Source organism: Jatrophihabitans sp. (assembly GCF_036388195.1).
In the GTDB taxonomy this organism is placed as follows: Bacteria; Actinomycetota; Actinomycetes; order Mycobacteriales; family Jatrophihabitantaceae; genus Jatrophihabitans_A.
In genome coordinates, this window is sequence record NZ_DASVSG010000033.1 from 1 (window position 1) to 44634 (window position 44634).

The following is a 44634-nucleotide window of genomic DNA, read 5'->3' on the forward strand; positions in this document are numbered from 1 at the left end:
GAGATTGCTGTTCGCCGGAACTCCCGCGGTGGCCGTGCCGTCGCTGCGCGCGCTGCTGGATCACCCCGCGCATGAGGTGGTGGCGGTGCTGACCCGCCCGCAGGCCCCGGCCGGCCGCGGTCGCCGGCTGGCCCCGTCCCCGGTGGCCGAGCTCGCCCAGCAGGCCGGGATCGAGGTGCTCAGCCCGCCCCGGCCCACCGACGACGACTTCGTGCGGCGGCTGGCCGAGCTGGACGTCGACTGCGCGCCGGTGGTGGCCTACGGCGCGCTGCTGCGCGAGCCGGTGCTGAGCATGCCCAAGCGCGGCTGGGTCAACCTGCACTTCTCGCTGCTGCCGGCCTGGCGGGGCGCGGCGCCGGTGCAGCACGCCGTCCTGCACGGGGACGACACCACCGGCGCCTCGACGTTCCTGATCGGGCCCGGCCTGGACGACGGCCCGGTGTTCGGGGTGCTGACCGAACGGGTCCGCCCCGGCGACACCAGCGGCTCGCTGCTGGCACGGCTGGCCGAGGCCGGCGCCCCGCTGCTGGTGGCGACCCTGGACGGCATCGCCGACGGCTCGCTCCGGCCGCAGCCGCAACCGTCCGACGGGGTCTCCTACGCGCCGAAGCTCACCGTCGCCGACGCCCGGATCGACTTCGACCAGCCCGCCCTGGCGGTGGAGCGCCGGATCCGCGCCTGCACGCCGGACCCCGGCGCCTGGACCTCGTTCCGGGACGGCCGGCTGAAGCTGGGGCCGGCGGCGCTGGCCCAGCCGGAGCAGCCGCTCGCCCCCGGGGAGCTGCTGATCGGCAAGAGCACGGTGCTGGCCGGCACCGCCACCACCGCGCTGCGGCTGGGCACGGTGCAACCTGCCGGCAAGAACCCGATGCCGGCCGCCGACTGGGCCCGCGGCCTGCGACTGGGCTCCGGTGAGCGCCTTGGCTGAGTTCGGAGAGGACCGGCGGCAGGGCAGCCGATCCCAGCCCGGCCGTGCGCAGCCCGAGCGGCGGCAGGGCAGCCGATCCCAGCCCGGCCGCCGCGGGCCGGTCCGGCAGCCACCGGAACAGGCTGATGGCGCCGGCGCGCCTGGCCCCGTCGATGCCCCCCGGGCCGCTGCCTACGCGGTGCTGCAGGCGGTCAGCGAGCAGGACGCCTACGCCAACCTGGTGCTGCCCCGGCAGCTGAGCGAGGCGGGCCTGACCGGCCGGGACGCCGCGCTGGCCACCGAGCTGGGCTACGGCACGCTGCGGGCCTCCGGCACCCTGGACGAGGTGCTGCGCCGGTGCGCCAGCCGGGATCTCGCCGACATCCAGACGCCGGTGCTGAACCTGCTGCGGCTGGGCGCGTACCAGTTGCTGCGCACCCGGATCCCCACCCACGCCGCGGTAGCCACCACCGTGGACCTGGCCCGGGCCACCGGCAACTCCCGGGCGGCGGGGTTCGTCAACGCGGTGCTGCGCAAGGTCAGCGCCCGGGATTTCGACGGCTGGTGCGACGAGATCGCCAGGGACGCCTCCCCGCTGGGCAGGCTGGCGATCCGCTACAGCCATCCGGGCTGGATCGTGGCGGCCTTCGCCGAGGCCCTGGACGCGGAGCGTTCGGGACCTGCCGGGCTTCCTGAGCCTGCTGAGCTTTCTGGACCAGGTGACCTTCCTGAGCCTGTTGAGTCGGAGCTGGCGGCCGCGCTGGCCGCCGACGACCGGCGTCCGGAGACCCACCTGATCGGCTGGCCCGGCCGGATCACCCAGGCCGAGCTGGCTGCCGAATCCGGTGGCGAGCCGGGGCCGTACTCGCCGTACGCGGTGCGGCTCAGCTCCGGCGGCGAGCCCGGCGCGCTGGCCGCCGTCCAGCAGCACCGGGCCGGCGTGCAGGACGAGGGCAGCCAGCTGTGCGCGCTCGCGCTGGCCGGCCTGCCGTTGACCGGGCCGGACGAGCGGTGGCTGGACCTGTGCGCCGGGCCCGGCGGCAAGGCCGCGCTGCTGGCCGCGCTGGCTGCCGGCCGCGGCGCCCGGCTCACCGCCTCCGAGCTGCACCCGCACCGCGCGGAGCTGATCGCCCGGGCGACCGAGGGCTGGGACGTCGAGATCGTGGTGGGCGACTCCCGGACCCGGCAGCCCGACGAGCGCGGCTATGACCGGGTGTTGCTGGACGCCCCGTGCACCGGGCTCGGCGCGCTCCGCAGGCGGCCCGAGGCGCGCTGGCGGCGAAGCCCGGCGGACCTGCCGGAGCTGATCACGCTGCAGGCGGAGCTCTTGGCGGCGGCGCTGCGGCTGGTCCGGCCGGGCGGGCTGGTCGGTTACGCCACCTGCTCGCCGCACCTGCAGGAGACCCGGCAGCAGATCGAGCGGCTGCTGGCCGGCTCCGGCGTCGAGCTGGTCGACGCCCGGCCGGCGTTCGCGCAGGTGCCGGGCGTCGATGCCTCGCCCATGGTGCAGCTGTGGCCGCACCGGCATGGCACCGACGCCATGTTCTTCGCCGCGCTGCGCCGCACCGTCTGACGCGGCGCTGCCTGATATCGCACGCCTAACGCAACCCGCCTGACGGCTCAACCCGGCTGATCCGGCCTGCATCCCGCGTCTGAGCCTCGCCGCTAGACGCCGCGGGCGACGTCCCGGTAGCGGGCCTCGATCAGCGAGTACAGCGCGAAGACCAGCAACCCGAGCGCGATGAGGCACAGCACCGCCACTCCCCAGGGATGGCCGGCCAGCAACAGCAGCACGCCGTCGAGCCCGCGGGCCCGCCGGGAGTCGTAGCTGACCCCGGCCACGATCAGGAAGATGCCCAGCGGCACGAACACCACGGCCCGGGCGGCGATGCCGACGCTGCCGGACAGCCGCGCCAACCGGGCCAGCGGCGCGGGCGCGTCCTCCACCAGGCCTTCGGTGAAGTCCTGCCGCGCGACGCCGCGCAGCTGCCAGCCGCAGACCGCGAGCACCAGCACACCGGCCGCGATGACGAGCACGGTGCCACCGGGAATGTCGAGCAGCTGCGCGGTGGTGGCGTGCTGCTGGGACTCCGACCCGGCCCGGCGGTTGCCCAGCAGGTAGCTGATCGGGAGCAGCCCGACGGCGACGTAGCTGAGTCCCTGGCCGGCGACGGAGAGTCGCCGGACCGCACCCGGCCGCCGGTCCCGCCAGGCCGCGAAGAGCCGGACGGCGGCCAGCAGCAGGAACCCGGCGGCGGCGCAGGCGATCAGCAGCTCACCGACCAGGCTCTGGGAGATCAGCGACAGCGCGCCCTCGGCGTTGGCCTGCCGGCCGCCCGAGACAGCCCGGCTGCCCGTGCCGTCCAGCGCGGACTGGCGGGCCTGGTCGGCGGCCACGCCACGCAGCATCGCGATCCGCGCCACCAGGGAGGCCAGCAGCGCGTAGAACAGGCCGCGAGCAAGGTAACCGATCCGAGCGGCGCGGTGCAGCGCCCGTGCCCCACCGGTGACCCGGAGGTCGGCCCCGTCCGGAACCAGACCGGTGGCTCCGCCGGCGACCTGGTCCGGCGTCGCGCCGGGAACGCCGGCGCGGATGGTCATGGACCCAGCGTACGTACCGCCAGCGCCTTCGACTAACTTGTGCAACAGCGTCTTGCTGCCGCAGCGAACACCCGGTGCACGGCCGCGTGGCAAGGGACAGGGCATGGTGTGTCGAGTCGGTTCCACGGGCGGCACCTAGACTTTGCACGTGCCTGCTTCAGCTCCGGAACCGATGATCGCGCCCAGCATCCTGTCCGCCGACTTCGCCAACCTGGGAGCGGCGGCCGAGGCAGTGGCCCAGGCGGACTGGCTGCACGTCGACGTCATGGACAACCACTTCGTCCCCAACCTGACGCTCGGCCTGCCGGTGGTCAGGAGCCTGCTCCGGGCGACCGACCTGCCGCTGGACTGCCACCTGATGATCGAGGATCCAGACCGGTGGGCGCCCGGGTACGCCGAGGCGGGCTCGGCGAACGTGACCTTCCACGCCGAGGCCGCTCACGACGTGGTGGGCACCGCCCGGGCGATCCGGTCGGCCGGCGCGCTGGCCGGGCTGTCGGTCAAGCCGGGCACGCCGATCGAGCCCTACCTGGACGTGCTGAAGGAGTTCGACACCCTGCTGATCATGTCGGTCGAGCCCGGCTTCGGCGGCCAGAAGTTTCTGCCCGATGTGCTGAGCAAGGTCCGCACCGCTCGCGAGCACGTCAATTCGGGGCATCTGCGGCTGTTCATCGAGATCGACGGCGGCATCGGCGCCGACACCATCGAGCAGGCGGCCGAAGCCGGCGTGGACGTCTTCGTCGCGGGCTCAGCGGTCTACGGGGCTGACGACCCGGCCCGCGCGGTGCAGCTGCTGCGCGAGCAGGCCCGGGCTGGCATGGCCCGCTGCGCCTCCGCGGCCGGCCGGTTATGAGCCAGCCGAGCGACGCCGAGGTCGCCGCGATCCGGCTGGCGGCAGAGCTCGCCGCCCGGGTGGCCGGCCGGACGAGCCCGAACCCGGCGGTCGGCGCGGTGGTGCTCGACCCGGCCGGGCGGATCGCCGGCGAGGGCGCCACCCAACCGGCCGGCAAGGAGCATGCCGAGGTGATGGCGCTGCAGGCGGCCGGTTCGCGGGCCACCGGCGGCACCCTGGTCGTCACGCTGGAGCCCTGCAACCACCTCGGCCGCACCGGGCCCTGCACCGAGGCGGTGATCGAGGCCGGCATCGCCCGGGTCGTCTATGCCGTGGGCGATCCCAACCCGGTGGCTGCCGGCGGCGCCCAGCGGTTGCGCGAGGCCGGGCTGCAGGTGCTGGCCGGCATCGAGGAGGCCGCGGTGCTGCGCGGCGTGCTCGGGCCCTGGCGGCACGCGGTCACCCAGGCCCGGCCGTACGTGACCTGGAAGTTCGCCGGCACCCTGGACGGTCGCGGCGCGGCCGCGGACGGCACGTCCCGGTGGGTCAGCAATCCGGTGTCGCGGGCCGACGTGCACGCCCTGCGGGACGTGGTCGACGCGATCGTGGTGGGCAGCGGCACGGTTCTGATGGACGATCCGCAGCTGACCGTCCGCGGGGTGCGGGGCGCGGACGAGGACGAGCTGGCCGACCGGCAGCCGTTGCGCGCGGTGATGGACCGCCGGCACCGGGTGCCGCCGGACGCCCGGATATTCGACGGCGCCGCCGAGACGGTGGTGCTCGACACGGCGGTGCCCCGGTTCGCGTTGAAGGCGCTGTACGACCGAGGGGTCCGCCACGTCCTGCTGGAGGGCGGCCCGACGCTGGCCGGCGCCTTCCTGGAGGCCCGGCTGATCGATCAGGTGGTGGCGTATATCGCCCCGAAACTTCTGGGCGCTGGGCCTGCCGTGCTGGAAGATGCAGGAATAAGGACCATGTCCCAAGCCGTCTCACTCGAGGTACAGGACGTCCAGCGGCTGGCCGGTGATCTCAAGATCACCGGGCGTCCGGTCTGGTCGAATGCGGTCGAAACCGTGCCGCGAAAGGAATAGCGATGTTCACCGGCATCATCGAAGAGGTCGGCGAGGTCATCCAGCTCAGGTCAGCGAGCAGTTCCGCCGTGCTGCGCGTCCGCGCCGCCACCGTGGGCAGCGACGTCTCGCACGGCGCTTCGATCGCCGTCAACGGGGTGTGCCTGACCGTGGTCGGGCAGCAGCCGGCCGAAGGCGCCCTCGAGCTGGAATTCGACGTGATGGCCGAGACCCTGCAGCGCAGCGTGATCGGCGGCCTGACCGCCGGCAGCAGGGTGAACCTCGAACGCGCGGCCCGGGTGGACAGCCGGCTGGACGGCCACATCGTGCAGGGCCACGTCGACGGCACCGGGACGGTGCTGGCCCGCACCCCCGGCGAGGCCTGGGAGACCTTCCGCTTCTCGGTCCCGGCGGGGCTGGCCCGCTACATCGCCGAGAAGGGCTCGATCGCGGTGGACGGGGTGTCGCTGACCGTGGCAGCGGTGGGCGCCGGGCCGGACGGGACCGACTGGTTCGAGGTGGGGCTGATTCCGGAGACTCTGCGCGCAACCGCCCTTCCCGACCGCCGGATCGGGGATGATGTCAACCTTGAAGTAGACGTACTGGCCAAATACACCGAACGCTTGCTCACCTACGGGAGACCCACGACTACGAACGGCGGCACCTGACATGTTGGACCCGATCCACAAGGCGGTCGCCGAGATCGCGGCCGGTCGGCCGGTAGTGGTGGTGGACGACGAAGACCGGGAGAACGAGGGTGACCTGATCTTCGCCGCCGAGCTCGCGACCCCCGAGCTGATGGCGTTCATGGTGCGCTACACCTCCGGCTACATCTGCGTCCCGATCACCGACGCCGACGCCGATCGGCTCGACCTGCCGCCGATGGTGCGGACCAACCAGGACAAGCGGGGAACCGCCTACACCGTCACCGTGGACGCCCGCGAGGGGGTGAGCACCGGCATCTCCGCGCTGGACCGCTGCCACACGATCAAGCTGCTGGCCGATCCGGCCACCACGTCGGCCGACCTCGCCCGTCCCGGCCACATCGTGCCGTTGCGCGCCAAGGAGGGCGGCGTGCTGCGGCGTCCCGGCCACACCGAGGCAGCCGTCGACCTGGCCCTGCTGGCCGGGTTGCGGCCGGCCGGCGTGCTGTGCGAGATCGTCAGCGAGAAGGACCCGTCCGGGATGGCGCGGTCGGAGGAGCTGCGGGCCTTCGCCGACGAGCACGGCCTGGTGATGATCTCGATCGCCGACCTGATCGCCTACCGGCGCCGGTTCGAGAAGCTGGTCGAGCTCAAGGCCAGCGCCCGGGTGCCGTTGCGCTACGGCGAGTTCACCGCGTACGGCTACGCCGCCTCCTACGACGACCGCGAGCACGTCGCCTTCGTCTTCGGCGAGATCGGCGACGGCAAGGACGTCCTGGTGCGGGTGCACTCGGAGTGCCTGACCGGCGACATCTTCGGCTCGCTGCGCTGCGACTGCGGCCCTCAGCTGGACGCCGCGCTGGCCGCGGTGGCCCGCGAGGGCAGGGGAGTGGTGCTCTACATGCGCGGTCACGAGGGCCGCGGGATCGGGCTGTTCCACAAGCTGCAGGCCTACCAGCTGCAGGACTCCGGCCGTGACACCCTGGACGCCAACCTGGAGCTGGGCCTGCCCGCCGACGCCCGCGACTACGGCACCGGCGCGCAGATCCTGGCCGATCTGGGAGTGCGGACCATGCGGCTGCTGACCAACAACCCGGCCAAGCGGGCCGGCCTGGAGGGCTACGGCCTCTCGGTACTCGGCACGGTGCGCCTGCCCACCCACCTCAACCCCGAGAACCTGCGCTACCTGCAGACCAAGAAGGACCGGATGGGCCACGAGCTCGACCTGGAGGACGCTTCGCTGACCGCGGCGATCACCGAATTCAACGAACTCAAGATCAACCCATGAGCGAGGATCGAGCGAGGGACGAGCGAGGCCCGGAGCGAGTGCCTGCGATGAGCGCTCGCGCGAAGAGCGCCGATTACATGAGCGAGGTGACATGAGCGGGCACGGGGCGCCCGAGACCGGCGCGGTGGAAGAGGCGGCCGGGCTGAAGGTGGTCATCCTCGCCGCGCGCTGGCACGCCACGGTGATGGACGGCCTGCTGGCCGGCACCCAGCGCGCGCTGGCCGATTCTGGCGTCAGCGACGTCACGGTCATCCGGGTGGCCGGCACCTACGAGCTGCCGGTCGCCGCCCGCCGGGTCGCGAACTCCCACGTGGACGCCATGGTTGCCCTGGGCGTGGTGATCCGGGGCGGCACGCCGCACTTCGAGTACGTCTGCAGCGCCGCGACCGACGGCCTGACCCAGGTATCGGTCAGCACCGGCATCCCCATCGGGTTCGGGGTGCTCACCTGTGACAACGACGAGCAGGCGCTGGACCGGGCCGGGCTGCCGGGGTCCAAGGAGGACAAGGGCTACGAGGCGGCGCAGGCGGCGCTGGCCACCGCGGTCGCGCTGGCCGGCTACCCCCGCCGCTGACCCGGTGACCACAGCGGCGGCGGTCACCGGCATCGTGCTCGCCGCCGGCGCCGGACGCCGGCTGGGCCGTCCCAAGGCTGATCTGGATATCGGCGGCCAGCGGCTGGTCGACCGGGCCGTCGGGACGCTGCGCGCCGGTGGCTGCGACGAGGTGCTGGCGGTGCTGCGGCCGGGGCAGGCCGCTGCCGAGGACGCCCGCACGGCGGTCAACCCCGAGCCGGACCGGGGGATGGGCTCGTCGCTGCGGTGCGCGCTGGCCGAGCTGGCAGCCGATCCGCGCTCCCATGCCTGCGTGGTGCTGCTGGTGGACCTGATCGACGTCCGGCCCGCCGAGGTGGCGGCGGTGATCGAGCGGCACCGGGCAGGGGCGCAGATCGTCGCGGTCCGCCGGGCCGGCCAGCGCTCCCATCCGGTGCTGGTGAGCCGCCGCTGGTACCCCGAGCTCGCGGCGGCCGCCGAGGGGGACCAGGGCGGCCGGGAGTTCTTCGCCCGCCGCGTGGAAGACACCAGCTTCGTCGATTACCCCGATCCGATCAGCGACATCGACACCGCCGAGGACCTCAGCCGGGCGCTGGCCGCCCACCAGCCGCCGGATCAGGCCCGCTGAGCCAGCGCCGCCAGCGCCTTCGGGAAGATCTCCGCCGGTGGGGTGACCAGCCCGGCGCCGACCTGCCCGACACCGGCCAGCCGGCCGGCCATGCCGGTGTTGATCTGGGGCAGGATCTCGGTGCGCACCACCTTGGTGACGTCGATCCCGGTCGGGGACCCGCGGAAGTCCAGCACCGGGATCGAGTACATCGGATGCTCGCCGACGGTGATCTCATACATCCGCCGGGACGCCGCCAGCGCGTCGGCCACCTCGCCGCCGACGAACCGGACGATCGCCGGAGCGGCCGCCATCGAGAAGCCGCCGAGGCCCGCGGTCTCGGTGATCGCCGAGTCGCCGATGTCGGGGTTGGCGTCTTCGAGTGTGAAGTTGCCCAGGAACAACCCGTCGGCGAGCTGGGCGGGCCCGGTGAACCACTCGTCCCCGGTGCCGGCGACCTGGATGCCGAAGTCCGTTCCGTTGCGCGCCATCGCCACCACCACCGTGGAGCCGGGGATGTCGCGGGCGGCGTCCAGGGTCAGCTTGCAGGCCGGCATCGCGAGGTTGAGGAAGAAGTGGTCATTGCCGGCCACGAACCGGACGGCCTCGGCGACGTCGGAGGACGGGGCGCCGGAGTCGATCAGCTCGGGCAGCAGCTCGCGCAGCAGCATCAGGGTGCCGGCCCGGTTGCGGTTGTGCGCCTCGTCGCCCATCTGCAGCATCTGCGCCAGGATCGCCTTGAGGTCGATCGGGCCGTGCCGGCGCACCGCGGTCTGCAGCAGCGGCGCCAGCACCCGCGACATCCAGCGCAGCCGGGTCAGCACCTCCTCGGAGTAGGCCCCGTAGCGCAGCACCTTGCCCAGCCCCTCGTTCAGGGTGCAGTAGGTTCGCCGGCCGGTCGCCGGGTTCTCCACCACGAACACCCACATCGAGGCCGACACCACACCGGCCATCGGCCCGACCGCCGAGTGGTGGTGGCACGGGTCCAGGGAGTACCCGGCGCCGGAGGCGAACAGCTGCTCGGCCTGCTCGGGCTCGGAGACCACCCCTTCCAGCGCGGCGGCGCCCATCAGCGCGCCGCGCAGCGGGCCGGACGCGCGCGGCCAGTCGATCGGCGGGCCGGCGTGCAGGAAGTCCCGGTCCGCCAGGCCGAGCGTCTGGCCGGCCGGCAGCACGTCCACCAGGTAGGCCTCGGTCCCGACGATCCGGCTCAGCGCCTCGGCGTTGGCCTGCTGGCGGCGCGGGTCGGCCATCACCCGTGCGAGGTGGGCGACCGTGCCGGGCATCGGCGGCCGCCAGTCCACCTCGCTGACCGCTGCGCCCTGTGCCGCCGCCGCTTCGGCGAACAGGCCCACCCCGGCGGTGACGAGCCGTGGCGCCGGGCCGGTGAAGCGATCGGTGCTCATGGCACCCTGCTCTTCGCTGGCATTTCGCTCCGGGCCTCGCTCGTTCCTCGCTCGATCCTCACTCATGAGCGGCCTCCGGTGGCGATCAGGCTGAGGGCGTGCCGGGTGGCGGCGGCGTTCGAGCTGAACACCGAGGCGCCGGCCTCGTGCAGTCGCCGCGCCGAGGCGTCCAGCTGCTGGGGGTCCCGACGCGCCCCGATCAGGCTCACCACCACCGGGACGGGCGAGCCGTCCAGCACCGGCAGCAGCTCGGCGACCGGGTCGGGGTGGCTGCCATGCCCGAGCAGCACGTCCAGCAGCACCACGGCGGTGTCCGGGTCGGCCAGCAGCTCGGCCAGCCGCTGGTTGCGCAGCGACGGGTCGATCATCGGGTGCGCCCGGCCCTGGGTGAGCGCGTCGTCGCCGAAGTCGATCATCAGGTGGCCGGGCCAGCGCAGGCCGGCATCCAGCGCCCACTCCGGCCGCAACGGGATGTTCGAGTGGATCTGGCCGAGTTCGGCGCTGGCGATCAGCATCGCCTCGTCGCACAGCGTGCCGCCGCAGAACAGCCCGCGCAGGGCTCCGGGCCGGGGCTCGGCCGGGCTGATCCAGGACGGCCAGTCCGGCGCGGGCGTCCCCAGCTCGGCCAGCACCGACTCCGCCGCCTGGGTCAGGTCCGGCTGGCCGGGGCCGAGCAGCGCGAACCGGACGGGGGTGCCCAGGCCCGCGGCTGCCTCCCGGACACGCCCGGCCACCGGCGCCGCCGGCGGCTTGGACACCACCAGGATCACCTCGGTGCCGGGGTCGGCGTCCAGGATCTGCAGCGCTGCCAGCGTCGAGCGCCCGGCGACCTCCTCGGACAGGTCCCGCCCGCCGACCCCGAGCGCGGCGCTGACGCCGACCCCGGCCGCGTCCAGCAGGCAGAGCAGTTGCTGCGCGCCGGTGCCCGACGCCGCGACCATCCCGACCGGCCCGGGGTCCACGGTGTGCGAGAAGCCCAGGCCCAGCCCGCCCACCACCGCGGTGCCGCAGTCCGGGCCCATCACCAGCAGACCCCGGCTCGCGGCGGCGTCCTTGAGCCGGATCTCGTCGGCGACGCTGACGTTGTCGGAGAACACCAGCACGTCGCAGCCGGCTTCGAGGGCGTCCATCGCCTCGGTGAAGGCGTGCTGGCCCGGCACCGAGATCAGCGCCAGCCCCCCGCCGGCGCGGGCGGCCGAGCCGATGGTGCGCGGCGGCTGCTCGGCAGCGGCGCCGCCAGCCGTCCGGTGCGGTGCGCTGAGCAGCCGCTCGGCCAGCTCGGCGGCGGCGGCCACGGCCTGGGAGTCCTGGGCGCGGACGGCGATGAAGAGGTCGTTGGCCGACTCGCTGCCCGGCGGCTGGAAGCCCATCCCCGCCAGCATCTCGAGGTTGAGCTCGGTGGCCATGCCGACCAGCGCGTCCTGCACCCCGGCGGCCTGGCCGACCTGGCGGCTGACCTGCAGCAGGGTCACCGAGTCGGCGTAGATCCCTCGGCGCAGCAGCACCTGTTCAGAACTCATCCGCGGCCCTCCAGCCGTATCGGTGCGAACTAGCCAGCGGCCCTGGCTGGAACGTAATCAGTGAGCTACCTTCTGCCGATGGTTACTGTTGCCAACGATCAGGCTCACAACCTACGCAATCTGCCAGCAGCCGCTGTGGACGGCCTCACCGTTGCCGAGTTGCTGACGCTGCCCCGGCTGGCCGATGCGACCGTGCTGGCGGGCGCCTCCGGCCTGGGACGGCCGGTCTGCGGGCTGAACGTTCTGGAAGTGCCGGACATCCTGCCGTGGGTGAAGCCGAACGAGCTGCTGCTCAGCACCGCCCTGACGCTGACCCGGGCCGCCGAGTCCGCCTACGGCAAGCAGCTGGGCCAGCTCATCCGGGACTTCGACGCCCGGCAGCTGTCGGGCATCGCGGTGACGGGGGGAGGCGACGAGCTGCCGGCGGAGGTGGTGGAGCTGGCCGACGAGCTGGGCTTCCCGCTGCTGCGGCTGGCCGACGGGGTGGCCTTCGACGAGGTGCTCGCCGACGGGTTCGCGGCGCTGCTGGACCGGCAGAACCGGGTGCTGGCGCAGGCGGACGCGCTGCACGAGGCGATCTCGACGATCGTGCTCGGAGGTGGCGGCCTGCCCCAGATCGCCGGCGAGGTGTCCCGGCTGCTGGACTGCGCGTTGCTGATCACCACGCCGGACGGCCGGGTGCTGGCCGAGGAGGACCGGGGTGGCCACCACGTGGCGGCGGGGCTGGTCGACAGCAGCGGCCGGGTGCTGATCGAGCGGCTGCGGATCGGGGTGCAGCCGGCGCCCGACGAGCACGGCGAGGCGGCGATGACCGCGATCGTCGCCGGCGGTGTGGACCACGGCCGGATCGTGGCCTGCCGGCAGGATGCCGCGCTGCCGCCGGGAACCGTGCAGGCCCTGGAGCGGGTCGCGATCGTGGCGGCGCTGACCATCACCAAGGAGCTGGCGGTCGCTGCCGTCGAGGGCAAGTTCCGCGGCGACTACTTGCGGGACGTGCTGACCGGCCAGGTCCCGGTGGACGACACGGTCGTGCAGCACTGCCGCTCGCTGGGCTGGGACATCGACCGTCCGATGGTGGTGCTGGTCGCCGAGCTGGACGCGAGCGAGCCCAGCAAGCCCGGGGTGCCGCCTGCCGGGCCGTCGGTGGTGCACCGGTCCCAGCACGAGCGGTTCGTCTCGGCCTGGCAGCAGGTGCTGCGGGCCCGCGACAAGGCCGCCCCGGTGGTCGGCTTCAGCCATGAGGTGGTGGCGCTGCTGCCGGTGCGCTCCGGTGACCAGGGGCGGATGGTGGCCGAGCTGGTCGCGGCGGTGTCCGGCGACCGCGGCGGCGGCCGGCAGTCCTTCAGCGCCGGGGTGTCGCGGCGGGTGCTCGAGCCGTCCCAGATCGCGACCGGCTACGCGCAGGCCCGCAAGGCGGTGTCGGTCGGCCGGCGGGTGCGCGGGCACGGCAGCGTGTCGCACTTCGACTCCCTGGGCGTGCACCGGCTGCTGTCGCTGGTGCCCGACACCGCCGAGCTCAAGTCCTTCGCCGCCGAGGTGCTCGGTGACCTGGCCACCGATGCCGCCGAGGCGGCTGACCTGCGGACCACCCTGCAGACGCTGCTGGACACCAACCTCAACGTCGCCGAGACCGCCCGGCTGCTGCACTTTCACTACAACACGCTGCGCTACCGGATCAGCAAGCTGGAACGGATCGTGGGGCCCTTCACCACCGATCCGAACCTGCGGCTGGACGTGGCGCTGGCCCTGCAGGTCGTCCAGATGCGCGGCATCTGAATTCAGGTCCGGCCGCCCGCCCCGCCGCTCCCATCGTTGGCCGCGGGGCAGTCGCTGTCACGGCGGGTCGCCCTGCTCAGCGGCCAACGATGCCCACCGCGTGGCGCTGTCCCTTGACACATTCCCATATAGGAATATGATTGAGCCATGGCACGGATGGCGACCACGGCAGACGCGTTCAACGCGGTGGCCGAAGCCCGCCGGCGGCAGATCCTGGACGTCCTCGCCACTGGCGAGCGGGGCGTCAACGACCTGGTCGCGCTGCTGGGACTGCCGCAGCCGCTGGTGTCCAAGCACCTGCGGGTGCTGCGGGAGGTGGGCCTGGTCGAGGTGCGTGAGCAGGGCCGCGAGCGGCTGTACCGGCTCAACGCCGAGGCGCTCAGGCCCATCTCGGACTGGGTCAAGAACTACGAGCGGTTGTGGACGCAGCGTCTGGACCGCCTCGATGCCGTGTTGCAGGAACTCAAGGAGCTTCAGGAACCCACAGGAACGGAGCAGGGACATGACAGCAGGAACGAGTAGCGGCGCCGCAGTGGTGACGTTGCCGACCGACACCCAGATCCTGATCACCCGCGAGTTCGACGCGCCCAAGCACCTGGTGTACCGGGCCTGGACGACGCCGGAGCTGATCAAGCGTTGGTGGGGCGCGGAGCGGGGCGATGTCACCGCCGTCGAGGTCGATCTTCGGGTCGGCGGTCGCTGGCGCTATGTGACGGTGACCCACGACGGGTTCGAGTTCGCCTTCAGCGGCGAGTACCGCGAAATCGTGCCGGACGAGCGGCTGGTCTCGACCGAGGTCTACGAGGAGATGCCCGAGCACGAAGCGCTGAACACGCTCACCCTGACCGAGCACGACGGGCGCACCACGCTCACGGTCCTGGTCGAGCACGACAGCAAGGAGTCCCGCGACGGGCACCTCAATTCCGGGATGGAAGCCGGCATGCAGGACGCGCTGTCCCTGCTCGAGCGAGTGGCGGTGTCGCTGCGCTGAACGGGAACTCGATCGGCGGTGATCGCTACGTCGCGGTGATCGGGCCTGGTGTGGCCGCACCCGAGCTGTGCCAGCTTGCCTATGAGGTAGGCGCCGAGCTTGCCCGGCGACAGGCGGTCCTGCTGTGCGGCGGGCTCGGCGGGGTGATGGAGGCCGCGGCCCGCGGCGGCCGCGAGGCGTCCGGACGCTCGATCGGGTTGCTGCCCGGGGTCGACCGCGCGGCCGGCAACCCGTTCCTGGACTTTGCGCTGCCCACCGGGCTGGGCGAGGCCCGGGACGGGGCGCTGGTGACCAGCGCCGACGCGGTGATCGCGGTCGGCTGCAACCCCGGGACGCTCATCGAGATCGGCTATGCGCTCAAGCGGCAACGACCGCTGGCGGTGCTGGGCGGCTGGTCGGTGCTGGACTCCGCCGGTGAGCCGGTCCCCGGGTTGCAGGTGGCCCGGACGGCTGCCGAGGCGGTGGCCCTGGTGCTCGGCCCGGACGGTGGCGGCTGCTTCCGGCCGGCCGTGGAACCGGCCAGCTGAGCGGTCGCTCGGCCCCGTGGCGCCGCGCCGGGGCAGTATGGAGCCATGGCTACTGACGACGCTGCCACGGTCGGTCCGGACGGTGCCCTCACGGTAGGCCCGGGCGACGCTGCCACGGCCGAACACGACGACGCTGCCACGGTTGGTCCGCTGGACGGCAGGGTCATTCCCCGGTACGCCGGGTTCCCCACCTTCGCCCGGCTGCCCCGCATCGAGGACGTGCCGCGTTTCGACGTCGCCGTCCTCGGGGTGCCGTTCGACAGCGGGGTGAGCTACCGGCCGGGGGCGCGGTTCGGCCCCGCGCACATCCGGCAGAGCTCGCGGCTGCTGCGCCCGTACAACCCGGCGCTGGAGGTGTCGCCGTTCGGCGTCCAGCAGGTGGTCGACGCCGGTGACCTGGCGGTCAACCCGTTCGACATCCAGCAGGCCATCGGCCAGATCGAGGCCGGGGCCCGCGAGCTGTCAGCAAGCGGCAAGCTGCTGGTGCTGGGCGGTGACCACACCATCGCGCTGCCGGTGCTGCGGGCGATGCACGCGCTGCACGGCGAGATCGCGGTGCTGCACTTCGATGCGCATCTCGACACCTGGGACACCTACTTCGGCGAGCCCTACACCCACGGCACGCCGTTCCGCCGGGCGTCGGAGGAGGGCCTGCTGGACCGCGAGCACTGCCTGCACATCGGCATCCGCGGCCCGCTGTACGACCCCGCCGACCTGACCGACTCCTTCGACCTGGGATTCGCCACGATTCATTGCGTGGAGCTGGAGACCCTCGGCGTGGCCGGGGTCATCGAGCGGATGCGGGCCCGGCTCGGCGATCGGCCGGTCTACGTCTCGATCGACATCGACGTCCTGGACCCGGCGCATGCGCCCGGCACCGGAACCCCCGAAGCGGGTGGGATGAGCTCGCGCGAGCTGCTGGCGGTGCTGCGCGGGCTGATGGGCGCCAACATCGTGTCCGCCGACATCGTCGAGGTGTCACCGGCCTATGACCACGCCGAGATCACCGGGATCGCCGCCGCGCACGTCGGCTACGAGCTGCTGTCGGTGCTCGCGCTGTCGCCCCTAGCAGGGGAGACGGACCTGCGGTAAGGCATGGCTTTCCTCGAAGCGCGGGCCTACCGTTGGACGCACGGCACGGCACGCGGCCAGAGTGACAGCGCGCCTGCCGGGAGGAGTCGTCATGACCGTCCATCAATGTCCCAAGTGCGAGCTGCGGTTCACCTGGAAGACCGAACTCGACGACCACTGCGCCAATGATCATCCGCAGTTCAAACACGACTATCCGGTGCGCAAGGCCTCCAGCCAGCACGGGCAGCAGGGCCAGTCCGGTCAGGCTGGCGCCGAGAGGCCGACCCGCAGCACCGTCTAGACCCTGGGCTATCGCACGCCAGCCCAAACCGTGAACCGGCGCCCTCGATCAGGGCGCCGGCCGGTTCCCGGCTGAGCAGCCACCGTGCGCCGCTGACAAGGGCTGGCTGGTTCCGGCTGGACGGCGCCATCGGGCCACCAACCAGCGTCCGGCCGGTTTAGCCGAGTAGCTCCGCGATGTCCTCGCCGCCGAGCGCGCGGCACTCCACGCTGCGGCGTGTCACAGCCCCCCAGTGGATCTTTCGTCAACACTTCACCGTGTAGCGGGTGCCGCCCGGTCATTACCGTGCGGCCAACGAATCGCCTGGAGGCCGCCATGTCTGCGTTCGGATGGAAACAGGTCTACAACGGCAAGACCCCACCACCGGGCGCGGTGGTCCGTCCGGGCGAGCGGTTGTCCTGGCTGCGGATGGGCGGCCTGGGCGCGCAGCACGTGGTGGCCATGTTCGGCGCCACCTTCGTGTTCCCCGCGATCATGGGGCTGAACCCGAACCTGGCCGTGATGATGTCCGGGGTCGCCACCATCCTGTTCCTGCTGATCGTCAAGGGCCGGGTGCCGTCCTACCTGGGCACCTCCGCCTCGTTCGTGGCCGCGGTCGCCGCGATCCGCGCGCAGGGCGGCGATTCGGCCGACGTCACCGGGGCGATCCTGATCGCCGGGGTGATCCTGGCGGCGGTCGGTGTGCTGGTGCACTTCGGCGGCAGCCGCTATGTCCGGGCGGTGCTGCCGCCGGCGGTCACCGGCGCGGTGGTGATGCTGATCGGCTTCAACCTGGCCACTGTCGCCACCAGCATCTACTTCCCTGCCCAGCAGTGGATCGGCCTGCTGACAGCCCTCTTCGTGCTGATCATCACTGTGCTGGTCCGCGGCTTCCTCAGCCGGATCGCGATCTTCCTGGCGCTGATCTTCGGTTACCTGATCAGCTGGATCGCTGACCGGATCAACGACGTGCCCAAGTGCACGGACCAGATCACCACCGCCTGCACCGGCACCGGCCACCGGATCGACTGGAGTGGGGTGCGCAGCGCCGACTGGATCGGCCTGCCCCAGGACATCACCAGCCCGACCTTCGGCGAGCTGACCGGCCCGCACCTGCCCGCCTTCAGCATCACCTTCATCCTGCTCGTGATCCCGTCGGTGATCGCGCTGCTCGCCGAGAACGCCGGGCACGTCAAGGCGGTCTCGGAGATGACCGGCGACGACCTGGACCCCTACCTCGGCCGGGCCTTCATCGGCGACGGCGTGGGCACCGCGGTCGCCTCGTTCGTCGGCGGCTCGCCGACCACCACCTATGCCGAGAACATCGGGGTGATGGCGGCGACCCGGATCTACTCGACGCTGGCCTACTACATCGCCGCGGTAGTGGCGATCCTGTTCGGGTTCTGCCCCAAGTTCGGGGCGGTGGTGGCAGCCACCCCGGGCGGGGTGCTCGGCGGCATCACGCTGGTGCTCTACGGCATGATCGGCCTGCTCGGCGCCAAGATCTGGGTCGAGAACCGGGTCGATTTCGGAAACCCGATCAATCTCGTCCCGCTGGCCGCCGGCCTCATCGCCGGCATCGGCAACCTGAATATCAAGTTCAGCGACACCTTCTCCATCACCGGAATCGCGGCGGGCACGCTGATCATCCTCATCGGCTACCACCTGGTGCATATCCTGGCACCAAGGGTCGGCAGCGCTCCCGTGGAGAACACCGCTCCGATCACCGACACCCCGACCGCAGGTCATGAAGGAGGTTTCAGGCCCCGGTGAAACCGCCAGCGTTCGACTACAGCCGTCCGGAGTCCCTCGACGAGGCGTCGGGACTGCTGGCCGAGTACGGTCCGGACGCTAAGGTCCTTGCTGGCGGTCAGAGCCTGCTGCCGTTGCTGTCGATGCGGTTGATCGCACCGGCCCGGTTGGTGGACATCAACCGGCTGGCAGAGCTGGCCTACATACGCTCCGGCCCGGACGCCGTCCGGGTCGGAGCCTTGGCCCGGCACACCGCGGTGTTGCGCGACTCCGGGGCCAGGGAACACCAACCGCTGCTGGCCGAGGCGCTGGCGGTGATCGCCCATCCGACCATCCGCAATCGCGGCACCTCGGTCGGCAGCCTGGTGCACGCCGACCCGGCGGCCGAGCTTCCCGCGGTGCTCTGCCTGCTGGGTGGCTCGGTGACCGTCGCCTCGGCCGCCGGGCAGCGCACCGTGCCGGCCGGCGAGTTCTTCACCGGCCCGCTGGAATCAGCCGTCCAGCCCGGCGAGCTGGCGATCGAGGCGGCCTTTCCGGCGCTGCCCGCCCGCGCCGGCGCCGCGTTCGTCGAGGTGTCGCGACGGCACGGGGACTACGCGGTCTGCGGGGTGGCGGTCCTCGTGCAACTCGATGCCGACCTGCGGATCAGCGCCGCCCGGGCCGGCTACCTGTCCGTCTCATCGACCCCGCTGGTGGTGGACCTGACCGAGGCGATCGGCGGCCGCCCGTTCGATGCTGACCTGTCGGCGGCGGCCGCGCTGGCCCGCCAGAGCGTGGACCCGGAGCCCGACATCCATGCCAGCGCCGACTACCGCCGGCAGCTGGCCGGGGTCCTGACCGGACGGGCGCTGGCCACCGCCGCCCGCCGGGCCGCCGACGAAGTCGCCAGGGCTGCCGGGGTGGCCGCGTGAGCCAGCCCGGACAGGACGAGGCCGCCCACGCAGAGGTCAGGCACCAGATCGCGCTCACCGTCAACGGGATCGAGCGGCGCGCGGAGGTGCCGGCCCGCCGGTTGCTGTCGGACTGCCTGCGCCATGATCTGGGCCTGACCGGCACCCATGTCGGCTGCGAGCACGGGGTGTGCGGCGCGTGCACCGTGCTGGTGGACGGGGTGCCGATGCGGTCCTGCCTGCTGCTGGCGGTCAGCATGGACGGCGAGCAGATCACCACCGTGGAGGGGCTGGCCGGCCCGGACGGCGAGCTGTCGCCGGTCCAGCAGGGGTTCGTCGAGTGCCACGGGCTGCAGTGCGGTTTCTGCACGCCCGGCTTCCTCACCACCATCACCGCGGGCCTGGCCGAGAACCCGGATCCGACGCCGGAGCAGGCCCGCGAGCTGATCGGCGGCAACCTGTGCCGGTGCACCGGCTACCAGAACATCGTGGCGGCCGTGCTGCGGGCGGCCGAGATCACCCGGCAACAGCACGGCGACCGGAGCAGCCAGTCATGACGACCCGGATGATGGGCGAGCCGGTCCAGCGGGTGGAGGACCGCCGGCTGCTGCTCGGCGGCGGCCGCTACCTCGACGACCTGGGCGCGGACGCGGTCGAGGTGGCGCTGGTGCGCTCGCCGCACGCGCACGCCAAGATCCTCGACATCGACGTCACCGCCGCCCTGGAGGTCGAGGGCCTGCTGGCGATCTACACCTATGAGGACCTGACCGGTCCGCTGGCCGATCCGCTGCCGCTGCTGATCCCGCACCCGGCGCTGACCCACGGCCGCACCCAGTATCCGCTCGCCCGCGACGAGGTGAACTACGTCGGCGAGGCGGTGGCGATGGTGGTCGCCGAGAACCGCTATCTCGCCGAGGACGCCGCCGAGCGCATCGTGGTCAGCTACCAGCCGCTGCCGCCGGTGGTCGGGATCGTCGCGGCCCGGACCGCCGAGCAGCTGGTCCACCCGGACGTGCCGGGCAACGTCGCCGCGCACCTCGTCCAGGAGGTCGGCGACGCGGCCGCGGCGATCGCCGCCGCGCCGCATCGGCTGGAGCTGGACCTGGAGATCCAGCGCTCGGCCAGCACCCCGCTGGAGGGCAGGGGAGTGCTGGCCCGTTGGGACACCGACGCGCAGCGGCTGCGGATGTGGACCTCGACCCAGACCTCGACCGGCGTGCGGGCGGCGGTCGCGGTGAAGCTCGGCCTGGACCTGGGCAGCGTCGAGGTGATCACCCCGGACGTCGGCGGCGGCTTCGGCGTCAAGATCATGCATCCGTGGCCGGAGGAGGTGCTGGTGCCGATGGCGGCCCGGGCGCTGGGCCGGCCGGTGAAGTTCACCGAGGACCGCCGCGAGCACTTCATCTCCTCGGCGCACGAGCGCGGCCAGCAGCAGCACATCGAGGTCGGCTTCGACGACGAGGGCCGGCTGCTCGGCCTGTCGGTGCGGTTCTGGCATGACCACGGCGCCTACATCCCGTACGGGCTGATCGTGCCGATCATCACCTCGACCCAGCTGCTTGGCCCGTACAAGCCCGGCGCGTACCGGGTGGAGTTCGAATCCCTCTACACCAACACGGTGATCGTCACTCCGTACCGCGGCGCCGGCCGGCCGCAGGGGGTGTACGCGATGGAGCGCACGATGGACGCGATCGCCGCCCGGCTCGGGCTGGACCGCGCCGAGGTGCGCGAGCGCAACTTCATCCAGCCGGAGGAGATGCCCTACGACCACGGCCTGATGTTCCAGGACGGCCGGCCGTTGATCTATGACTCCGGGGACTTCCCGGCCTCGCTGGCCAAGCTGAAGAAGCTCGTCGGCTGGGACGAGTGGGCCGAGTACCAGGCCAAGGCGCGCGCCGAGGGACGCAAGGTCGGCATCGGATTGGCCTGCTACGTCGAGGGAACCGGGGTCGGCCCGTACGAGGGCGGCCACGTCCAGGTGGAGACCACCGGCAAGGTGAAGGTCGCCACCGGCCTGACCTCGCAGGGCCAGGGCCACCAGACCGCGTTCGCCCAGATCGTCGCTGACGAGCTCGGCGTGCCGATGTCCGACATCGAGGTGGTCACCGGTGACACCCGCCGGTTCCCTTACGCGGTCGGCACATTCGCCTCCCGGGCCGCGGTGATGAGCGGCTCGGCGATCGCGCTGGCGGCCCGGGCGGCCCGGGCCAAGATCCTGAAGGTGGCCGCCGAGGCGCTGGAGGCCGACGCCGACGACCTCGAGATCGTCGACGGCCGGGTGCGGGTCAAGGGCAGCCCGGGCGCCGAGATCTCCCTAGGCACCGTCGCGGTGCTGTCGAACCCGCTGCGCTACGCCTTCGACGAGGCGTCCAAGGCCGCGACCCAGTTCGCCGTCGGCCGTCCGGACCTGGCGCCGGTCGGCGAGGACGACGAGCCCGGCATCGAGGGCCGGGACTACTACTCGCCGCTGCGGTCCACGTTCGCCAACGGCATGCATGCGGTGATCGTGGAGACCGATCCGGAAACTGCGGAGATCAAGATCCTGCGCTACTGCGTGGTGCACGACTGCGGCACCCTGATCAATCCGATGATCGTGGCCGGCCAGGTGCACGGCGGGGTGGCCCAGGGCGTCGGCGGCGCGTTGTACGAGCGGATGGCCTACGACGAGAGCGGGCAGCTGCAGAACGCCTCGTTCATGGACTTCCTGATGCCCTACGTCTCCGAGGTGCCCACCGAGATCGAGATCGACCACCTGGAGACCCCGTCGCCGCTGAATCCGCTGGGAATCAAGGGCGCCGGCGAGGCGGGGGTCATTCCCAGCGCGGCGGTGTTCGCCGCGGCGATCTCCGACGCCGAGGGGTTCGAGATCACCTCGATGCCGATCTCGCCGAGCGAGCTGTTCGAACTCCGGTCGGCACATGCCACCGGTCGGCAGGAAGGGGACCGGGCATGAAGCTGGCAGGTGAGGCGGTGCTGCACGCGCCGGTGGACCGGGTCTGGACGGCGCTGCGCGACCCGGCGGTGCTGGTCGCGACCATCCCGGGCTGCGAGCGGCTGGTCGCGACGGGTGAGGACAGCTATGACATGACGGTGACCGCGGGGGTCGCCTCGATCAAGGGCAGCTACGCGGGCTCGGTGTCGCTGATCGACCTGCCCGAGCCGCACACGTTCCTGATGAAGGCCTCCGGCGCCGGCAGCCCCGGCACGGTCAGCGCGGACGTCCGGGTCAGCCTGACCGAGGCCGGTGAGGGCACCCGGCTGTGCTACGACGCCGACGCGGTGATCGGCGGGGTGATCGGCGGGGTGGGCCAGCGGATGCTGATCGGCGTGGCCAAGAAGCTGGCCGGTGAGTTCTTCTCCAGCGTGGACGACGTGCTGACCGGCGCGCGACCGCTCGCAGCTGCCGGCGCGGGGCAGCCCGCGGTCTCCGGCGCCGGTCAGCCGGCCGCGGGCGCCCAGCCCGCGGTGTTCACCGCCGCTGCACGTACCAGGCCGGCGACCGATTCCTTCTTCGCCGGCGCGGTGTTCGGGGCGGTCACCGCGCTGCTGGGGGTGCTGGTGGGAGCCCGAACCGCCCGTGCCTCGCGCAGCGGCCGGACTGCGAGGACAATGGGCTGATGCGTGAATTCATTGCCGCCGCCGTGCAGGTGGCGCCCGTGCCGGGGCCGTTGACCGCCGACAGCATCGCGGCCAACACCGCCCGGGCCCTCGAGCTGACCCGCCGCTGCCATGCCGCGACCGGGGCCGAGCTGATCGTGCTGCCCGAGTCGGTGACGACCGGTTTCACCCCCGGGATCGACACCGAGCAGCTCTGGGACCTGGTCAGCGAGCTGCCGGGCCCGGTGCTGCAGCCGTTCGCCGACCTCGCCGCCGAGCTCGGCACGCACCTGGTGGTCGGCACCTACGAGCGCGGCCCGGAACGCGGCGTGGTCTACAACGCCGCGGCGGTGCTGGGCGCGTCCGGTGAGCTGCTGGGCGTCTACCGCAAGACCCACCCGTTCGGCCACGAGCGGGCCGACGGCGGCGGCTGGACCACACCCGGCGAGGACGTCCTGGTGGTGGACACCCCGCTGGGCCGGGTCGGAGTGATCATCTGCTTCGATGGGGACTATCCGGAGCTGTCCCGGATCACCGCGCTGGCCGGGGCCGAGGTGATCTGCCGGCCGTCGGCGCTGCTGCGTTCGGCCGACATCTGGGAGCTGACCAACCGGGCGCGTGCCTATGACAACCACGTCTATGTGATCGGGTGCAATGCCACCGGCATCGATCCGGGCGGGGTGATCTACTTCGGCAACTCGATGATCGTCACGCCGATCGCCGAGGTGGTCGCCCGGGCCTCGTCCCACGAGTGCTGGGTGTCGGCCCGGCTGGACCCGGACACCGCGATGAGCTCGCTCACCCCCGGCTCCTCGGTTCCGCAGACCTTCGACCACCTGGCCGACCGCAACCTGGCGCTGATCCGCAAGCACGTCGACCTGCTGACGGCCGAGGCCCGGACGTCGTTCAAGCTCGGCTGAGCAGCGTTCCGGCAGCTGGATGGCCTAGCTGCTGGGTGGCCTAGCTGCTGGGTGGCCTAGCTGCTGGGAACCGGAAAGACCAGCTGGTCGAACGCGAGGATCGGCGGCTCGTCCCCGGACGCGGACAGCACGGCGAGCCGGATGTGCCACTGGGCGCCGGCGGTGGCCGCCTGGGAGGTCTGCTGCCACGCTGCCAGGTCGGCGGCGATGGCCCCGGCCGAATGTCTGGTCAGCTCGAGCTCGGGTATCAGGAGCACCGGCAGCACGGTGTGCAGCTCACCGATGGGCTCGGCGTAGCCGACCTCGAGGCGCAGCCGGACAGCTTCCGGTTGCTCCCCGACCACGGCATCGAAGGCGTTCTGCAGCGCCTCGGCGATCCCGGCGCCGGTCAGCGGCAACTCCTCACTCCACCGGACGCTGGGGGCGGCGACCTCACGCTGCTGCGCAGCGGAGATCAGCAGGAACGCCGGCGAGATCGGCAACCCGGCGGGCAGCACGGCATTGCGCTCGGCGGTGAGGGTGATCCGGGCGTCCGGATGGGGCGCCCCGCGCAGCCCCGGCCACTCCAGCCGGACGGTCGGCGGTCCTGGCGGTGGTGGCTCGGCGGGAAGGTACTCGCGGAGCTGGCCGCTGACCGGTCCGGGCGTCAGTGGCAGCTGCCGGTCAGCGCTCAACAGGCTGATCACCGGCCAGCCGTACTCGGCGCTCGAGCGGTGCACGATGAGCCGGTCCAGCAGCCGCGGGGCGCCCGGCTGGCTGAGGTAGCTGGCCCGTATCCGGTAGCCACCGGCCGGCGTGGTCTCGGACGGGGCTGAGCCGTGCCCGCCCGGCTGATGCTGGGCCCACGCCGCGGCGACGGCCGTCGCCAGCTCGGCCAGCGAGCCGGCGGCGTTCCGCACGGTCTCGGCATCCGGTGGCTCGGTGTCGGGCAGCGGGACATCCGGTGGGTGGGCACCGGGCAGCGGGACATCCGGTGGGTGGGTGTCGGGCAGCGGGATGTCCGGCGGCTGGGTGTCCGGCGGTTCGGTGTTCAGGCCGAGCAGCCTGGCCAGCTCCGGAGCCGCGGCGGCATATGCGGCCAGCGCTTCGGCCAGCGCCGTGCTGCCCGCGGTCGCGGCGAACGGCGGTGCGGGCTCCGACCACGACACCGTGATCACGTCCTGGGCGGCGTGCGGGTGGGTGTAGCTGAGGCCGGCCGTCCACTGCGCCGCCTCGGCCAGCGTGGGCAGCCCGGGTCCGGAGAAGGTCGGCGTGGCGGTCATCGCGGGCACCAAGGGCGGGCCCGGGTGCTCGCGCACCGGCAGCGGCAGGTCGGCTGGCGGCAACTCGGCGACGATGGTCTCGGGACGGTAGCTGCCGTCCAGCGGGTGGACGAACCGCAGCAGCACCGGCTCGGCTGACTCGGATTCGAGTTCGAGGGCGGCGAAGACCTGCCTCGGCTGGATCGACACGCTGGGAGCGCCGGTCGGGTCCAGGCTGGTCACCGCGAAGACACAGAAGGCGTGGGACGGGTCCAGCCCGGTCCGGCTGCTGCTGAGGCTGATCTCCGGCCTGCCGGGCCCGTCGAGGGCGCCGATCAGCCACGCCGGCGGCAGGCCGTCCCGGCCGTACGGGGAGACTGCGACGGCGCGGTGCTGCACGATCACCGTGCCGTACGCCGGCGCCAGGCCGCTCCGGGCGATGCCGGCCAGCGCGGCCCGGGCGCTGAGCAGACCGGGGTCGGACGTCGGGCTGGCCGGCTCGTCCAGCAGCGGCGCCAGCCCGCCGGCGATCGCAGGAGCCAGGTGGCGCCGGGCGTCGACCAGCTGCGCACGAGCGGGTTCTGGCAACCCCGCGCTGAGACAGCGATCGAGGTCGGCGAGGAACAACCGTGCCCAGGACTCCACGTCGGGCTGGTTGAAGTGCCGCAGGACCGGCGTGCCGCGGCGGCCTTGGTCGGTGATCGGCCTGATCCAGGTGTCGAAGTCGAGCAGCTGCTGATACGCCGGGCGCAGCCCGAACACCCGTGGGCCCAAGTTGCCGCCGGCCGACGGCTCGATCCGCACGCTGGCGAGGCCGGCGCTGCCGAAGGACACCACCCACAGCTCGTCGCTGGCGTCGGTGGCCAGCCGGACGGTGGGCAGCAGGGTCAGGCAGGCGTCCACCAGCGCGTCCCGGCTCGCCGGCGGGACGGCTGAATTGGCACGCTCGCCGGCCTGCGCTGTCCCGGCTCCAGCACGTGCCAGCCGGAGCGTCACGGTCAGCGGGACGGCCGGCGAGGTCATCCGCAGCGCCTGGCCGGGGGAGGCGGTGAGGGTGACCGGTGGTGGCGGCAGCAGCGCCCGGGCGCCGGGCCGGAACACCGGGACCATGGCGTTGTCCGCGATCAGCTCGGCGACCGACGGGGCACGGCCGTCCGTGGCCAGCCGGGCCAGCACCGCAGAGAGGGTGTCCTGCTCGGCCGTGGCGACGGTTCTGCCGCCGACCCCGAGCTGAACCCCTGGCAGCAGCAGCCCCAGCACCGAGGCGTTGGCGGCGGCGAACGCGGCGGGTGGGCAGCCGTGCTCGGCGGCGACCTCCACGGCGGTCAGCGGGTCGGCGCCGTCCCGGCCGCTGCCCAGCACCGCGAGCGGGCAGCTGAGCACCACGTCGGGGGCGAGCACCGCGCCGAGCCGGTCCAGCGCATCGGCGACCGCGTCCAGGGTGACACCGGCGTCCTGTTCGGCCAGCCGGGTGTGCAGGGACCGGAACGAGTCTCCGGCCACCGTGTCGGTGCGTACGGTCACCGGCTCAGCCTCGCCGGGTTCGACCTCGATGTCCGCATCGACGTCCGCATCGACGTCCACATCGACATCGGCATCGACGTCCGCGTCGACATCCGCCTTCGCCTCCACCTGAACCTCGACAGAGACGCCGGCCAGCAGGACGCCGGGAACATCGGCGTTGCCGGTGACGAGGTCCCGGGGCGTCGTGCCGAACCGCTGCGCCAGCGCGGCCAGGGTGTCGCCGGCCTGGGTGCAGCAGGGAGTCCGGGTGTCCGCCGGCAGCGTCACGATTCCGGGCAGCACGATGGCCGGCTCGGCGGCCAGCAGCAGGCCGCTGTTGTCCGCCAGCAGCCGCTCGGGCGTGATGCCCAGCCGGGCGGCGACCTGGGCGAGCGTGCTGGGGTCGGCCGGAACGGTGTCCGGCTCGATCTGGCCGGTGCGCATGGCCAGCGGCTGCCCGCTGCGCAGCAGGGCGTTCAACGGACGGTCGGCGTTGGCTGCGGCGAGGTGCTCGGCAAGCAGGCCGTAGCGGTCCAGCAGCTCGCCGAGGGTGGCGATCCCGGTGACCTCCGGTGGCTTGGCCGCAGCCGCAGCCCCCGCTGACAACTGAGCGGCAGCAGCGAAGCGCCGCAGCAACGCCAGGCCATCGGCGCTGGGCAGCACCAGGTCCGGATCGAGCGTGGTCAGCAGGGCGACCGTCAGCCCCGGCTTATCGAGCTGCGCGCGGATCAGCCGGTACCGCTCGGCGTGCTGGGCGGCGAGCGCGGCAGCCTGTTCTGGCCCGTCACCCGGGCCGGGCAACCCTCCGCCGGGCTGAGCGGACACCGTGACCGCGAGCGTCGGCTGGTCCACGGTCCCGTCAAGCTCGTACCCAGCCACCGCGGCGGGCCAGAACCGCACACCGACCAGCGGCGCATCAACCGATAGCTCATCGACCGAAGGCTCATCGACCGGAGGCGGAACTGGGGCTGTCACGCCCGAACCATAGCCGCGCGCGGGCTGTCAGCGGCCCCGATCGCTGGTACGTCGAGGGAATTGAGCCTCAGACCCGTTCGGCAGCCGGCTCAGGCAGCTCCCGCAGCCAGCTGACCGGGGACAGCACCAGCGGAACCAGCAGGCAGAGCGAGAGCCCGGCGAGGATCGCCAGCGCCGTCCGCAGCCCGAACACACCCGCGATGAGCCCGCCGACCGGTCCGGCGATGGAGCCGCCGCCGAACAGCAGCATCCGGAAGACCGCGTTCATCCTGCCCAGCAGGGACGGCGGCGTGCAGGTCTGGCGCAGGCTCATCATCACGACCTGCACCAGGCCGAGGCCGAGGTAGCTGGTGAAGAACGAGGCCACGAACAGCGCCGAGACGAACAGCTTGGGCCCTTGGGCGATCGGGATGAGGACGGGCGCCACGAAGATGGCCGTCATCGAGATCAGGTACACCCGGCCCAGGGGCAGCCACTTGATCACCTTGCGGGAGATCGACGCGCCGAGCAGGCCGCCGACCGCCGAGGCCGACAGCACGAAGCCGAGCATGAACGGAGACAGCCCCGCGTCCCGGACGGCGTAGACGATGAACAGCGTCTGGATGGACACCATGCAGAAGTTGCACGCGGGGCCCATCAACACCAGCGGCCGGAGGATCCGGTCGCCGAACACCCAGTTCCATCCGTCGGCCAGCTCCGTCCGCAGCCGGCGCTCGACGGCCGGTGGCGGCGGCTTCTCCTCCGCGCCGATCAGCATCAGGGTGACGATCGAGGCGAGGTAGGAGAACGCGTCGACCACCAGCGCTATCGGCGCCGTCAACGCGCCGACCAGCATGCCGGCGATACCCGGGCCGGCGACCTCGGCCGAGGACGAGGTGACACCGAGCTTGGCGTAGGCCTCGACGTAGTCCTTGCGATCCTTGATTATGCTCGGCACGTAGGACAGCCAGCTGACGTCGAACAGCACCGAGACGATCCCGATGCCGCACGCGATGACCAGCAGCGGGCCCATGCTGAGATGCCCGGTCTGGGACAGGATCGGCACCAGGGCGATGAGCAGCATCCGGGTGATGTTGGCGAACAGCATGACCGGGCGCCGGCGCACCCGGTCGACCCACACGCCGAACAGCAGCGCCAGCCCGAAGTAGGGCACCAGTTGCAGGAACCGCAGCAACCCGACCTGCTCGGTGCTGGCGTCGAAGAGCAACACCGCCGTCAGCGGCAGCGCGAGCGCCGTGACCTGGGTTCCGTACAGCGAGATCGTCTCGCCGAACCAGAACAGCAGGAAGTCGCGGTTGCGCAACAACCCCGGCTTGACCGCCTCCGCGTTCTCCGAGGAGTCAGTGCTGGTCGAGGTCATCGAAGGCCTTTTTCATCGAGTCGCATCGATCGGGCGGTTCGTCGGCAATGGTACACAGCGGGGCATCCGGCAGCCGGTGGTCAAAGCGGGCACGGCACTACGGCAACAGGAAGTCGTCGACGACCCGGGCAAGCTCGACGAGGGAGTCCTCGGTCCAGATCGAGTAGTGATTTCCTGGCAGAACGACCTCGACGAGGTCGGTCATGACCGTGTCCCACCGCATGGTCTCCGGCGGCGACTCGGCGGCCATCACATGCAGCACCTTGCCCTCGTACGTCGCCGGCGGCGCGTAGTTGTAGAGCGCCTGCAGGTGGGCGTTGAAGGTGCCATAGCGGTCCAGCAGCAGCTCCGCGTCGAGCTCTTCGGGCAGGATCTCGGCCTGCTCGATCCTGTCGAACATGTCAGCGGCGGCGATGTCGTCGGCAACGCCGGTGAAGACCGGGTCGATGTCCTCCTGCGGGATGCCGGACATGCCTGCCAGGTCAGCCATGAACCTGGCGACGACTGCTTTCTCGGGCGGGAACACCTCGACATACGGCAGGCCGGAGTCGACCAGCACCAGCCGGGCGGCCGGCGTTCCGGCGGCGGCCAGCCGGAGTGCCATGTCATAGGCCAGCGCGCCGCCGAGTGACCACCCGAGCAGCTGGAAATCGCCGGCCGGCTGGAACTCCCGGAGGATTCTCGAGTACTCCTCGGCGAGCACCGGAATCCGGTTGACCGGCGCGCGGTCGTTGTCGAAGCCCGGCGCCTCGAAGCCGAACACCGGCTGCTCGGCCGGCAGGAACTTCACCAGCCCGGTATAGGCATAGGCCGACCCGGACACCGCGTGGATGCAGAACAGCGGCTTCCGGTGACCCGAGTCGCGCAGCGGTACCAGGCGTTCCAGATCCTCAGGCATTGACTGAGTCGCCGGCGCGAGCGGCTGTCATCTCGTCCAGGGCGGAGGAGATGGCGCTGACCGTCGCGTTGGCGTACAGCTTCCTGATGTTGATCTTGACTCCGAAGGTCTTGTTGATCCGGCTGACGACCCGCATCGCCTGCAGCGAGTTGCCGCCGATGTCGAACAGGCTGGATTCCGCGCCCACCACTCCGGCGTCCAGCCCGAGCACATCGGCGAAGATGTCAGCGACCGTCCGCTCGGTCGGCGTGCGCGGCGCCACCACCGTCGCGTCCTCGGCAAGCGGCTCCTCCACCGGCTCGGGCAGCGCCTTGCGGTCGATCTTGCGCGCGGCGGTCAGCGGGAACTCCTCCAGCACCATCCACGCCGTCGGCACCATGTAGTCGGGCAGCGAGGCGCTCAGGTGCTCACGGATCTCGCGGAGATCCAGCGGCTGCTCGCCCTTCTGGGTGAGGTAGCCGACGAGCTGGTTGTCGCCCTGGCGGTTCGGCCGCATCACCACGACCGCGAGCCGCACCGAGGGATGGGTCAGCAACGCCGACTCGATCTCACCCAGCTCGATCCGCAGGCCACGCAGCTTGACCTGGGTGTCGATCCGCCCGAGGAAGTCGATCTCGCCCTCGCGGTTCCAGCGGACCAGGTCACCGGTCCGGTAGACCAGCCGGTCCGGGAAGTACGGATCCGGAACGAACTTCTCGGCGGTCAGCTCGGGACGGTTGAGGTAGCCCAGCGCCAGCGCGCCGTCCTCCCCGCCGACCAGCAACTCGCCGGGAATGCCCCGCGGGACAAGGTGATTGAGCTCATCGACGATGTAGAGCTGCCGGTTCACCTCGGCATGGCCGATCGGTGGCGAGGTCTGCCACTCGATGTGCTCGCACTCGTACTCGGTGCAGGCGATGGATGCCTCGGTCGGGCCGTACAGGTTGACGAACCGCCGGCCCGGGAGGTTCCACTTGTTGACCAGCTCGGCCGGCACCGCCTCCGCGCCGCCCATCACGTACTTCAGGTCCGGGTACGGCCCCGCCTCCACCAACGACAGCATCGCCGGCGAGAGGCCCGCGTAGGTGGCGCGCTGGCTGCGCAGCAGCTGGGCCAGGCCCTCGGCCGACTGGCCCTCGTCGGGGGAGACCGCGACGATGCTCGCCCCCACCAGGAATGCCGTCCAGATCTCGCCCTGGGACATGTCGAAGGTCAGCGCCGGCAGCTGCAGCAGCCGGTCCTGCGGCCCGAGGTCGAAGGTGCGCCGGTAGGCCTCGGCGAAGAACTGCACACCCTTGTGCGCCATCACGACACCCTTGGGGGTGCCGGTGGAGCCAGAGGTGTAGAGGATGTAGGCCAGGGACTCCCGGGTCGCCCACTCCTCCAGCGGCTCGTCGGACGGGTGGGCCTCGATGGCCGGCCAGTCGGTGTCGATCCAGACGGTCGACCAGCCGGTGGACTCGGGCAGCCGGTCGGCGAACTGCGACCTGGTGATGAGGATCGGCGCCGAAGTGTCCTCGATCATGAACTGCAGGCGAGCCGGCGGGTGCTTCGGGTCCAGCATGGCGAAGGCGGCGCCGGCCTTGAGCACCCCGAGCATGGTGACGTAGGCGTCGATGTCACGGTCGATGATCACCGCCACCACCTGGTTGTGCTGCACGCCCAGGGAACGCAGGTGCCTGGCCAGCTGATCGCCGCGGCGGTTGAGCTCGCCGTAGCTGATCTCGACGTCCTTGCAGACGACGGCCAGCGCATCGGGATTGGCAGCGGCGCGGTTGGCGAACCCGACGTGCAGCGGCACCTGCTCGTAGGGGACCAGCTCGCCCTTGCCGAGCTCGATGAGCTCCCGCTGCTCCTCCTCCGACAGCAGCTCGATCTCCGACAGCCGCAGCTCCGGCGACTTGGTGACCGTCGTGAGCACCGTCTGCAGGTGGCGTGCCATCGCTTCGATCCGCCACGCGTCGAACATGTCGGTCGAGTACTCGATTCCCACCCGGAGCTGGTCGCTGCTCTCGAAGAAGTTCATCGACAGGTCGAAGCGGGCGTTGATGGACTTCTGGTCCAACGGCTCGGTGCGCAGGCCGGCCAGCCGCAGGCTCGCGCCGGACAGGCTCTCGCCCTGCAGCTGGGCCGCTACCTGGAACAGCGGATTGCGGCTGGCGTCGCGCGCCGGGGCCACCCGGTCGACGACCTGGTGGAAGGGAACCTCCTGGTGCTCGTAGAGGTCCAGGCTGGCGTCGGCGATCCGGTCCACCAGGTCGCCGAAGGACGGGTCACCGGACAGGTCCGAACGCAGCACGGTCATGTTGATGAACAGGCCCACCACCGCTTCGAGCTCCGGGTCGACCCGGCCCAGCATCGGCACGCCGATGGGGATGTCGTAGTGGCCGGTGTACCGGCTCAGCACCACCTTGAACGCTGCGGCCAGAACCACGTACAGCGATGCCCCGTGCTCCTGGGCCAGGGCGCGCGCCGCGGTCAGCAACTCCGGCGGGAAGTCCCACATCAGGGTCGCGCCGCGGTGATTGGCCGTGGCGGGCCGCCGGCGGTCGGCGGGCAGGTCCAGCACCGGCAGCGCGGCGAGCCGTTCCTGCCAGAACTGCAGCTCGGCCTCGAGGTCCTCGCCCTGCAGCCGGTCGCGCTGCTGGGCGGCGTACTCGGCGTAGCTGATCTCCGGCTCGGGCAGGTCCGGAGTCTGCCCGGCGGCCAGCGCCTGGTACGCGGCGGCCAGGTCGCTGTTCACCGTGCCGCTCGACCAGCCGTCCATCACGATGTGGTGGAACTCCTCGGCGAACACGTACTCCTGCGGGCCCAGCTCGAACAGGGTGAACCGGCAGAGCGGGCCGGCCTCCATGTCGAAGGGTGTGGCGGTCTGCTTGTCCAGCGCTGCCCGCAGCTGCTCCTCCCGGGACTCCGGGGCCACCTCGGTGAGGTCCACGACGGCGAGCTCGGCATCGCCCGGCGGCTGGATCACCTGGTAGGGCGAGCCGTCGGCGGACCGGATGCTGGAGCGGAGCGCGTCGTGCCGGGCCAGGACCAGGCTCAGCGACCTGCGGAGGACGTCGACGTCCAACGGGCCGTGCACCCGCCAGGACAGCAGGATGTTGTACGTCGTCGTCCCTGGAGCCATCTGCTCCAGGAACCACAGCTGCTCCTGGCCGAACGAGACGGGCAACCGGGTCTCCGCAACCCCAGGCGTGTCTTCTGATGTCTCGGGAGAAACCCTGTTCATTGTCACTTTCAGAACGCTCCGTTCGATATGTGGCGAGCCCGAATCATATCTTCGAGCCGATTCAAACCATCCCGTAGCTCGGCCGGGGGTATCGCCATGCCGAGCCGGAAGGCACTGGTCCCGCCCACCGTCTCGGCGGGCATCAGCAGCACGCCCCGGTCCAACGCCTGCCGGCAGAAGGCCATCGAGTCCGAGCCGTCCAGCAGCTGGATCCAGGCGAACGGGGTGTCCTCCGGCGGGGTGAGCCGCAGCAGGTCGCCATGGCCCGAGACCCATCTCTGGAGGATCTCCAGGCCTTCGGCCACCTGGGCGTGGAAATCGGTCAGGTAGTACTCGCTCTTGCGCAGCACCTCACAGGCCAGCGCTTCGCAGAGCACCGAGTTCGAGATCGAGGTCAGGTGCTTGCGATCGGCGCAGGCCCGGACCAGGCCCTCGGGGCCGTACATCCACCCGATCCGCAGGCCCGGGAACCCGTAGACCTTGGACAGCCCCGACACCGAGAGGACCCGGTCGCTGCCGGCGACCGGCGGAGTGAGGTCGGACTCGTAGTTCTGGTCGAGCACCAGGTAGCCGTCGGACCGCTCGAGGATCTCGACCAGCCGCTTGAGGGTGGCGGCCCGGGTGCGCCGGCCGGTCGGGTTGCACGGCGAGACGACCACGATGACGCGCAGCCGGCTGGTCGCCGCCGCGGCGACCGCGTCCACGTCGATCTCGAAGTCGCCGCTCAGCGGCATCACATCGACCTGGCAGCCCATCAGCGCCGGCGTGTCCCAGGACTGCCGCCAGCCGGGACGGAAGGTGATCAGCTGGTCGCCCGGCTTGAGCAGGATGCTGTACAGCAGCGCCAGCGCCTCCTGGCCGCCGTGCGTCACCAGCACCGACTCGGCGGAGCCCCGGTACAGCTGCGCGATCTCCTCGCGCAGCTCCGCGGTGCCGCGGTCGGCGCCGTAGTCGAGCTCGAGGTCATGCGGGACGGTCAGATCACTGAGCCGCCTGCCCTGCACATAGCTGTGCGACAGATCGACGTCGAACCGCCCAGGGGTGTCTTCGAACACCCACTTGTTCATCGGGTACTCAGATCCCGTGTGAGCTCCGGACACCGCTGTCATTCACTCAGCTCCTCGACGGCTCATGCGGGGTCCGACGGCGGCGCGGCCAGCGCGTGCCGCAGCCGCGGGCCGAAGGCGCCGCTGGCCACCAGCTCAGCGACCCCGGTCATGGTGATCGCGCCCTGGTCGTCGAACTGCACGTCGACGGCGCCGCCCTGCATCAGCACCTGTACCGTGTCCGACACCAGGCCGAGTTCGTGGCAGGCGGCGGCCGCGGCGCAGCTGCTGCTGCCGGAGGACAGCGTGTAGCCGGCTCCGCGCTCCCAGATCTCGATCCGGATGGTCTTGGAGTCGACCACCTGCGCGAACTGCACATTCGTACGGCTCGGGAAGGCCGGGTGGGTGGCGATCTGAGGACCGAGCTCGCGAGCCAGGTCCGGGGAAACCTCGTCGAGCACCAGCACGGTATGCGGATTGCCGTTGTTGAGGCTGGTCACGGTCACCGTCCGGTCGGCAAGCGCCAGCTCCTGCCCCAGCACCCGGTCGCCCAGGCCCAGGGCCGGGACGGCCGCGGCGGAGAAGTCCGGCGCGCCCATCCCGACGCTGACCAGGCCGCTGGCCGGATCGATGATCTCGACCGCGGTGTCCCCGCCCAGCGTCCGGACCACGAACCGGTTCCCGAGCCGATGGCGCGCGGCGAGGTACAGGCCGAAGATCCGGATGCCGTTGCCGCTCTTCTCGCACTCGGTGCCATCGGAGTTGTACAGCCGGGCCTCGATCGGCTCGCCCGGACGCACCGGTCCGAGCGGCCCGATCAGCACGCCGTCGGCGCCCACGCCGTAGTGCCGGTCGCACAGCAACCGGATGTTCTCGGCCGTCGGGCGGACGGCCAGGGCGGCGGGGTCGAGTATCAGGTAGTCGTTGCCCAACGCCTGGTACTTGACGAAGTCACCGGTCGCGGCGGCCATCGCCTCTGAGCGACTCACATGCTCGACCTGTTTTCACCGACGCTCTCGCCGAGGGCCACCTTGTCGTGCTCGTCGCCGTACCAGCGCTCATTCCACCGGGAGAAGGCCACGATCACGATGTCGCGGGTGCCGGTCTCGTCACTGGCCGGCTGGACGTCGGTCACATCGTGGGCGACCGCTCGATCGTCGATCAGCACGGCCGTGCCGGGGTCGAGCACCCCGGTCCAGAACGGCTCGTCGGCGCCCAGCTTCCACAGCCTGGTCTGGCCGTCGGTCACGGCATTGCGCCGGAGCACCGCGATCATGACGTATTCGTGGCCGTCCTGGTGCACCCCTTCCGGGGTCAGCACGCCGGGCTTCTCGTGTGAGGCGATCGTCCGGTTCTGGTGGACGTTGATCTGCCAGTCCTCATCGGTGCTGAGGCCGAACTCCTCGACGCCGCGGGCGATCAGCTTCGTGAAGTCGACCTCGATCGGCTGGTAGCTGCGCTTGTACCCGCCGCCGACCGGGTTGAACTCCTTGAGGGCCGTGTAGTCGCGGTGCGGCAGGAGGGCGAACTGCCAGCGCTCGCCGTCCCAGGACAGCCGGTACTGGGAGAACCGCTTGTAGCGGGTGCCGTTGCCCATGTACGGGTCGTGCGGAAGCTGCTCGTAGCTGGCCAGGATCTCGTCGTCGATCTCCGGCAGGTCCAGAAGGGCAAAGCCTTGGTCGTTCAGTGGCATTGCTGCAGCCTTTCGAGAGGAATTGTTCGGCTCAGACAGAGTGAACCGAGCTGGCCATGCGTTCGTCGAGGTAGCGGGCCGAGGAGTTCAGCCGCCAGATCGCGCCGCGGGCGATCCCGCGCCGCATCCCCTCCGAGCCCGCCGAGGGCGCGACGATGTTGTGGAACCACCCCTGCGCGTGCACGGAGTCGATGGTGATGTGCAGCTTGTGATAGACGATTCCGATGTCCGGCAGGCCGAGGCGCTGCCAGGCCGACACCACCGACTTGAACCGGTCGGGCACCAACCACTCGGTCATGCCGAGGAAGCCCACCGCCTCGGGGTAGTACCGCCGGTAGCGGCAGAGCAGCACGGCGAGGTTGCCCGACAGCAGCGCGTTGGCCGTGAGGACCCGGTCCAGCTCCTCCTGGGTGATCTCGAAGACGTCGAAGATCTTGTTGAACAGGTGGGTGTGCACCTCGTCGGGGTTGCCGTTGCCCATCTCGTCCCAGAAATTGGTGGCGATCTCCATCTTCGCCGGCCCGCTGGTCCCGATCTGCATCATCGCGAGAAGGTCGTCGAAGCGCCCGTCGACCACCGATTCCTGCAGGATGTAGGTCCGCAGATCCTCGGGGCCGGCCTGGTGCTGGATGAACTCGCGGTAGTAGGGGTGCTTGAAAACCCGGTGCTGGCGGGCGGCCTTCTTCAGCCAGCTCAGGTAGGCCTTGCCCTCCGAAGGAGCCTGCTCCAGCAACCCGTCGGGGATGTGCCGGTCCTCCTCCTGGATGGTGGCGAGCTCGAGCAGCCTGGTGACCTCGTGCAGCGCAACCGATCCCTCGGCGGTCGGGCCGTCCGGAATCTGGGTGGTGAGGTCATAGATACGCGCCAGGAGTTTCTGCTGCCAGAAGAATGCGGAGGGGTCGGTGAGCGCGGCGGAGTTGAGAGCCCGAACAGCGGTGACTGCCCGCACACGGCCCACTTCGCCCAAAGATTGATCGACCTTTTCGGCGGGCGTGGGCAGCCAACTCGAAATGGTGTCTACGATCGCGGGGTAATCGGCCAGGTCTTGCGGTGCCGCGACGCTCTGTGACATCAACTACTCCAATTGGGACTGCGCAGCGCAGATGGCCGGCGACGCGTGCAGCGCATGCCACCGGAAGGAGCCGTCAACGCATGACGATTCCCACTCGGTGGGGGCAGTGCAACGGCGTTAACGAGCCTCGACGGGGGGAGGACTGCGAAAGACCGGTTTTATGTGCCGACGGGACGGAGGACGGTGGGGTGTGGAAAGCGTTAACCGGTAGTCACGTGCCTGGGAGGGCATGCGACTACCAGCTATCACTTTTATCGGATTATGTCGGGGTGCCTCGAAGCTCGTTCAACCTAACAAGGCGAGATGACCAAATCAAGGGCTTAGTGCCCGATAATCGGCTACGCAACAGTAAGGGCGTTGTGAGTGTGAAGGCAGTCACGTACTATTCGCGTCCGCCATCCGGTCGGCGCCCACGTAGCACCTTGATGTGCTAACACCGCTGCCCGTTCTCGGGCAAGGTTCGCCGAAGCCTCGCCCGGGCGTCCCACGTTGACTTCAGGCATGTCAGGGCGGCAGCGGATCCGGGTCGGGATCGACACCGGCGGCACCTTCACCGACGTGGTGGCCTTCGACGAGCGGACCGGCGAGCTGGTCAGCACCAAGATCGCCTCCACCCCCGCGGACCCGGCGGAGGGGTTCCTGGCCGGCATCGACAAGGTGCTCGACGCCCTCGGCATCCCGCGCGAGCAGGCCGGCGACGTGCTGACCGCGGTCTGCCACGGCACCACGGTGGCCACCAACCAGCTGCTCGAGGGCAAGGTCGGCGTGCTGGGCTTCATCACCTCCGAGGGGTACGAGTCGATCCTCGAGATCGCCCGGCAGTCGGTGCCCGACGGCTACGGCAACAGCTACTTCTGGGTGAAGCCGGACCGGATCGTGCCGGCCGACCGGGTGAAGGCGGTCGGCGGCCGGCTGGACTACACCGGCGCGGAGGTCCGGCCCTTCGACGAGGCCGGCGCGGCCGGGATCGCCCGCTGGTTCCGGGACAGGGGCATCGACACCATCGGCGTCTGCCTGCTGCACTCCTATGCCAACCCCGCGCACGAGCAGCGGATGCGGGAGATCCTGGCGGCCGAGCACCCCGCGGCGGTGGTGTCGATCTCCTCGGAGGTGCTGCGCGAGTACCGCGAGTACGAGCGGTCGATGACCACCCTGGTGGACGCCGCCGTCAAACCCAAGGTGGCCGGCTACGTCGGCTCGATCAAGCGCCGGCTGGACGCGCTCACCGGCGAGCGGGAAGTCCCGTTCTACGTGATGAAGTCCAACGGCGGGGTGCTGTCGGCCGCCGAGGTGGTGCACCAGCCGATCACCACGGTGCTGTCGGGCCCGGCGGCCGGCGCGCTGGGCGCGGCGATGATCGCGCGCAACGCCGGGTTCAGCCGGGTGCTCACCTGCGACGGCGGCGGCACCTCGACCGACGTCTCGGTGGTGCTGGACGGCGAGCCGACCCTGACCACCGAGGGCGCCGTGGGCGCGTATCCGTCCAAGATCCCGATGATCGACGTGGTCACCGTGGGCGCCGGCGGCGGCTCGATCGCCTGGATCTCACCGGAGGGCGCGCTCAAGGTCGGCCCGAGGTCGGCGGGCGCGGACCCGGGGCCGCTCTGCTACGGAACCGGCGGCGCCGAGGTCACCATCACCGACGCGCACCTGGTGCTCGGCCGGATCCCGCCGCACCTGCTCGGCGGCGAGATCGGCCTGGACGTCGAGGCCGCCCGCGCCGGCCTGACCGCGCTGGCGGCCGAGTTGGGGCTCGAGGTGGCCGCCTGCGCGAACGGCGTGCTGGAGATCTCCGCCTGGAACCAGGCCAACGCGCTGCGCCAGGTCACCGTCCAGCGAGGCCTGGACGTCCGGGAGTTCACCCTCACCACCTTCGGCGGCTCGGGATCGCTGCTGCTCTGCCGGCTCATCGACATCCTCAACGTGCGGGGCGTGCTGGTGCCGCCGGATCCGGGCAACGTCTCGGCGTTCGGGCTGCTGACCGTCGACGTGAAGAACGACTACGTCCAGACCGCGGTGGCCAAGCACGCCGACCTGAAACCGACCGAGGTCGCCGCCGGCTTCGAGGGCCTGACCGCTCAGGCCGGCGCCGCGCTCGACCGGGAGGGTTTCGACCCCTCGCAACACCGCTTCGTCCGGACGGCCGATCTGCGCTACTTCGGGCAGGCGTTCGAGGTCAGGGTGCCGGTGCCCGACGGCGAGCTGACCGAGCCGGTGCTCGCGGGGGTGGCGGCGGCCTTCCACGACGCCCACCGCGGCCTGTACGGCTATGACTTCTCAGGCCAGCCGAGCCAGCAGATCGAGTGGGTGAACCTGCGGGTGTCGGGCATCGGCCCCATCCGGCGGCCGGAGCTGCGCCGGCGGCCGGCTCCGGAGGGTGGCGTCGAGCGGGCTCGGACCGGCAGCCGCGAGGTGTGCTTCGACGGCAGGAGCTACCAGCCGACGCCGCTGTACTGGCGGGAGCGGCTGGGCCCCGGCGACGTCCTGACCGGACCGGCGGTGATCGAGGAGTTCGGCTCGACGGTCCCGCTGCACCCGGGCTTCACCGCCCGGCTGGACGACTACGCCAACCTGCTGATCACCCGGACGGAGCAGGGCCGATGACCGGTGCCCCCGCCACGGACTCGCTGCCCGCCGGCTCGCTCACCCCGGACCGGGGCGCGCAGGTGGACCCGATCGTCCTGGAGATCGTCCAGGGCAGCCTCGCCGCGGTCGAGCGAGAAGTGGAGACCGCGATCGCCCGCACCTCCCGCTCGCCGATGATCCGCGACGCGCACGACTTCCGGGCCGGCATCCACGACCGGTTGCTGCGCAAGCTGACCGGGCGCAGCTACTCCGCGCTGGTGCACCCGATCGCCCGGGACTTCCCGCTCGCCGAGATGCGTCCGGGGGACGTGTTCTTCCACAACGACGTCTACCGGTCCGAGGGCGGGATCGGCCACCTGCCCGACCTGTGCGTCACCGTTCCGGTTTTCGTCGAAGGAGCATCCGGCCCCGAAGTGGTCGCCTTCGTGCAGGCGTTCGGCCATCACGACGACATCGGCGGCGCGGTTCCCGGCTCGATGCCCAGCTCGGCCACCAGCGTCTTCGAAGAGGGCCTGATGGTGCCGCCGATCAGGCTCTGGGACGCCGGCGTGCCGAACCGGGCCGCGCTGACCATCATGACCCGCAACTCCCGGATGCCGGACTCGCTGGCGGCGGACCTGGATGCCGAATGCGCCGCGTGCCTGATGGGCTCGCGCCGGCTGGCGGAGCTGTTCGCCCGCTACGGGCGCGAGACGGTGGAGGCCTGCTTCGACCAGATCGTCGACCGCACCACCGAGACGTACCGTCGCGAGATCCTCACCAAGATCCCGGTCGGCAGCTGGACCTGGGAGGACTACGCCGAGCACGACGGCGTCGAGCCGCCCAAGCTGCACACCCAGCGGATCACCCTCACCCGGACCGGCCCCGACGATGCGCAAGGCGAACGGCTGATCCTCGACTTCACCGGCACCGCGCCGCAGGCCAAGGGCCCGATCAACCACTGCGGGAACTACGCCGACGGCAACTTCCTGAAGAAGTGGCTGGCGCCGGTGCTGCGCAACCTCGCCGACAGCCCCGAGCGGATGGCCGAGCTCGACGTCAACGAGGGCGTGGTGCCGCTGATCGAGATGCGGTTCCCGCCGCCCGGCACCCTGCTGACCCCGGTGTTCCCGGCGCCGACGAACGCTCGGACGTTCGTCATCCTGCGGCTGCTGGGGGTGCTGGCCGGAGTGCTGGCCAAGGCGGTCGACGGCCGGATGCCGGCCGACCAGGAGACCATCCGCTACACCGGGGTCTACGGCGAGGACTCCGACGGCAACCCGTACCTGATGCGCGAGGTGCTCGGCGGCGGCTCGGGTGGGCGGTACTACGCCGATGGCGAGGACACCATCCATGTGGTGCCCGATTCCCGCAACCTGCCCACCGAGTTCACCGAAGCCCGGTTCCCCTTCCTCGTCGAGCGATTGGGCCTGGCCGTGGACTCCGGGGGGCCGGGGGAGTTCCGCGGCGGGCTGGGCTACGACAAGCACATCCGGATGCTCAAGGACGGCCACTTCATGTCCATCGCCGACCGGTCGATCCTGGCCTGCTGGGGAGTGAAGGGGGGCAGGGCCGGCCAGCCGTTCTCGGTGGTGATCGACCCGGGCGGGGAGAACGAGCGGGTGGTGGACGCCCTCGCCGATGCGGAGCCGGTCCGGGCCGGTGAGGTGATCCGGATCCGCACCACCGGCGGCGGTGGCTGGGGCGACCCGCTGCGCCGGGCGCCTGAGGCGGTGCTGCGCGACGTCCGGTGGGGCAAGGTGTCGGTTCCGGCCGCCCGTGCCGACTACGGGGTGGTGCTGACCGGCAGCGGCGACGAGCTGGCGCTGGATGCCGCGGCGACCGCGGCGTTGCGGGCCGAGTTGGCCGCGGCCCGGCCGGCTGACCAGCCGTTCTTCGACCGCGGCCCCGGCTATGCCACGCTCTCCGGCGGCGCGGAGTCCTCCGTGTACGACCGCCTAATCTGAGCCGATGGACACCCCGCGGCTGAGAACCGTCGATGCCTTCACCGACCGGCCGTTCAGCGGCAACCCGGCCGGCGTGGTGCTGCTGGAGCGGCCGCGGTCGGCGGACTGGATGGCCGCGCTGGCCGCCGAGCTGGGCTACTCGGCGACCGCCTTCGTGATCCCGGACGAGCTGCCCGGCGCCGACTACCGGCTGCGCTGGTTCAGCCCGGCCGTCGAGCTGGACATGTGCGGGCACGCGACGCTGGCCGCTGCGCACTGCCTGTTCGGCGACGGGGTCGACCTGCCGGTGAGGTTCGCCACCCGCAGCGGCGTGCTGACGGTTTCCGCGATGGGCGACGGCGCGCTGCGGATGGACTTTCCGGCCTGCCCGCCGTCCGTCGTCCCGGCTCCGGACGGCCTGGCCGAGGCGTTGGGTGATGCCCGGCCGCTCTGGGTGGGCCGGGGCGCGACCGACGACCTGCTGGTCGCGCTCGCCGATGCCGGGACGGTTCGCCAGCTGCGTCCAGACCTGGCCGCGGTGGCCCGGCTGGGCGGGCGCAGCCTGCTGGTCACCGCCGCTGCTGACGGGCCCGACCACGACTTCGTCTCCCGGGTGTTCGCGCCGAGGATCGGCATCCCCGAGGACCCGGTCACCGGCAGCGCGCACACCGTCCTCGGCCCGTACTGGGCAGCCAAGCTCGGCCGGGACGAGCTGACCGGCAGGCAGCTGTCCGCGCGGGGCGGCGTGATCGGGATCCGGGTGGCAGGCGATCGGGTGCTGCTCACCGGCCGGGCGGTCACCGTTCTGCAGGGCCATCTCACCGCCGCGGCCGCTCCGGTCGATCTCGCCGAGCAGGTCGGATGAGCCAGCCGAACCCCGCCGGCGGGCCGCTGGCCGATCTCCTGGTGATCGACCTGTCCCGGGCGCTGGCCGGTCCGCATGCGGCGATGATGCTGGGGGATCAGGGCGCCCGGGTGATCAAGGTCGAGGCGCCGGGGCAGGGCGATGACACCCGGGGCTGGGGGCCGCCGTTCGTGCAGCCCGATGGCGCCGCGCGGGAGTCGACGTACTTCCTGTCCTGCAACCGCAACAAGGAATCGATCACGCTGGATCTGAAGGACCCGGCCGGCGCGGCGGTGCTGACCCGGCTGGTCCGGCACGCCGACGTGCTGGTGGAGAACTTCCGGACCGGGGTGCTGGACCGGCTCGGTTTCTCGATGGCCCGACTGCAGGAGCTCAACCCGCGGCTGGTGATCCTCTCGATCACCGGCTTCGGCCACGACGGCCCCGAGGGAGGCCGGCCGGGCTACGACCAGATCGCCCAGGGCGAGGGCGGGTTGATGTCGCTGACCGGCTCGTCACCGGAGGATCCCACCAAGGTCGGCGTCCCGATCGCGGACCTGCTGGCCGGGATGTACGGCGCGTACGGGGTGCTGGCCGCCCTGCACGAGCGGCACCGCACCGGCCGCGGCCAGGTGGTGCGCACTTCGCTGCTGGCCGGCATGATCGGGGTGCATGCCTTCCAGGGCACCCGCTACACCGTGGCTGGGGAGGTGCCCGGGGTCGCGGGCCGCCACCATCCGTCGATCTGCCCGTACGGGCTGTTCTCGGCCGCGGACGGGATGGTGCAGATCGCCGTCGGCAGCGACCGGCTGTGGCAGTCCTTCGCGGCCGCGTTCGGGGTCGACCGTCCCGAGTGGGCCCGCAACGCCGACCGGGTAGCCGACCGGGATGCGGTCATCGCCGCCATCGACGACGCCTTCGGCCGGTACCCCCGGGAGCGGCTGATGACCATCCTGGCCGAGCTCGGGACACCGGCCGGCCAGGTGCGCTCGCTGGATGAGGTCTATGACTGGGAGCAGACCAGGTCCCAGGGGTTGCTGATCGAGGTGGAGCACCCGAGCCTGGGCGCGCTGTCCCTGCCCGGCCCGCCGATCCGCTACGACAGCGGCGGGCTCAGCAGGCACCGGCCGCCACCGACGCTCGACCAGCACGGCCAGGCGATCCGCGACTGGCTGGACTCGATCGACCCGCCCGACTAGCCAGGCCAGCCGCAGGCCAGCCGACCCGTCGGGAAAGCCCGGCACGCAGGTGGTGAGCGACCCGGCGGCGCGCTCTCGTCGTACGTCTGAAAACACACCCAATGTAAAACGGCCTGTTCGCCACCTCCTCATCTGACATACGCGGAGGCCTGCAGGCTGAAGAGCTCTGCGTAACGCCCGTCCTGCGCCATGAGCGCCTCGTGGTCGCCCTGCTCGATGATCTGACCCTTGTCGAGGACGTAGATGCGGTCGGCGTCGCGGACGCTTGAGAACCGGTGAGAGATCAGCAACACCGAACGGCCCGCGAACAACGTCCGGATACGCGCGAAGAGATCATGCTCAGACTGTGCGTCCAGAGACGCCGTCGGCTCGTCGAGGATCACGAAAGGCGCGTTGCGGAAGAACAGCCGGGCGAGGGCGACCTTCTGCCACTGACCGAGGGACAGATCGACGCCGCCGACGAACTCGGGACCCAGCTGTGTGTCGTACCCATCGGCGAGCGCCTGCAGGTCCTCGTGAACGCCCGCGCGAAGCGCCGCGTCGACCACCCGGTCCTGGTGATGGAAGTCTTTGTGACGGCCAAGAGCGATGTTGTCATAGACCGGCAGGTCGTAGCGCTCGAAGTCCTGGAAGATGATCCCCACCTGGTTGCGCAGCGCGTCCCGGTCGACCTCAGCGCTGTCGACCCCGTGGATCACGACACGGCCCCGCTCAGGGACGTAGAGGCCGGCCAGCAGCTTGGCCAGCGTGGTCTTGCCGGAGCCATTCGCGCCCACGAGGGCCACGACCTCGCCGGGCTCGATATGCATCGACACCCCCCGCAACGTCGGCTCGGCTGAACCGGCATACGAGAACCAGACCGCCTCGGTGGCGATCGGGCCCACCGCGCCCGCAGCAGCCGGCCGCTCTGCGGGGGCGCTGTACGCCGGCGCCAGCGCCAGGAACGCGAGGTAGTCCTCGACGAACATCGCGGCCTCCAGCAGGTTCTCGGCGCTCATGCTGCCCATGCTGAGGCGCTGGCTCAGCAGGAGCAGGGCGCCGGCCGCCGCGGCAGCGCTGGGACCGGAGACCTGACCACTGAACGTCAGCGCCAGCAGCAGCGCGAGCGACAAGCCCACGATGGCCGATGTCGCGAGGCCGCCGACAAGCGCGTAGCGCAGCTGCCGTGCCGTCGCTGTGCGGAGCTCGGCGACCCGGTGTTCGTAGAGCGTGTCGTGCCGATTGCGCAGGTAGCCGGCCAGTTGCATGGCGCGCACTTCCTTTGCCGACTCGCGGTGGCTCAGGAGGCTCGCGAGGTAGTTGCGTTCCCGGTCGCGCGGGGTCACCGAGTACGCGAAGCGATAGAACGCCTCGGCGCGCCGGCCTGATAGCAGAACCGCTGGCGCCACAGCGAGCACGGCGAGCGGAACGAGCGCCGGCTTCAGTGCGGCAAGGGCGATGAGCGCGCCCAGGGCGCCTGCTCCGGATTGGATCAGTCCGATCGCGCTCTGGACGACTACGGGTGCCCGGGAGACCGCACTCTGGGCACGTGAGATCGAGTCGTGGAAGGCCGGCTCGTCGAACGACGCCACCTCGACGGTGCTGCCGACCTCGAGGATCGTGGCCTGCGCATGGCGGGCCGTCAACTCCGCGAGCATCTGCTGCTGGCGCGCCACCAGCGCCTGCCCGATGCTGAGGGCAGCCGACAGCCCGGTCACGGCGATGATCGCCGGCGCGAGCTCCGACCACTGGCTGTCCTGACCCCGGGTTGACAGCGCGGCCGACACAAACTTCTGACCCAGCAGGACCAGTGCTGCGTATCCAACCGCGCTGAGGACCTCCAGGACGCATACGGAGATGAGCTCCCGCC

General features: G+C 71.4%; 36 protein-coding genes. 24 read left to right on the forward strand and 12 right to left on the reverse strand.

Translation table 11 applies throughout. The annotated features are described in order from the left end of the window. Together fmt and VF612_RS02640 are read left to right on the forward strand one after the other, a co-directional pair. The coding region (fmt, locus tag VF612_RS02635; protein ID WP_408658291.1) for a methionyl-tRNA formyltransferase at positions 1 to 928 on the forward strand (928 nt) is incomplete at its 5' end. After that, the gene (locus VF612_RS02640) at positions 921 to 2480 is read left to right on the forward strand and encodes an RsmB/NOP family class I SAM-dependent RNA methyltransferase (protein ID WP_408658292.1); all 1560 of its coding nucleotides are present in this window, start codon (positions 921 to 923) and stop codon (positions 2478 to 2480) included. The genes fmt and VF612_RS02640, both read left to right, overlap by 8 nt. Positions 2481 to 2572: 92 nt before the next feature. Here the strand turns inward: VF612_RS02640 and VF612_RS02645 are convergent, their stop codons facing one another. After that, the gene (locus VF612_RS02645; protein WP_408658293.1) at positions 2573 to 3508 is read right to left on the reverse strand and encodes a DUF1206 domain-containing protein; all 936 of its coding nucleotides are present in this window, start codon (positions 3506 to 3508) and stop codon (positions 2573 to 2575) included. Positions 3509 to 3680: 172 nt separating this feature from the next. On the opposite strand from VF612_RS02645, the gene rpe reads away from it, so the two are divergent. The 6 genes from rpe (at position 3681) to VF612_RS02675 (ending at position 8523) form a co-directional block, all read left to right on the forward strand. Beyond that, entirely contained in the window at positions 3681 to 4361 is a 681-nt protein-coding gene (gene rpe / locus VF612_RS02650; protein WP_408658325.1) for a ribulose-phosphate 3-epimerase, read from the forward strand. Beyond that, the gene (gene ribD / locus VF612_RS02655) at positions 4358 to 5431 is read left to right on the forward strand and encodes a bifunctional diaminohydroxyphosphoribosylaminopyrimidine deaminase/5-amino-6-(5-phosphoribosylamino)uracil reductase RibD (RefSeq protein WP_408658294.1); all 1074 of its coding nucleotides are present in this window, start codon (positions 4358 to 4360) and stop codon (positions 5429 to 5431) included. Before rpe ends, ribD begins: the two co-directional genes overlap by 4 nt. Before the next feature lie 2 nt (positions 5432 to 5433). Further along, the gene (locus VF612_RS02660; RefSeq protein WP_408658295.1) at positions 5434 to 6078 is read left to right on the forward strand and encodes a riboflavin synthase; all 645 of its coding nucleotides are present in this window, start codon (positions 5434 to 5436) and stop codon (positions 6076 to 6078) included. Between the two features lies 1 nt (position 6079). Continuing rightward, positions 6080 to 7342, forward strand: a complete 1263-nt coding sequence (locus VF612_RS02665) for a bifunctional 3,4-dihydroxy-2-butanone-4-phosphate synthase/GTP cyclohydrolase II (protein ID WP_408658296.1) — start codon at positions 6080 to 6082, stop codon at positions 7340 to 7342. Positions 7343 to 7433: 91 nt separating this feature from the next. Next, complete coding sequence (gene ribH, locus VF612_RS02670; RefSeq protein WP_408658297.1) at positions 7434 to 7916, forward strand: 6,7-dimethyl-8-ribityllumazine synthase; 483 nt, start codon at positions 7434 to 7436, stop codon at positions 7914 to 7916. Between the two features lie 4 nt (positions 7917 to 7920). Beyond that, positions 7921 to 8523 carry a nucleotidyltransferase family protein gene (locus VF612_RS02675; protein ID WP_408658298.1) on the forward strand — a complete coding sequence of 201 codons (603 nt, stop codon included), beginning with the start codon at positions 7921 to 7923 and terminating at the stop codon, positions 8521 to 8523. Here the strand turns inward: VF612_RS02675 and VF612_RS02680 are convergent. Then, complete coding sequence (locus tag VF612_RS02680) at positions 8511 to 9908, reverse strand: DUF1116 domain-containing protein (RefSeq protein WP_408658299.1); 1398 nt, start codon at positions 9906 to 9908, stop codon at positions 8511 to 8513. The genes VF612_RS02675 and VF612_RS02680 overlap by 13 nt on opposite strands. A gap of 62 nt (positions 9909 to 9970) precedes the next feature. After that, the gene (locus tag VF612_RS02685; protein WP_408658300.1) at positions 9971 to 11428 is read right to left on the reverse strand and encodes an FdrA family protein; all 1458 of its coding nucleotides are present in this window, start codon (positions 11426 to 11428) and stop codon (positions 9971 to 9973) included. 135 nt (positions 11429 to 11563) lie between these two features. Here VF612_RS02685 and VF612_RS02690 point away from each other — a divergent pair, with 135 nt between their 5' ends. From VF612_RS02690 to VF612_RS02745, 12 genes are all read left to right on the forward strand, one after another. After that, positions 11564 to 13204, forward strand: coding sequence for a PucR family transcriptional regulator (locus tag VF612_RS02690; protein ID WP_408658301.1), 1641 nt, complete (start codon positions 11564 to 11566; stop codon positions 13202 to 13204). A 147-nt stretch (positions 13205 to 13351) separates the two neighbouring features. Further along, the gene (locus VF612_RS02695) at positions 13352 to 13726 is read left to right on the forward strand and encodes an ArsR/SmtB family transcription factor (RefSeq protein WP_408658302.1); all 375 of its coding nucleotides are present in this window, start codon (positions 13352 to 13354) and stop codon (positions 13724 to 13726) included. Further along, entirely contained in the window at positions 13707 to 14195 is a 489-nt protein-coding gene (locus VF612_RS02700; protein WP_408658303.1) for an SRPBCC family protein, read from the forward strand. Before VF612_RS02695 ends, VF612_RS02700 begins: the two co-directional genes overlap by 20 nt. 35 nt (positions 14196 to 14230) lie before the next feature. Continuing rightward, the gene (locus VF612_RS02705) at positions 14231 to 14722 is read left to right on the forward strand and encodes a TIGR00725 family protein (RefSeq protein ID WP_408658304.1); all 492 of its coding nucleotides are present in this window, start codon (positions 14231 to 14233) and stop codon (positions 14720 to 14722) included. 45 nt (positions 14723 to 14767) lie between these two features. After that, a complete protein-coding gene (gene speB / locus VF612_RS02710) occupies positions 14768 to 15814 on the forward strand; it encodes an agmatinase (protein WP_408658305.1) in 1047 nt (348 codons plus the stop codon). Between the two features lie 91 nt (positions 15815 to 15905). Then, on the forward strand, positions 15906 to 16094 hold the full coding sequence (locus tag VF612_RS02715; protein ID WP_408658306.1) for a hypothetical protein: 189 nt from the start codon (positions 15906 to 15908) through the stop codon (positions 16092 to 16094). A gap of 315 nt (positions 16095 to 16409) precedes the next feature. Further along, positions 16410 to 17846 carry a uracil-xanthine permease family protein gene (locus VF612_RS02720; protein WP_408658307.1) on the forward strand — a complete coding sequence of 479 codons (1437 nt, stop codon included), beginning with the start codon at positions 16410 to 16412 and terminating at the stop codon, positions 17844 to 17846. Further along, on the forward strand, positions 17843 to 18736 hold the full coding sequence (locus VF612_RS02725) for an FAD binding domain-containing protein (RefSeq protein ID WP_408658308.1): 894 nt from the start codon (positions 17843 to 17845) through the stop codon (positions 18734 to 18736). Before VF612_RS02720 ends, VF612_RS02725 begins: the two co-directional genes overlap by 4 nt. Before the next feature lie 47 nt (positions 18737 to 18783). Continuing rightward, on the forward strand, positions 18784 to 19272 hold the full coding sequence (locus VF612_RS02730) for a (2Fe-2S)-binding protein (protein ID WP_408658326.1): 489 nt from the start codon (positions 18784 to 18786) through the stop codon (positions 19270 to 19272). After that, the gene (gene cutA / locus VF612_RS02735; protein WP_408658309.1) at positions 19269 to 21668 is read left to right on the forward strand and encodes an aerobic carbon-monoxide dehydrogenase large subunit; all 2400 of its coding nucleotides are present in this window, start codon (positions 19269 to 19271) and stop codon (positions 21666 to 21668) included. Before VF612_RS02730 ends, cutA begins: the two co-directional genes overlap by 4 nt. Further along, positions 21665 to 22333 (forward strand): SRPBCC family protein, encoded by a 669-nt coding sequence (locus VF612_RS02740; protein WP_408658310.1) that lies wholly within the window; start codon positions 21665 to 21667, stop codon positions 22331 to 22333. Before cutA ends, VF612_RS02740 begins: the two co-directional genes overlap by 4 nt. Beyond that, positions 22333 to 23232, forward strand: coding sequence for a carbon-nitrogen hydrolase family protein (locus VF612_RS02745; protein ID WP_408658311.1), 900 nt, complete (start codon positions 22333 to 22335; stop codon positions 23230 to 23232). Before VF612_RS02740 ends, VF612_RS02745 begins: the two co-directional genes overlap by 1 nt. Positions 23233 to 23288: 56 nt before the next feature. Here VF612_RS02745 and VF612_RS02750 read toward each other — a convergent pair whose 3' ends face one another. The 8 genes from VF612_RS02750 to VF612_RS02785 all read right to left on the reverse strand — a co-directional run bounded on the left by VF612_RS02750 (position 23289) and on the right by VF612_RS02785 (position 36108). Beyond that, positions 23289 to 26951, reverse strand: a complete 3663-nt coding sequence (locus tag VF612_RS02750) for a LysM peptidoglycan-binding domain-containing protein (protein ID WP_408658312.1) — start codon at positions 26949 to 26951, stop codon at positions 23289 to 23291. 67 nt (positions 26952 to 27018) lie between these two features. Next, a complete protein-coding gene (locus VF612_RS02755; RefSeq protein ID WP_408658313.1) occupies positions 27019 to 28311 on the reverse strand; it encodes an MFS transporter in 1293 nt (430 codons plus the stop codon). A gap of 97 nt (positions 28312 to 28408) precedes the next feature. Next, a complete protein-coding gene (locus tag VF612_RS02760; RefSeq protein WP_408658314.1) occupies positions 28409 to 29209 on the reverse strand; it encodes an alpha/beta fold hydrolase in 801 nt (266 codons plus the stop codon). Continuing rightward, on the reverse strand, positions 29202 to 32363 hold the full coding sequence (locus VF612_RS02765) for a non-ribosomal peptide synthetase (RefSeq protein WP_408658315.1): 3162 nt from the start codon (positions 32361 to 32363) through the stop codon (positions 29202 to 29204). Before VF612_RS02765 ends, VF612_RS02760 begins: the two co-directional genes overlap by 8 nt. 65 nt (positions 32364 to 32428) lie before the next feature. Continuing rightward, the gene (locus VF612_RS02770; protein WP_408658316.1) at positions 32429 to 33487 is read right to left on the reverse strand and encodes a pyridoxal phosphate-dependent aminotransferase; all 1059 of its coding nucleotides are present in this window, start codon (positions 33485 to 33487) and stop codon (positions 32429 to 32431) included. Between the two features lie 62 nt (positions 33488 to 33549). Then, positions 33550 to 34455, reverse strand: coding sequence for a diaminopimelate epimerase (gene dapF, locus VF612_RS02775; RefSeq protein WP_408658317.1), 906 nt, complete (start codon positions 34453 to 34455; stop codon positions 33550 to 33552). Continuing rightward, positions 34452 to 35159 carry a 2OG-Fe dioxygenase family protein gene (locus VF612_RS02780; protein ID WP_408658318.1) on the reverse strand — a complete coding sequence of 236 codons (708 nt, stop codon included), beginning with the start codon at positions 35157 to 35159 and terminating at the stop codon, positions 34452 to 34454. The genes dapF and VF612_RS02780 overlap by 4 nt, the downstream gene beginning before the upstream one ends. Positions 35160 to 35190: 31 nt before the next feature. Then, positions 35191 to 36108 carry an iron-containing redox enzyme family protein gene (locus VF612_RS02785; RefSeq protein ID WP_408658319.1) on the reverse strand — a complete coding sequence of 306 codons (918 nt, stop codon included), beginning with the start codon at positions 36106 to 36108 and terminating at the stop codon, positions 35191 to 35193. 624 nt (positions 36109 to 36732) lie between these two features. On the opposite strand from VF612_RS02785, the gene VF612_RS02790 reads away from it, so the two are divergent. The 4 genes from VF612_RS02790 to VF612_RS02805 are packed head-to-tail and all read left to right on the forward strand — an operon-like array spanning position 36733 to position 42785. After that, the gene (locus VF612_RS02790) at positions 36733 to 38835 is read left to right on the forward strand and encodes a hydantoinase/oxoprolinase family protein (protein ID WP_408658320.1); all 2103 of its coding nucleotides are present in this window, start codon (positions 36733 to 36735) and stop codon (positions 38833 to 38835) included. Next, positions 38832 to 40763, forward strand: coding sequence for a hydantoinase B/oxoprolinase family protein (locus VF612_RS02795; RefSeq protein ID WP_408658321.1), 1932 nt, complete (start codon positions 38832 to 38834; stop codon positions 40761 to 40763). The genes VF612_RS02790 and VF612_RS02795 overlap by 4 nt, the downstream gene beginning before the upstream one ends. A 4-nt stretch (positions 40764 to 40767) precedes the next feature. Continuing rightward, positions 40768 to 41607, forward strand: coding sequence for a PhzF family phenazine biosynthesis protein (locus tag VF612_RS02800; RefSeq protein ID WP_408658322.1), 840 nt, complete (start codon positions 40768 to 40770; stop codon positions 41605 to 41607). Continuing rightward, a complete protein-coding gene (locus VF612_RS02805) occupies positions 41604 to 42785 on the forward strand; it encodes a CaiB/BaiF CoA transferase family protein (RefSeq protein WP_408658323.1) in 1182 nt (393 codons plus the stop codon). The genes VF612_RS02800 and VF612_RS02805 overlap by 4 nt, the downstream gene beginning before the upstream one ends. Positions 42786 to 42913: 128 nt before the next feature. On the opposite strand, the gene VF612_RS02810 is transcribed toward VF612_RS02805, so the two are convergent. Continuing rightward, the coding region (locus VF612_RS02810; protein ID WP_408658324.1) for an ABC transporter ATP-binding protein at positions 42914 to 44634 on the reverse strand (1721 nt) is incomplete at its 5' end.

Excerpts from the sequence above, each read along its gene's own strand:
- VF612_RS02645 (WP_408658293.1), bottom strand. The coding sequence starts at position 3,508 with ATGACCATCCGCGCCGGCGTTCCCGGCGCGACGCCGGACCAGGTCGCC.
- rpe (WP_408658325.1), top strand. The coding sequence starts at position 3,681 with ATGATCGCGCCCAGCATCCTGTCCGCCGACTTCGCCAACCTGGGAGCG.
- ribD (WP_408658294.1), top strand. The coding sequence starts at position 4,358 with ATGAGCCAGCCGAGCGACGCCGAGGTCGCCGCGATCCGGCTGGCGGCA.
- VF612_RS02660 (WP_408658295.1), top strand. The coding sequence starts at position 5,434 with ATGTTCACCGGCATCATCGAAGAGGTCGGCGAGGTCATCCAGCTCAGG.
- VF612_RS02665 (WP_408658296.1), top strand. The coding sequence starts at position 6,080 with ATGTTGGACCCGATCCACAAGGCGGTCGCCGAGATCGCGGCCGGTCGG.
- ribH (WP_408658297.1), top strand. The coding sequence starts at position 7,434 with ATGAGCGGGCACGGGGCGCCCGAGACCGGCGCGGTGGAAGAGGCGGCC.
- VF612_RS02680 (WP_408658299.1), bottom strand. The coding sequence starts at position 9,908 with ATGAGCACCGATCGCTTCACCGGCCCGGCGCCACGGCTCGTCACCGCC.
- VF612_RS02685 (WP_408658300.1), bottom strand. The coding sequence starts at position 11,428 with ATGAGTTCTGAACAGGTGCTGCTGCGCCGAGGGATCTACGCCGACTCG.
- VF612_RS02695 (WP_408658302.1), top strand. The coding sequence starts at position 13,352 with ATGGCACGGATGGCGACCACGGCAGACGCGTTCAACGCGGTGGCCGAA.
- VF612_RS02700 (WP_408658303.1), top strand. The coding sequence starts at position 13,707 with ATGACAGCAGGAACGAGTAGCGGCGCCGCAGTGGTGACGTTGCCGACC.
- speB (WP_408658305.1), top strand. The coding sequence starts at position 14,768 with ATGGCTACTGACGACGCTGCCACGGTCGGTCCGGACGGTGCCCTCACG.
- VF612_RS02715 (WP_408658306.1), top strand. The coding sequence starts at position 15,906 with ATGACCGTCCATCAATGTCCCAAGTGCGAGCTGCGGTTCACCTGGAAG.
- VF612_RS02720 (WP_408658307.1), top strand. The coding sequence starts at position 16,410 with ATGTCTGCGTTCGGATGGAAACAGGTCTACAACGGCAAGACCCCACCA.
- cutA (WP_408658309.1), top strand. The coding sequence starts at position 19,269 with ATGACGACCCGGATGATGGGCGAGCCGGTCCAGCGGGTGGAGGACCGC.
- VF612_RS02740 (WP_408658310.1), top strand. The coding sequence starts at position 21,665 with ATGAAGCTGGCAGGTGAGGCGGTGCTGCACGCGCCGGTGGACCGGGTC.
- VF612_RS02745 (WP_408658311.1), top strand. The coding sequence starts at position 22,333 with ATGCGTGAATTCATTGCCGCCGCCGTGCAGGTGGCGCCCGTGCCGGGG.
- VF612_RS02755 (WP_408658313.1), bottom strand. The coding sequence starts at position 28,311 with ATGACCTCGACCAGCACTGACTCCTCGGAGAACGCGGAGGCGGTCAAG.
- VF612_RS02760 (WP_408658314.1), bottom strand. The coding sequence starts at position 29,209 with ATGCCTGAGGATCTGGAACGCCTGGTACCGCTGCGCGACTCGGGTCAC.
- VF612_RS02770 (WP_408658316.1), bottom strand. The coding sequence starts at position 33,487 with ATGAACAAGTGGGTGTTCGAAGACACCCCTGGGCGGTTCGACGTCGAT.
- VF612_RS02780 (WP_408658318.1), bottom strand. The coding sequence starts at position 35,159 with ATGCCACTGAACGACCAAGGCTTTGCCCTTCTGGACCTGCCGGAGATC.
- VF612_RS02790 (WP_408658320.1), top strand. The coding sequence starts at position 36,733 with ATGTCAGGGCGGCAGCGGATCCGGGTCGGGATCGACACCGGCGGCACC.
- VF612_RS02795 (WP_408658321.1), top strand. The coding sequence starts at position 38,832 with ATGACCGGTGCCCCCGCCACGGACTCGCTGCCCGCCGGCTCGCTCACC.
- VF612_RS02800 (WP_408658322.1), top strand. The coding sequence starts at position 40,768 with ATGGACACCCCGCGGCTGAGAACCGTCGATGCCTTCACCGACCGGCCG.
- VF612_RS02805 (WP_408658323.1), top strand. The coding sequence starts at position 41,604 with ATGAGCCAGCCGAACCCCGCCGGCGGGCCGCTGGCCGATCTCCTGGTG.